The 46,144-nt window shown below is 51.9% G+C and carries 36 protein-coding genes (1 of these 36 only partly in view); 16 read left to right on the top strand and 20 right to left on the bottom strand.

All coding sequences use genetic code 11. The annotated features are described in order from the left end of the window. The 5 genes from CA13_RS35655 to CA13_RS25470 all read right to left on the bottom strand — a co-directional run. Nucleotides 1-1,027, bottom strand: a 1,027-nt coding sequence (locus CA13_RS35655; protein WP_419194807.1) for an SLC5 family protein, incomplete at its 3' end; no start/stop codon positions are given. Between the two features lie 453 nt (nucleotides 1,028-1,480). Continuing rightward, nucleotides 1,481-3,205: a sodium:solute symporter gene (locus CA13_RS25485; protein WP_146401500.1), complete on the bottom strand. Its 1,725-nt coding sequence runs from the start codon at nucleotides 3,203-3,205 to the stop codon at nucleotides 1,481-1,483. 501 nt (nucleotides 3,206-3,706) lie between these two features. Next, nucleotides 3,707-5,170, bottom strand: coding sequence for an L-arabinose isomerase (gene araA / locus CA13_RS25480; RefSeq protein ID WP_146401498.1), 1,464 nt, complete (start codon nucleotides 5,168-5,170; stop codon nucleotides 3,707-3,709). 12 nt (nucleotides 5,171-5,182) lie between these two features. Beyond that, nucleotides 5,183-5,872, bottom strand: coding sequence for an L-ribulose-5-phosphate 4-epimerase AraD (gene araD / locus CA13_RS25475; protein ID WP_146401496.1), 690 nt, complete (start codon nucleotides 5,870-5,872; stop codon nucleotides 5,183-5,185). Beyond that, entirely contained in the window at nucleotides 5,872-7,575 is a 1,704-nt protein-coding gene (locus CA13_RS25470) for a ribulokinase (RefSeq protein WP_146401494.1), read from the bottom strand. Before CA13_RS25470 ends, araD begins: the two co-directional genes overlap by 1 nt. Before the next feature lie 223 nt (nucleotides 7,576-7,798). Between CA13_RS25470 and CA13_RS25465 the strand changes: the two genes are divergently transcribed. After that, nucleotides 7,799-8,983 (top strand): AraC family transcriptional regulator, encoded by a 1,185-nt coding sequence (locus tag CA13_RS25465; RefSeq protein ID WP_146401492.1) that lies wholly within the window; start codon nucleotides 7,799-7,801, stop codon nucleotides 8,981-8,983. A 182-nt stretch (nucleotides 8,984-9,165) separates the two neighbouring features. Here CA13_RS25465 and CA13_RS25460 read toward each other — a convergent pair whose 3' ends face one another. Continuing rightward, the gene (locus CA13_RS25460; protein ID WP_419194806.1) at nucleotides 9,166-10,200 is read right to left on the bottom strand and encodes a glycosyltransferase family 2 protein; all 1,035 of its coding nucleotides are present in this window, start codon (nucleotides 10,198-10,200) and stop codon (nucleotides 9,166-9,168) included. Between the two features lie 260 nt (nucleotides 10,201-10,460). Between CA13_RS25460 and CA13_RS25455 the strand changes: the two genes are divergently transcribed. After that, complete coding sequence (locus CA13_RS25455) at nucleotides 10,461-11,783, top strand: Gfo/Idh/MocA family protein (protein ID WP_146401488.1); 1,323 nt, start codon at nucleotides 10,461-10,463, stop codon at nucleotides 11,781-11,783. A 100-nt stretch (nucleotides 11,784-11,883) separates the two neighbouring features. Continuing rightward, entirely contained in the window at nucleotides 11,884-12,606 is a 723-nt protein-coding gene (locus tag CA13_RS25450) for a hypothetical protein (RefSeq protein ID WP_146401486.1), read from the top strand. Here CA13_RS25450 and CA13_RS25445 read toward each other — a convergent pair. Beyond that, on the bottom strand, nucleotides 12,603-14,108 hold the full coding sequence (locus tag CA13_RS25445; RefSeq protein ID WP_146401484.1) for a hypothetical protein: 1,506 nt from the start codon (nucleotides 14,106-14,108) through the stop codon (nucleotides 12,603-12,605). The genes CA13_RS25450 and CA13_RS25445 overlap by 4 nt on opposite strands. A 205-nt stretch (nucleotides 14,109-14,313) precedes the next feature. Here CA13_RS25445 and CA13_RS25440 point away from each other — a divergent pair, with 205 nt between their 5' ends. Continuing rightward, complete coding sequence (locus tag CA13_RS25440; RefSeq protein ID WP_146401482.1) at nucleotides 14,314-15,624, top strand: lipopolysaccharide biosynthesis protein; 1,311 nt, start codon at nucleotides 14,314-14,316, stop codon at nucleotides 15,622-15,624. Here CA13_RS25440 and CA13_RS25435 read toward each other — a convergent pair. From CA13_RS25435 to CA13_RS25415, 5 genes are all read right to left on the bottom strand, one after another. After that, the gene (locus CA13_RS25435) at nucleotides 15,603-16,442 is read right to left on the bottom strand and encodes a class I SAM-dependent methyltransferase (protein WP_146401480.1); all 840 of its coding nucleotides are present in this window, start codon (nucleotides 16,440-16,442) and stop codon (nucleotides 15,603-15,605) included. The genes CA13_RS25440 and CA13_RS25435 overlap by 22 nt on opposite strands. 4 nt (nucleotides 16,443-16,446) lie before the next feature. Beyond that, the gene (locus CA13_RS25430) at nucleotides 16,447-17,949 is read right to left on the bottom strand and encodes a glutamate synthase subunit beta (protein WP_146401479.1); all 1,503 of its coding nucleotides are present in this window, start codon (nucleotides 17,947-17,949) and stop codon (nucleotides 16,447-16,449) included. 159 nt (nucleotides 17,950-18,108) lie between these two features. Further along, a complete protein-coding gene (gltB, locus tag CA13_RS25425) occupies nucleotides 18,109-22,692 on the bottom strand; it encodes a glutamate synthase large subunit (protein ID WP_146401477.1) in 4,584 nt (1,527 codons plus the stop codon). 177 nt (nucleotides 22,693-22,869) lie between these two features. Continuing rightward, a complete protein-coding gene (locus tag CA13_RS25420) occupies nucleotides 22,870-23,841 on the bottom strand; it encodes a LysR family transcriptional regulator (RefSeq protein ID WP_146401475.1) in 972 nt (323 codons plus the stop codon). A 162-nt stretch (nucleotides 23,842-24,003) separates the two neighbouring features. Continuing rightward, a complete protein-coding gene (locus tag CA13_RS25415; RefSeq protein WP_146401473.1) occupies nucleotides 24,004-24,276 on the bottom strand; it encodes a hypothetical protein in 273 nt (90 codons plus the stop codon). A 426-nt stretch (nucleotides 24,277-24,702) separates the two neighbouring features. Between CA13_RS25415 and CA13_RS25410 the strand changes: the two genes are divergently transcribed. The 9 genes from CA13_RS25410 to CA13_RS25365 all read left to right on the top strand — a co-directional run bounded on the left by CA13_RS25410 (nucleotide 24,703) and on the right by CA13_RS25365 (nucleotide 34,047). Then, nucleotides 24,703-24,951 carry a flagellar FlbD family protein gene (locus tag CA13_RS25410; RefSeq protein ID WP_146401469.1) on the top strand — a complete coding sequence of 83 codons (249 nt, stop codon included), beginning with the start codon at nucleotides 24,703-24,705 and terminating at the stop codon, nucleotides 24,949-24,951. Nucleotides 24,952-24,974: 23 nt separating this feature from the next. Then, the gene (locus tag CA13_RS25405; RefSeq protein WP_146401467.1) at nucleotides 24,975-25,736 is read left to right on the top strand and encodes a motility protein A; all 762 of its coding nucleotides are present in this window, start codon (nucleotides 24,975-24,977) and stop codon (nucleotides 25,734-25,736) included. Nucleotides 25,737-25,744: 8 nt separating this feature from the next. After that, nucleotides 25,745-26,521 (top strand): OmpA/MotB family protein, encoded by a 777-nt coding sequence (locus CA13_RS25400; RefSeq protein WP_146401465.1) that lies wholly within the window; start codon nucleotides 25,745-25,747, stop codon nucleotides 26,519-26,521. Next, nucleotides 26,521-27,081, top strand: coding sequence for a dihydrolipoamide acetyltransferase (locus tag CA13_RS25395; RefSeq protein WP_146401463.1), 561 nt, complete (start codon nucleotides 26,521-26,523; stop codon nucleotides 27,079-27,081). Before CA13_RS25400 ends, CA13_RS25395 begins: the two co-directional genes overlap by 1 nt. A gap of 60 nt (nucleotides 27,082-27,141) precedes the next feature. Further along, complete coding sequence (fliN, locus tag CA13_RS25390; RefSeq protein WP_419194805.1) at nucleotides 27,142-27,594, top strand: flagellar motor switch protein FliN; 453 nt, start codon at nucleotides 27,142-27,144, stop codon at nucleotides 27,592-27,594. After that, entirely contained in the window at nucleotides 27,587-28,291 is a 705-nt protein-coding gene (locus tag CA13_RS25385; RefSeq protein WP_146401461.1) for a FliO/MopB family protein, read from the top strand. The genes fliN and CA13_RS25385 overlap by 8 nt, the downstream gene beginning before the upstream one ends. Nucleotides 28,292-28,460: 169 nt before the next feature. Next, on the top strand, nucleotides 28,461-30,131 hold the full coding sequence (locus tag CA13_RS25380; protein ID WP_146401459.1) for an SPFH domain-containing protein: 1,671 nt from the start codon (nucleotides 28,461-28,463) through the stop codon (nucleotides 30,129-30,131). Next, nucleotides 30,128-31,714, top strand: a complete 1,587-nt coding sequence (locus CA13_RS25375; protein ID WP_146401457.1) for an SPFH domain-containing protein — start codon at nucleotides 30,128-30,130, stop codon at nucleotides 31,712-31,714. Before CA13_RS25380 ends, CA13_RS25375 begins: the two co-directional genes overlap by 4 nt. Nucleotides 31,715-32,250: 536 nt before the next feature. Continuing rightward, nucleotides 32,251-34,047 carry an ATP-binding cassette domain-containing protein gene (locus tag CA13_RS25365; protein WP_146401453.1) on the top strand — a complete coding sequence of 599 codons (1,797 nt, stop codon included), beginning with the start codon at nucleotides 32,251-32,253 and terminating at the stop codon, nucleotides 34,045-34,047. On the opposite strand, the gene CA13_RS35650 is transcribed toward CA13_RS25365, so the two are convergent. The 3 genes from CA13_RS35650 to CA13_RS25355 form a co-directional block, all read right to left on the bottom strand. Beyond that, nucleotides 33,994-34,659 carry a hypothetical protein gene (locus CA13_RS35650; RefSeq protein WP_419194804.1) on the bottom strand — a complete coding sequence of 222 codons (666 nt, stop codon included), beginning with the start codon at nucleotides 34,657-34,659 and terminating at the stop codon, nucleotides 33,994-33,996. The two genes, CA13_RS25365 and CA13_RS35650, sit on opposite strands and share 54 nt — an antisense overlap. Nucleotides 34,660-34,686: 27 nt before the next feature. Continuing rightward, nucleotides 34,687-34,965: a hypothetical protein gene (locus CA13_RS35645; protein ID WP_419194803.1), complete on the bottom strand. Its 279-nt coding sequence runs from the start codon at nucleotides 34,963-34,965 to the stop codon at nucleotides 34,687-34,689. A gap of 257 nt (nucleotides 34,966-35,222) precedes the next feature. Beyond that, nucleotides 35,223-36,341, bottom strand: coding sequence for a hypothetical protein (locus CA13_RS25355; RefSeq protein WP_146401451.1), 1,119 nt, complete (start codon nucleotides 36,339-36,341; stop codon nucleotides 35,223-35,225). A gap of 345 nt (nucleotides 36,342-36,686) precedes the next feature. Here CA13_RS25355 and CA13_RS25350 point away from each other — a divergent pair, with 345 nt between their 5' ends. The 3 genes from CA13_RS25350 (at nucleotide 36,687) to rpoN (ending at nucleotide 39,319) form a co-directional block, all read left to right on the top strand. Then, nucleotides 36,687-37,046, top strand: coding sequence for a YbaB/EbfC family nucleoid-associated protein (locus CA13_RS25350; RefSeq protein WP_146401449.1), 360 nt, complete (start codon nucleotides 36,687-36,689; stop codon nucleotides 37,044-37,046). 8 nt (nucleotides 37,047-37,054) lie between these two features. Then, the gene (gene recR / locus CA13_RS25345) at nucleotides 37,055-37,684 is read left to right on the top strand and encodes a recombination mediator RecR (RefSeq protein ID WP_146401447.1); all 630 of its coding nucleotides are present in this window, start codon (nucleotides 37,055-37,057) and stop codon (nucleotides 37,682-37,684) included. 138 nt (nucleotides 37,685-37,822) lie between these two features. Then, nucleotides 37,823-39,319, top strand: a complete 1,497-nt coding sequence (rpoN, locus tag CA13_RS25340) for an RNA polymerase factor sigma-54 (protein ID WP_419194802.1) — start codon at nucleotides 37,823-37,825, stop codon at nucleotides 39,317-39,319. A 7-nt stretch (nucleotides 39,320-39,326) separates the two neighbouring features. Here the strand turns inward: rpoN and CA13_RS25335 are convergent, their stop codons facing one another. The 5 genes from CA13_RS25335 to CA13_RS25315 all read right to left on the bottom strand — a co-directional run. Beyond that, complete coding sequence (locus CA13_RS25335; protein WP_146401446.1) at nucleotides 39,327-40,760, bottom strand: DUF58 domain-containing protein; 1,434 nt, start codon at nucleotides 40,758-40,760, stop codon at nucleotides 39,327-39,329. Nucleotides 40,761-40,772: 12 nt separating this feature from the next. Further along, a complete protein-coding gene (locus CA13_RS25330) occupies nucleotides 40,773-42,080 on the bottom strand; it encodes a citrate synthase (RefSeq protein WP_419194801.1) in 1,308 nt (435 codons plus the stop codon). 179 nt (nucleotides 42,081-42,259) lie between these two features. Continuing rightward, nucleotides 42,260-43,549 carry a hemolysin family protein gene (locus tag CA13_RS25325; protein WP_146401442.1) on the bottom strand — a complete coding sequence of 430 codons (1,290 nt, stop codon included), beginning with the start codon at nucleotides 43,547-43,549 and terminating at the stop codon, nucleotides 42,260-42,262. Next, nucleotides 43,546-44,103, bottom strand: a complete 558-nt coding sequence (gene ybeY, locus CA13_RS25320; RefSeq protein ID WP_419194800.1) for an rRNA maturation RNase YbeY — start codon at nucleotides 44,101-44,103, stop codon at nucleotides 43,546-43,548. The genes CA13_RS25325 and ybeY overlap by 4 nt, the downstream gene beginning before the upstream one ends. Further along, nucleotides 44,072-46,144: the 3' portion of an HD family phosphohydrolase gene (locus tag CA13_RS25315; protein WP_146401440.1), read on the bottom strand. The gene runs 330 nt beyond the window's last position; the window shows 2,073 of its 2,403 coding nt (coding positions 331-2,403); the start codon falls outside the window, past its right edge — the gene reads right to left on this strand; its stop codon occupies nucleotides 44,072-44,074. Before CA13_RS25315 ends, ybeY begins: the two co-directional genes overlap by 32 nt.

Here is a 46,144-nt window from a genome sequence, read left to right as displayed (position 1 = left end):
CTTCACGAATCACGTTGCCGTCTTCGCCAATCAACACTTGCTGAATCCCCTCCGAAGCCCCTGTCTTGGCTAAGGCAAAACAGATCATGCCGGGGATGATAAAGATGAATACAGGAAGCAGCTTTAACATCGCAGCGAAAATCGATCCGCGGCGTGCTTCGGTTTCATTCGGTGCTCCAAGTGTTCGTTGAACGATGTATTGGTCAGTACACCAGTACCATAGACCAATCACAGGAGCACAAAACAGCATGCTCAACCACGGGTAGTTGTCATTAAAGTACCACGCCATCCGGCCTTCTTCTTTAACAGGTGCCCAAGTCGCTTCGACTCCTTCGGGAACCAATGGCTTCCATAGATTGAACATTTCCGAACCGCAAATCTCGCGAAGTTCCGACCATCCACCCAGTGCCTGGAGCCCAAAGTAAGTGACGAGTATCGAACCGGCGATCAGGACCAAGGTTTGCAGCGCCTCGGTATAGGCGACCGCCCGCAGACCACCGAGGACCGTATACGCACCGGTTAGCAGGATCACCAAAATCGATCCGATCCAAAAACTGTCGAGTGGCCCAAGTCGCATCTCGGGAAGCAGCACGGAGAAAACAATACCGCCGGCAAAAATGCCAACCGCGATCTTGGTCACAACATAGGCAACAAGCGAGATCAGCGACAAAACCCAACGACATGCGGGGCTATAGCGACGCTCTAAGAACTCGGGCATCGTAAAGACTTGCGACCTCATATAAAACGGCACAAGTACCCACCCGAGCACCAACAAACACCACGCATGCAACTCGTAGTGAGCCATTGCGACACCGTCGGTCGTCCCAGATCCCGCCAGACCAACTAAGTGTTCCGATCCAATGTTCGAGGCGAAGATCGACGCCCCGACCACCCACCAACTCAAATTTCGACCGGCCAAGAAATAATCGTCCGCCGTGTCTTTGCTTTTGGCAATGACCCACCAAGCCACCCCTAGAAGGAGACCAAAGTAGAGGGCAATCATCACCCAGTCAATTACTTCCATCATTGTCGTGACCTGTGCGTTGTTTAGAGGGAGGCGAACCGAAATCGATATAACTTAGACTTGCGGCACTGCTTACCTTAGCCGCGTGTGGGCATGAATAAACAGGATTTCGGCGTCCATGATATCAGAATTCCTTCGCATGGTTCGAGGGTCAGCGGATCTGGTAACGACAGAAGACCATTCAAGCCGGCTCTACAAAGGCCTCGGCCAAATTAGCTTTCCCATTTACGCAAAACAGCCACCGAGCATCAGGCCATGGTCCTCGTGTGACCGCGACTTAACGCTCGGTGGCTGATGCCCCAGCATGAAACGGATTGACCCTCTACAAAAGCCAACGTCCATTGCATCGCCATTCCCTGCACGGTTACTCGCAGCCCCGTTTCTCTATACGATGACGAATCAACCTGCCTGGCTGGCCAATGGGCGCTAGGCTAAAAACACCGTTTCAAACGTGGATCACCAGAAGTACCAATAGAATACGCCGGTGATGGTCAAAATGATGCAGCTGTGGACCACATCCATCATATTCCAGCTCTGCCTCGTTTCTGCAAGCTGCTCCTCTGTCGCCGTGCCAAAGACCAAACCTCTGATCTTTTCGGCATCCGGAGCCTTGGTCACAAGACTGACGGCAACCACAACCAACATGCAAAAGATCAGCATGCCACCAGAAAAGAAGAGCCAGTTGGTTGCGTAGAACAGGTTGTAGAACCAGTTGTCGACACCATTGGTCTCTGCCCATTCCAGCACGTCATTTCCTTGTCCAGCTTGGGTCGTATAGTAAACCTTCGCCCCCAGTCGGGTTAGGCCGACAATCATACCGGAAAGCAAACCCCACATCCCGCCCAGAGCGGAAGCTCGCTTCCAGAACACGCCAAGCAAGAATGCTGCGGCGATACCAGGAGCCAGCACGGACTGTACGTCCTGAAGATAGGTATAAAGAACATCGCCGATACTCTTCATAATCGGAATCCACAAAATCCCCAAAATGACGATCACGACGGTCGCAATACGGCCTACATACACCAATCGATGTTGCGACGCGTTCGGCCTGAACTTCTGATAGAAGTCGATGGTAAATAACATGGCCGACGAGTTGAATAGTGAAGCCAGCGAGCTCATCAGTGCCGCCAGGATACCGCAGACCACCAGCCCTTTGACGCCGGCCGGAAGTAACGCCGCCACCAAGGAGGGGAAAGCTGCATCAGGATCCGCCAATTGGAAAACGGTACCATTGACTTCGATATTCTTAGCCGACATGGCAAATGCAATCATCCCCGGAATGAGGAACAGGAATACCGGGGTCAGCTTCAAGTAGGCCCCGAAGATCGCACCACGTCTAGCTTGTTGCTGGTCGCGGCCAGACAGAACCCGTTGCACAATAAACTGATCCGTACACCAGTACCAAAAACCGATCACAGAAGAACCGATCAAAACGCCGAGCCACGGGAAGTCCCTATCGCTATTGCTGCGAATGAGGTTCCCCATACCGTCGCCAAACTCATTGACCGGCGTGGCGCGAACGACCGTCATCATCTCGTTCCAACCACCCAACGACTTCAAGCCGAGCACCACGATCACCGCCGACCCTAGCAGTAGAATCGGGGTTTGCAGCACGGATGTGTAGAGAACCGATTTCATCCCGCCTAAAACGGTGTAAATCGCGGTAATCAAAACCAAACCGATCGCCGAAATCCAGAAAAAGTCGATCTCCCATGATAAGATCTGGACCGTGTCGATGCCGAACACTTTCTGGAAAACAAGACCACCGGCGTACACCGTGACGGCGACTTTGGTGAGTACATAACTGATCAACGAAATCAGCGATAGAATGGTGCGAGACTGAGGGTTGTAACGTCGTTCTAGAAATTCCGGCATGGTGAGGACCATACTTCGGGAATAGAAAGGAACGAATACCCAGCCCAGAATCAGGATCATCCAGCCTTGGATTTCCCAGTGGGCCATCGCCATCCCACTTGAGGCCCCCGCACCGGCAAGGCCGATCAAATGCTCTGAACCAATGTTCGACGCAAAGATTGACGACCCGATGGCCAGCCAACCTGCACCGCGACCTGCCAAAAAATAGTCTTGGGAAGACTCTTCTTTTTGTCGTACCACCCAAATAATAATTCCGATAAGTGCGAGCGCAAAAACGCCCATTACCCCCCAATCTAACCACTGCATTGTGTTTCTCCGCTGATTGTTTTTGTCCGCAGTAAGCATTGAGACCGTGTTTGCGGCGACAATGCTTATCCCTTCATTACATCGCCTTCATGGCGTTGGCAGCTCGCGTTAATAGAGCACTGCTGAGAATCACCAGCTGAATGCAGTTGGTTCTTCTCTGCTGTTCGCGAATTCCAATGAACTACTTCCTTTCATCCAACTGGTCTCAGGCGTATTCAGTACCGCCGAACTGATTCTGCAGCCGTTTGTAGAGACCAACAACGCACTGTAGAACGCCAAATTTTAGGCGACGCCGAAGCCAGCCTATTCGAGCGTGACGAATTGCTTCCAACTAAACAAATTCCACCATCGCCGCGGTCCAAATCAATATGGTCCAAAGCAACGTGTTCGGAAAACTGGCGTCTCCAGACTCAGCCCAAACGGGCCCGAAAGCCCCTTGAACTCACCAACCTCACTCGGTCAAAGCAGTCCTTTGGCAACCTCTATGAAAAATCTCCATCGCTATAACTGCTGCTTAAAAGATCGGAGCCGAGTCTCAGCATCAATAAACAGACACTCCAATCCCATGATCTCTGCAAAGTCTTCGATATGCTCGCTCGTCAATGCTTGGCTAAACACCGTGTGGTGAGGTCCACCAGCGTAAATCCAAGCTGCCGCAGCGGTCTTTAAATCAGGACGCGGATTCCAAAGAGCACTGGCAACTGGCAGATTCGGAAGCGGATGCTCGGGTGCAACGGCATCCACCTCGTTCACCAACAATCGGAAATGATCGCCAAGATCCAACATGGCCAAATTGATCGCGGGGCCCGGTGGCGTCGTAAAAACCAAACGAACGGGATCGGATTTGCCGCCGATGCCAAGCGGATGAACTTCGCACGATGGCTTTCCAGCCGCGATAGAGGGACAGATCTCCAGCATGTGCGCACCAAGCACACGATGCCCATCAGGATGGAAATGGTAGGTGTAATCTTCCATAAATGAAGTGCCACCATCCATTCCATCGGCCATCGTTTTTGCCACGCGAACGAGCGCCGACGTTTTCCAATCCCCTTCGCCACCGAACCCATAACCATCGGCCATCAAGCGTTGGACCGGCATTCCAGGCAATTGCTCCAGCCCGTGCAAGTCTTCAAACGTATCTGTAAACGCACACGCGCCTACACTTTCAAGAAATGTTCGCAGTCCAATTTCCACCTTTGCAGCATATCGCAGCGAATCACGCTGTTTCCCCCCGGTTTGCATTTCTGCGGCGACCGCATACTCGGCATCGTACTTCGACACCATCTCATCGATTTCGCTTTCCCCGACCGTGGCGATTTGTTCTACCAAGTCACCGACGCCGAAGGTATTGACTTCGACACCCATTTTCATCTGTGCTTCAACTTTATCACCTTCGGTGACTGCGACTTGACGCATGTTGTCGCCAAACCGCACAACTTTCAAGCTTCGCATTTCCGCAGCACCGATCGCGGCACGAGTCCATGCGGACAACCGATCGTGCACTTCACTGTCTTGCCAATGGCCGACAATCACTTTGCGATTCTTACGCATCCGAGTGCAAATAAACCCAAATTCGCGGTCGCCATGTGCGGCTTGATTCAGGTTCATGAAGTCCATATCAATCGTTGCCCACGGCAAGTCGCGATTGAATTGGGTATGCAAGTGAGCCATCGGTTTGTCGAGAAGATTCAGTCCAGCGATCCACATCTTCGCCGGCGAAAACGTGTGCATCCAACAAATCAAACCAATGCATTCGGGAGAACCATTCGCGTCGCGACAAAGCTGCGTAATGGCATCAGGCGTCGTGACCACTGGCTTGAAAACCACTTTCACGGGCAAGCGTTTCGAATCGTTCAACCCCGCAACGACTTGACGACTATTGTCGGCAACTTGCTTGAGGGTTTCTTCACCATAGAGGTGCTGGCTGCCAGTAACGAACCAAATTTCTTTTGTTTGAAAGTTCATATTTGTTCTCAACTATTTTTGACCGTAGTAAGCCGCAGGTCCATGTTTGCGTTTGAAGTGTTTTTCAAGTACGTAAGATTCAAGATCCGGTGAGTTTACATTGATCTGCATCGTCCCCATCGCCATTTGAGCAACCGCTTCGAGAGCGACCGCATTTTCGACCGACTTCGCCGGAGTCGGCCCCCAAGCGAACGGGCCGTGACCGGCGACCAAAACCGCTGGCAGCGCGGCTGCGTCTAAATCCGCAAATCGCTCGATGATCGCATCCGCCGTGCTGGCCTCGTACGACTGGGTGACTTCTTGTTCGGACAGCGGTCGGGTAAGTGGCACGGGACCATAAAAATGATCCGCATGCGTGGTGCCGTAGCATGGAATTTCGCGTCGGGCTTGAGCGAACATCACCGCATGGGAGCTATGAGTATGCGTGATTCCGCCTATCACGGGAAAATGTTTGTATAATCGAACGTGCGTGGGGGTATCGGTCGATGGCTGATAGTCTCCTTCCACCAACTTGCCATCGAAATCGACCACCACCATTTGGGATGATTCCATTTCGGTGTAGGCAACGCCACTTGGTTTGATCACCACTAAGTTTCGTTCTCGATCAATCCCGCTCACGTTGCCCCACGTTAACGTCACAAGTCCTTGGTTCACCAATTCGATGTTGGCCTCGAAGACTTGTTCTTTCAATTCTTCTAGCATTAACTATTTCCCTTCGCGACACGCGTTCGAATCGCAATCAGGTCCTTCATCACGTTATCAATTTTGCCTGTGTAGCTTCCGGTCCCAAACGCATCATGAAGCTGCATGTAAAGTTTGTATAACTCTGCATACGTTTCGACCGCTCCTTTGCGAGGTTGGTAAATGGTCGGCTTTGTGCCCGTCATCTTTTCTTGTGCCGCCGGGACACTCGGATAAGATCCGCCGACGACCGAGCCAAAGATGGCTGCGCCCAAGGCACAGGTCTGCGCGGAGCGACTAATCTTCATTGGACGGTTACATACATCCGCATAGATCTGCATCACCATTGGATTTTTTTCGGCGATCCCGCCACAATTGACGACTTCCTTGACTTCTACACCATATTGCTCAAAGCGGTTAATGATGGTCAGTGCTCCAAACGCCGTCGCTTCGACCAGTGCCCGGTAGACTTCCGCTGCGTTTGTATGCAACGTCTGTCCCACAATCAAACCCGAAAGCAGCGGATCGACCAATACGGTTCGGTTCCCATTGTTCCAATCAAGCGCAAGAAGGCCACTTTCACCGGGCTCCAACTTCTCAGCTGCTTTGGTCAATTCGACGTGAGCATCGCCTCCGCCAGAATATTTCTCTGGGACCAACTGTTTGACGAACCAATTGAAAATATCACCGACTGCGGATTGACCGGCTTCGAGCCCGTACATCCCGGGCAGGACCGAACCAGGAACGATGCCGCAAACGCCTGGGATGTCGGCAATCGGTTTATCAAGCGGCCAAACCGTGATGTCACACGTGCTCGTCCCCATGATCTTCACGAGCGTTCCGGGCTTCACCCCCGCACCGACCGCACCCATGTGTGCATCGAACGCGCCGACAGCAACAGGAACTCCGGCGGGCAAACCAACTTTGTGGGCAACTTCTCCGGTTAACCCACCAACCTTTTGGTCACAAGTCGACGACTGCTCGGTGTAGTGCTCGGATACTTTCAGTAAATCGGCGTCTAACTTCTGCAAAAACGACTTCTTCGGAAGTCCGCCCCAATCGTCATGGAACATTGCCTTGTGCCCAGCAGCGCAAATGCCTCGGGGCATTGTCTCAGGCTTCAAGTTGCCCGTGATGAATGCCGGAACAAAGTCGGCCAATTCCACCCACGCATAGGCAGCTTCAAAGACCTCGGGTGCTGACCGTTTGCAATGAAGAATCTTGGACCAATACCATTCGCTCGAATAAATACCACCGCATTTGGACAAATAGCCATCTTCGGATCCCTGACCCTGTGAAGTGATCTCAGCCGCTTCGGCAGCCGAGGTGTGATCTTTCCAAAGCCATGCGTGAGCAGCTAAATTCTCCTTGAATTGGGGATTCATCGCCAAAGGCATGCCGTTTTCTTCAACCGGAAGCGGCGTCGATCCCGTGGTATCCACGCCAATACCGATCACACGCTGAGCATCGAATCCGCTCTGCTTACTCGCTTCTTTCAAAGCCGCTGAGACCGAGCCGTAGAAACCCTCGATATAGTCAGCTGGATTTTGCCGAGCCAAGTTGGGATCCTTTGGATCAAGCAATATCCCCTGATCGCCACTTGGATATTCGAAGACTGAAGAAGCGATTTCGTTTCCATCAGCGACATCGACGACGAGCGCTCGGACACTGTTGGTTCCATAATCCACACCAATAGCAAACTGCTTTTCAACCGATTCACTCATGCTCTTGCGTGTCCTCAATTTCAATGTGGGAAGTGAGCAGAAAACGATGAAGTGACAATTCGTCCACCTCCGCGAACTCGCTTACTGGGGCGAAAATTTTCACTTCATTGATTTTGTACTCAAGTTAGTGCCATAAGATCGCCTTCACAAGTAAGCGCATGCGAAATAAAATATCAGAATTGCGCACTTACATCGCGACCCAAATTCAACACAAGGCGATCTTTTGCCCGGACCACCCAAAGTCGCATTGCTCGTCGAAACCGCTCGGGGTTATGGCCAACAAATGCTCCGCGGAATCATTCGCTATAGCCGACTTCACGGTCCTTGGCGTTTCTACTTGACGCCCGGTGACTTCGAACAAGCGTTACCCCGCATGCGAGAATGGGGCGGCACGGGGATCATTGCAAGAGTCGAAACGCCAGCGATAGCCAAGGCGATATTCGAATCGGGGTTGCCGACGATTGCGTTAGACCTCTCGAACCAACATCTCACAGCGGTTCACACACTGTCTCAATTTAGTGAAGTGAAATCCGACTCGGAGGGCGCGGCCAAGATGGCTGCGGAATATTTGCTTCGACGCGGTTTTCAAGAGTTTGCCTATGTAGGAATCGCCCATCGCATTTGGTCCGAAAAACGCCAAGAGTCCTTTTGTCAAGCAATCGAGAAAGCAGGATGTAAAGTACATCAATACCAACCACCCAAGTCAGCACGTAATCACGTTTGGGAACGGGAACAACCGCGGTTGGCAAAATGGCTTTCAAACTTGCCGTTACCGATTGCCGTCATGGCGTGTAATGACCAACGCGGTCGCGAAGTCGCCGAAGCTTGCCATTTAGCAGGTATTCGCATCCCCGAAGAACTCGCTTTGATCGGCGTGGACAACGATGACCTGCTCTGCGAACTTTCGGATCCTCCCCTTTCCAGTGTTGCCCTAAACGCATCGGGCGTTGGCTATCGAGCGGCCGAATTGCTTGACCGGATGATGCGTGGTGAAAAGGTCGACCACCAGTGCTTGATCGCAGAACCACTCAACGTAGTGACTCGGCGCAGTACCGACATGATCGCGATCGATGATGCAGACATCGTCGAAGCGATTCGTTTCATTCATGATCATGCGAACGAGTCGATCCAAGTTGCTGATATTGTTGAGCGTTTGAACATCTCGCGACGGAACTTGGAAATTCGTTTTCTGCATACAGTGGGACGCACTCTCCATTCGGAGCTACAGCGAATTCGGTTGCAACGAGCCCGAACGCTATTGTTAGAGTCGGATTTACCTATCCCCAAAATTGCGGAAGTTTCCGGGTACAGGACGCCAAGCTATTTCATCCAAGTCTTTCGAAAGAGCTACGGGATAACGCCGTCGCGTTACCGCCGAAAACTTCGCGGCGATGCCGGAACGAATTGACTTTTCACAACAGGAATACTGGCTGCATGCAATTCTGGCTGCGCGTATTGGTACAAGACATAACCGTGCGGCGCAACGATTGATGGCTGATGGAGCGGTAAAGTCTGTTGACAAGCCATTCCATCGAGAACGGTTTGATGCAATCGTTACATGGACAGGGGGAAAACGGTTCTGGAGAATTTTCAGGCTTTCTCATTGCGTGAAAGAACACGACCGCGCCAGTACACGCCGCCATGGAGGTAGTGGTGATAGAGCGCCTTGGCGAAACAGCAAAAAACAGGAATTGCCGCCGCAGGAAAACAGATTGCCTTGGCCCACTGGATACGACTCAGTCGTGCTGCGGGAAGTAGCAAACAAGCCTGCGTTAAATAGGCACCCAATCCCGTTGCCATCATCCAAGTGTTTCTCGCTTGGCACCCTAAGACAAACGTAAGGATCGGAACGCCGTAAACAACGAGCGGCAAGAACATGAGCGGCAACGCCATTGTCACTCGGTCGAGTGCGCCAAGAATATTTTTGGTAAACCCCCAAAAAGCATCATGATTGCTTTTGAATAGCCGAACGCTCATGCATTCCGGTGCGAAACAAAATTCAGTCACAAAACCGTGCTGCTTAATGTGCCGCGCCAACATCACATCGTCGATCGATTCGCGTTTGATCCCTTCGAGTCCATTGACTCTGTTAAGCACTCTGCGACGCGTCATTATAAATGCCCCAGCAGCGACAGCACTATTCGATTTTGGATCGTTAATACTCTTACTCAAAAAGCAAACCATTCCCACAATCATCAAGTGAGGGATGAGGGCATTTTCCCAAAAGGATTCCAAATGAACATACGGGAACAGACTGAGGAAGTCGGCATCAGTTGAGTCCATCTCCGAAACTGCTGCGGAAAAACAATGAGAACAATGAAGCACATCGGCATCCGTAAAGACGACAACAGATTCGGATGTGGCATCAAGGCCATGCTGCATCGCGTTGGCTTTTCCGAACCATCCGTCGCGCATCGGTGGATCATGAATGACGCTCACTCGCTGATCGCCATCAGCAAGCGAATCAGCGATCACCGGCGTTTGGTCGGACGAATGATCGTTGACAATCACGACCCGCATCGGAACGGGAAGCTGTTGACCAAGAATGCTCTCGGCCGCCATTTGCAAATCCAATTCCTCGTTCCGGGCCGGTACGATTACACAAATCGAGGAGTCTATCTCCACCGCGTTGTCAGCCGGCGCGACGAACCGGACGGTATGGAGGACTCGCAAAAACAATAGGCCAATGAGCAGCGTGCCGACTGCAATCAGAAACGAAAGAACGCTGAGAAGCGAATAAATTGTAATCGATAGCTCCTAGTACATCCTCGATTGTTCTAACACACAAACCGCCTTCGACCACGCTATACTATAGGCAACCCATTTGAAAGTCTTTGTCCCTTTCTTCTATGGTCCCACCTTCCTCCCGAAACGAAAGGCCTACCATGAATTCCATCGACAAGCAATCGTCTGCCCCTCTCTCTCGACGAACCCTGATGAGGTCGGCAAGTGCCGTTGCAGTCGCTGGCTCACTGTCACTTGCCCGCAGTGCCCATGCAGCGGGCAGCGATGAAATCCGCATTGCTTTGATCGGTTGTGGCGGACGTGGAACAGGTGCGGCAATGCAAGCGATCAAAAATGCGGCTGGTGCCAAGGTCAAGTTGGTTGCCATGGCAGATGCTTTCAAGAATCGACTTGAACTTGCTCACAAGAGCATCCAGGCTCAATGCCCTGATCAGGTAGATGTTCCTGAAGAACGTCGCTTCGTTGGACTTAACGCTTACCAAAAAGCAATTGAATGTGATGTTGATATGGTTTTGCTTTGCAGCCCCCCTGGTTTTCGTCCCGATCAATTCGAAGCAGCCGTAGAAGCGGGTAGGCACGTATTTATGGAAAAGCCAGTGGCGACCGATGCGCCGGGCGTCCGCCGCGTTCTCGCTACAAATGAGAAGGCGAAACAAAAGCAGTTGCTAGTTGCGGTAGGTCACCACCTGCGACATGAAATCAAGCATCGCGAATCGATCGATCGAATTCGCAGTGGAGACATTGGCGATGTGATGTTTATGCGAGCCTATTTCAATTCAGGTGGCGTTTGGGTGATGCCTCGCAAGCAAGACCAAACAGAAATGGAACATCAGACTCGCAATTGGTATTACTTTACTTGGGCCGGCGGCGATCACATTGTCGAACAACATGTGCATGATCTTGATGTCTGCAATTGGATTATGGACGGTCCGCCCGTCGAAGCACGTGGCGCCGGGGGACGACAATTTCGCAAGGGGCCACAGTATGGCGAGATCTTTGATCATTTTTCCATCGAGTTCACCTATGCCAATGGCGCCAAGATGTTTAGCTATTGTCGACACATCCCAAATTGCTGGAACAGCTTCTCACAAGACGCACATGGCACCAAGGGAAAGATCCACATTGAGGGTCACGGCACGGCGAACATCATGGTCGACGGAGCAAAACCGGTAGCGATTCCCCGTGGACCGGATGGACATCAACTTGAACACGACGATTTGTTTGCTGCACTTTTGGAAGGGCGTCCCTACAACGAAGGTGACTATGGTGCCAGCAGTACGATGACAGCAATTCTTGGTCGAATGGCAGCCTACTCGGGCAAAATCATTTCGTACGAAGATGGCCTCAACTCGCAGGTCGACCTGAAGCCCAAGGCGATGACCTGGGATGCCGATACGCCCGTCAAACCGGAGGATGATGGCACGTACGCCTGTGCGATGCCGGGTGTAACCAACGTGCTGTAAACGCCTAAGAAGTACTAGAGCAGTTGCCGATAGACCGTTATACTACTCGCTTCGAAAGCATCCATTTCAACGGTCTATCCGCAGAGCATCTTCACTCACTATGTCGCACGATTTAATGATTCTCTGCTGGGCAGCGGTCTCGATCGGCGTCGTCCATACGCTGCTCGGTCCTGATCACTACGCTCCCTTTGTGGCGATGTCACGTGCGGGAATGTGGTCGCTTCGAAAGACGATGGTTGTTACGGTTCTTTGCGGCATTGGACACGTGATTGGTTCCGTTCTTGTCGGGCTGCTTGGCATCGCGACGGGAATCATGTTGACACGCTTGGAGTGGTTCGAAGGGATTCGTGGCAATGTCGCTGGTTGGTTGCTAATTGGTTTCGGCCTGCTCTACATGGTTTGGGGAATCGTCCATGCCATACGTGGAAAAACACATTCGCATCCTCACGTACACGCTGATAGCCACAGTGCTGATAGCCACAGTGACGATAGCCACAGTGCTGATAGCCACAGTGACGATGAACAGACGATGGCGGCCAAACCTTCGTTGACTCCTTGGGTCCTGTTTACCATTTTTATCTTTGGCCCATGCGAACCGTTGATTCCGCTACTAATGTATCCAGCGGCTAAATCCTCTTGGTGGGGCGTCGTTTTAGTGGCAATGCTGTTTTCACTTGCCACCATTGGTACGATGTCGATGATCGTTGCCGGCTTGGTCGTTGGTACCAGAGGAATACGTTTAGCTTGGTTAGAAAGGTTTGGACACGCTGCGGCCGGTTTGGTAGTGACCGTTTGCGGATTGGCCGTCACGCTAGGGCTTTAGAAACTGAATTGCAGCTGAGTTCGATAAAGCCAGCCCTCATCACCTGGGGCAATGTCCAGCGCCGAGGAACTAATCGGTGCTCCGTCTAGATAGGTCGCGTCAACGGTGAGCTTCACATGCTGGCCGCGGAAATACCAAACCGCCCCTCCTGCAATTTCATTGGCATTCTGATTTTCTTGGCCAAGTGTTCCCGAATTTCCAGAAACAGAAGACCATCGCGCTAGAATTTGCAGCTTATCTTGGATCGCAAAGTAACCAAGTTGCAACCACATCCCATGGTCGAACAGATCGGGAATCGATGCACCTTTAAAGTGGTTGATACTCCGAAAATAGTATTCGATCGTTGAAGATAGCCCCTGGTATTTCATTGACCCATGGATCGAATAGAGCGCCACCGAGTATTCATCAACCGACGGAGGTAGCAAACTCGACAACTGACGCCCTGAATCAACAACTCGAATGGAATTAAACTCCGTTACACCAATCCGATTGATGGTACTAAAGGCGGCACCAGCACCAATCCGTGTCGCCAACGTTTGGTGGATTTCAAAGTCAGCCAATTCGCTTTGTCCCCAATTGCCAGTTGGATAAAAAAACGCAGTAAACGATACAGCGTTGTTATTGTCGATCGTTCCGCTACTGCCGGTTTCCTCACCACCAGTGACTAGCCCGTTGAACAGAGCAACGTCCCAATAGATCGGCCGATAAAGTCCCGTCGTTGATCCGTAGAGCCCCCACGCTAAAGATCGATTCACATCAAAATAGAGACTCGCCATGGACCGATCGGCAAACTCGAATTGCTTTCCACTGAGTTCCCGCGCCATTGAGAATGGCATTTTATAAAGTCCGGCTTTAATCCCAAACCTTCCCGGCGCCAAGTTCATTACTTGGTGGCTCAGGTCAAATTGAAGGTAGTAATCGAGGATGCGCAGGTTGTCGCCAGAATTGCTTCGCCCATCGAGTTGGACGAAATACTTGATGTCCGAACTGAACGCGTGTCCCTGCATTAAGATTCGGGCGCGTTTGAGCTGCAATTGGTTCAGGCTTGGGTTTTCGTTCCGAGAATCAAAGATGGTATCGCGAATTTGCCCGTAACCATTGATACGGAACCAATAGGGAAATGCCTCAGCACCGAGATCTAAGTCTCGCTGGCTTGCGATCGTGAAACCCCCGTCATAGCCAACTCGCACGGGCAATTGCATTGCGACGACGGCGGTCGATGGGCTCGGATCGACCGAATCAACTCGGCCCATGAGTGGCACTTGTGAATTCGCAGATGGGATCGCCGTCGTCTCCACAACAACCGGATCAGGAAACCGACGTTGGACCGCGAAAAACTCACCTAATTCGTGACGATTGACCTGGTCTTCAAAGGGGTTCGATTGGAGCCAAAGATCGTCCCGCGTTTGACTCCAACCGGATTGATTGCAAACGACAATCGCAAGAAAATAGATTGCATATCGCAGAGCCGCAGTCGTTCGTTTGATCGCAGCTAACAACATAGGACAACGAAAGATGTTTCACGAGACGAAAAGCGGTACCCTAATACGCATAACGGGTCTATCCCATAACATCGGCAAAATCGCTATCCCTTTTCAACCCGATAAGCTAATTTGCTACTGAATATGATTAAAAACTAGGGTTCAATGGACCTCTGTAACGGTGACTTCCCTGCGACTAACTGCTGATTCGACTGACTGCTGAACTGTGCCCCACTGCGATATGCACGACCGAGAACCGCTAACCAGCAGTAAGATCGTCCCCGTTCTGCTTATCTGTTTGAACGTCGTAGGGATTTTGCTTGGCTATGCAACATCGATTCTGCTCGCCCGGAATCTATCCCACGAGGGATTCGAGCAGTATATCGGTGCAATCGCGACACTCGGACTCCTTGCGTCGCTTGGTGAGGCTGGATTTGGAAAGTATGCGCTGAAAGTAGTCCCCGTCTTCGTTGCCAACAAAAAATCAGCCATGCTTTCGGGCTACCTCCGATTCGCCTTGCTGGGAACATTGCTTCTTAGCTTGCTGCTTGGTGGGTTTGCTGTCTTAGTGGAAACCCTATTTCGAACCGCGATTGCTTCGCGAGTGATTCTATTGGCGTTCGTATTTTTGCCTTCGATGTCACTCGTCGGCGTCACGGTCGATCTATTATTGTCGTTCCGGTTGGCGACAACAGCCACACTGATCGCTCGAATTTTCGTCCCCGCAACGACGCTCGGTCTGATTGGATGGATGACGCGAGTGACAGAAATAACGCCTTTTGACGCCGTACTTTGTTTCAGCATCAGCAGTCTGGTCGGCATGATCTTGGCCCTTCTTGCATGCTTCTTACGAGCCAAACCGGTCGCACGCAGCGAAAGACCTGCGTTTCAATACGCGAATTGGATCAGCAACAGTCTCTCATTCATGGCACTTGCGTTTTTGACTTCATGGCTTTTCCGTTCGACGCTCGTACTGTGTCACTACATTCCCCATGCAGGTGGTGAATTAGCGATGCTTGCCCCCGCATTTGAAACAGGTTGTTTGATTCTGCTACTGTCAAAATCCACTGACAAATACTTCCAACCTGACGTTGCTGTGGTACTTGATTCGAACGATTGGAAACACGGTCTGGAGATGCGACGTAACCGATTTCAGTTATTGGGGGTCGGTGTGCTTATTTTTCTGGGAGTGATCGCTTTGTACGGCAAACGAATTTTGAATCTCTACGGTGACGATTTCGTCTACGCGTACCCGTCGCTCTGTTTAGTATCGGTTGGATCAAGTGTTTGGACGATGTTTTCACTCGCCCCGACGTTCTTGTTGTTTGCCAACCAGCGAAGACCATTAATCACATTGCTGGTGATTCATGCCGTCATGATGACCGTATTAACAGTATGGCTCTTTAGTATCCAAGGCGCACTGGGCGCGGCAACCGCCTATGCGATTACGACGAGCTCATTGGCACTTTGGAATTTGACCATTGCCAATCGCTATTTGAAAAAAAGAGTCCGTGATCACTTAACCGCGACGATGTAACAAATCCAACTCGGATCACTGCCGGCACTTTCGCGTCGTTCCCAACGTGTTTCCTCTTCGTCGTCATCGTCTTCGATTTCCCAATAGACGTGACTTTCGCTAAAGCCCGCTTCAGCCAACATCTCGCGAACTTCCGGAATGGTCCAAAAACGCCAATGGTACTCGAACGCTCGCTTCAATTTACTCCCGTCGTTGAACTTGAAGTGAATATAGAAACTCGCGTCACCGGAGATCGGGTTGAACGAGGCTTGTTCCCAATCGTATCGAAACCCTTTTTTGCCTTTCTTGATCGTACGCTTCTCGACAAGTTCCTCTGTATAGCACTCACCGCCCCCCATCATGTCCATCACCATGATGCCTTCGGCTTTTAAATTGGAACGCGCAATCGTGAAATAGTCGATCACTTCGTCGCGTGTTTTGAACAGCCAAAACGAAAAGTTCTGTGCAGCCAACACATCCACCTGCGGGCGGTTTCGTTTACGCACATCTTGCTCGAGGAGCTTCACGCGTGACTGCTGTGCTTGGTCAAGCTTTGCAAGATTATGCTCGCGTCCCCAAGCAATCGTCTCGGAACAAAGATCGACTCCCACCGCAGTCCGCATGGAATCGGAAGTGACCCAATCACAGCAAATGGCGAAAGTGCCACAGAAGTCCTCCCGCAGCGAGTACGGCTTCTTTTTGTACACATCATGAAACGCTTTTTCGAAGAACTCGACTTCATGCTCAGGCGTTTGAACCGATTTTTGGTAGCAGTCGAACTTGTCGGCTAGCTCCGCCATTGTCGGTTTTGACTTCTGTTTTTTCTTTGTTTTCCCCATTGGTTTAACCTATTTCGAGGGACGTCCCCATTGTGACTCCCGGAGCCGGCATACCGCTTGATCCTTGCAAGAAAATGTCAATCGCTCGCGCGGCGCCGCGGCCTTCGTTGATAGCCCAGACGACCAAGCTTTGACCTCGACGACAGTCACCGGCTGCGAAGACTCCTTCGAAACTAGTCGCAAAACGGCCATGTTCGGCTTCGAAGTTACTTCGTGGATCGACTTCGATACCAAGGGATTCGGCAACGTATTGCTCCGGTCCAAGAAAGCCCATTGCCAGTAGGATCAATTGTGCGGGCCATTCTTTTTCGCTCCCTTCGACTTCGGTCATTTTCCAACCGTCATCATCACTTCTGGTCCACTTGACCTCGACCGTCTTGATCCCACACAGGTTGCCCTCGTCATCGACAAGAAACTCCTTACTAAGGATTTGGTATTCGCGCGGATCGCGGCCAAATTTTGCTGCCGCTTCTTCGTGCCCGTAATCGACGCGGTAAATACGAGGCCATTCAGGCCACGGGTTGTCGGCCCCCCGATCTGCGGGCGGTTTGGGTAGCAGTTCAAAATTGACAAGGCTTCGGCAACCGTGACGGAGGCTCGTTCCAATACAGTCGGTTCCGGTATCGCCCCCACCAATCACAATAACATCTTTCCCTTCGGCACTGATGAAACCGTCGCCTAACGAATCACCATGAACACTTTGCATGGTGTTCGCAGTCAAGAACTCCATCGCAAAATGGACCCCTTTGGCCTCGCGATTTGGGATCGGTAAGTCGCGAGGTTTTGTAGCACCACACGCCAATAACAATGCGTCGTTCCCATTCACCAATTCTTTCGGATCGATATCTTTGCCGACATTCGCGCCAGTTACAAACTTAATTCCTTCGGCAGTCATCTTGTCGACACGGCGTTGGACGACATCCTTACCAAGTTTCATATTCGGAATACCATATTGCAACAAACCGCCAATACGATCGGCCCGCTCATAGACGGTGACTTCGTGACCCGCTTGATTAAGTTGGTCAGCGGCCGTCAATCCGGCCGGTCCACTACCGACGATTGCAACCTTCTTGCCAGTCCTTGTTTTAGGCAACTGTGGCTTGATCCAACCTTCTTCCCATGCACGGTCCACGATGGCATTTTCGATATTCTTGATCGTCACCGGTGGATTGTTGATTCCAAGAACACATGAACCTTCGCAAGGTGCAGGGCAGGTGCGGCCGGTAAATTCCGGGAAGTTATTCGTCTTGTGAAGACGCTCGATCGCCTCTTGCCAACGATCGTTGTAGACAAGGTCGTTCCATTCCGGAATCAAATTGTCGATCGGACAACCGGTGGTCGATTGGCAAAACGGCACGCCACAATCCATACACCGAGCACCTTGTTCGCGAAGCTGTTCGACTTGCGGTTCCGTGTAAACTTCGTTGTAGTCGTTGATACGAACAACCGGCAGACGCCAAGGCACTTTTTTGCGGTCAAATTCCTTGAATCCAGTTGGCTTACCCATGTTTCAATTCTCTACAGTTAGCGGATGTGTTTTGGTTTGGTGGATCGAGGAAAGTCGATTTTGACTTTCCGAATAAGTTGTGACTTCTCGAATCAATGGCCTGCCACTACTTGGCATGTGCCGAGACCCGTAGCAGAGCGTCGCAAGACGAACCAGCGGTTAAGCCGACGCGATTGCGGCTTCGGCTTCCATTTCCTTGAGGACGCGTTTGTAGTCCGTTGGCATAACCTTTACGCATTGGCTCAAAAATTCATCCCAGTTTTCCAACACTTGCTTGGCAACGGGGCTAGCAGTGTACTGATGATGCAACGAAATCATCTCCTTCACCTCGGCTTCTTCCTCCGCCGATTCAATCTTCTCAAGTTCGACCGTTGCCTGATTACAGTTCAGATGAAAGTTGCCCTGCTTGTCCCAAATGTAGGCGATCCCACCCGACATCCCCGCCGCAAAGTTCCGGCCTGTGTCTCCGAGCACAACGACTCGGCCACCGGTCATGTATTCACAACCATGGTCGCCGACTCCTTCGATGACCGTTCGGGCGCCACTGTTGCGAACACAAAACCGTTCGGCTGCTCGCCCACGCAGGAAGGCTTGACCGCCCGTTGCACCGTACAAGCAAACATTACCCACGAGGACATTTTCTTCAGCGACAAAGGTGCTTTGATGCGGTGGATAGATAACCACTCGACCACCGGAAAGTCCCTTGCCGACGTAATCATTTGCATCCCCTTCAAGCTCGATGGTAATGCCATGAGCGAGGAACGCACCAAGGCTTTGCCCCGCCGACCCGGTCAATGCGATATGAATCGTGTCATCAGGCAAACCAGCCTGGCCATATTTCTTGGCAATCTCGTTACTAAGAATCGTCCCAACGGTTCGATTAATATTGATGACGGGTGTTTCAATTCGGACCGGCTCACCGTTTTCGATCGCTGGCTTCGCAGCGTCGAGCAATACGGTCAAATCAAGTGATTTTTCCAAACCATGATCTTGGGACCTCGTGCAACGAACGCCAACGTTCGCATGCGGTTTGTTAGCCGGCTGCAGAATCGGCGTCAGATCAAGCCCATCGGCTTTCCAGTGCTTGATCGCATCATCGGTCTTCAAACAATCACTTCGTCCGATCATTTCATTGATCGTTCGAAAACCAAGCTTGGCCATGATTCGGCGAGCTTCCTCGGCGACCATGAACAAATAGTTCACGACGTGCTCCGGCTTGCCCATGAACTTCTTGCGAAGATCAGGATCTTGAGTGGCAATACCAACCGGACATGTATTAAGGTGACACTTACGCATCATGATGCACCCAAGTGTGATCAACGGTGCGGTCGAAAAACCATACTCTTCGGCACCGAGGAGTGCGGCAACAACCACGTCACGACCTGTCTTCAAACCACCGTCGGTTTGCAGAACCACGCGACTACGCAGGTCGTTGAGCACAAGTACCTGATGCGTCTCAGCAATACCGAGCTCCCATGGCAAACCAGCATGCTTGATACTCGTTAGCGGTGATGCGCCGGTGCCACCGGTATCGCCTGAAATCAGAATATGATCGGCATGGGCTTTGGCCACACCCGATGCGATGACCCCAACACCGACTTCGCTCACAAGTTTGACGCTCACGCGTGCTTTCCGGTTAGCGTTCTTGAGGTCGTGGATCAATTGAGCCAAGTCTTCAATCGAATAGATGTCGTGATGCGGTGGTGGGCTAATCAGTCCCACCCCTGGCGTACTGTAGCGAATCCGAGCAATGCCCTTATCGACCTTCTTGCCCGGCAACTCGCCACCTTCACCCGGCTTAGCACCTTGCGAAACCTTGATTTGAATTTCATCAGCATTGGCCAAGTATTCGATCGTTACACCGAATCGTCCCGATGCAACTTGCTTGATCGCGGATCGTTTCGAATCGCCATTGGCCATCGGCAAAAACCGGGCGGGGTCTTCACCACCTTCCCCGGTGTTACTCTTACCGCCGAGTCGATTCATCGCCACGGCGAGCGTCTCGTGCGATTCGGCACTGATACTGCCGAAACTCATTGCACCGGTACAAAACAGCTTTACGATTTCACTGGCTGGTTCGACTTCGTCTAGCGGAACGGGATCGCCTGCAACGCCTTCTTTGAAGCCGAGCAGTCCACGCAGGGTGCAACGGAACCGATTATCTTCGTTGATTGCATGTGCAAACTTCCAATAAGCATCTTCGTTATTGGTTCGCGCCGCGATTTGAAGCGAAGCGATCGATTGTGGGTTCCATGCATGTTTTTCACCTTCGGCTCGCCAATGAAACTCACCAAGACTAGGCAGTTGACGTGAACGATCCGATTTACGATCGGGGAACCCGAGGCGATGACGGCGGAGCGTTTCTTCGGCAACGATGTCAAAAGAGACGCCTTGGATTCGGCTCGCGGTTCCGACAAAGCAGGTGTCAATAATTTCGTCCTTCAAGCCAAGTGCTTCAAAGATCTGTGCACCCTTGTAACTCTGCAGTGTGCTAATCCCCATCTTGGCCATTACCTTCAACATCCCTTTGGCAACACCCTTTCGATAGGCTGCAACAACCTTTTCGTCGTCCATCGTGACATCCATCAATCCGTCGCGTCGCGCTTGCCACAAGGATTCAAATGCCAAATAAGGATTGATCGCGTCGGCACCGTAGCCGATCAACAGGCAATGATGATGAACTTCGCGTGCTTCGCCTGTTTCGATCGCGAGCCCAATTTTGGTTCGCTTCGCCTGTTTGACGAGGTGATGGTGAACCGAACCGACCGCCATCAACGCACTAACGGGAACGCGATCGTGGCAGATTGCACGGTCACTGAGGACGACTAATTCGATCCCTTCATCCGCCGCGGCTTCGGCTTCCTTCGCAATCCGGTCGAGTGTCCTGCGGAGGCCTGCTTTTCCTTCGCTACGGTCGAACGTGATGTCAATGACTCTGCTATTCCAGCCTTCAAAGTTCACATGCTTGAGCGCTGCGATTTCTTCATTGGTCAAAATCGGGTGATCAACCAAAAGTCGATGGCAATGTTCGGGCGTTGCCTCGAGCAAGTTTTGCTCAGGGCCAATGTAGCATTCGAGCGACATGATCACCTCTTCGCGAATCGAATCGATCGCGGGGTTGGTCACTTGCGCAAACAACTGTTTGAAATAGTCATAGATCATTCGCGGCTTATCGCTCAGACACGCAATCGCACTGTCGTTGCCCATCGAACCGACAGGGTCACGCAATTGTTCCACCAAAGGACGCAGCATAAAGCTAAGTGTTTCGGTCGTATAACCAAATGCTTGCATCCGTGGCAAAAGCGTTTCGCTGTCAAAGCCATGGCCTTCTGCTTCGGGATGCAGGTCTGCCAAACGGATCCGTTGATCTTTGAGCCAATCGCCGTAAGGCATTTTCTTGGCAAACGAACTCTTCAACTCTTCGTCGGGAATCAAACGGCCTTCTTCGAAATCGACTAGGAACATCTTGCCTGGTTGCAATCGGCCCTTGAATTTCACGTTGGCGGGATCAACCGGCAACACGCCCACTTCGCTCGCCATAATCACGCGGTCGTCGTGGGTGATGTAATAACGACTTGGCCGAAGACCGTTTCGGTCAAGTGTCGCGCCGATGTAATGACCATCGGTGAAGGCAATCGATGCAGGACCGTCCCACGGTTCCATTAAGCATGAGAAGTACTCGTAGAACGCTCGTTTGTCTTTAGGCATCGTTTCGTGCATTTGCCACGCTTCAGGGACCATCATCATGATCGCTTCTTGAAGCGTCCGGCCATTCATCAACAAGAACTCAAGCACGTTGTCAAACGTCCCCGAGTCGCTGCAGTGAGGTTCACAAACCGGGAAGAGCTTTTTCAGGTCATCGCCGAACAATTCACTTTCAGCGGAACCCGACCGAGCGCGCATCCAGTTGACATTGCCTCTGAGCGTATTGATTTCGCCATTGTGACTCATGAAACGAAGCGGCTGAGCACGGTCCCAACTGGGGAAAGTGTTGGTCGAAAAACGGCTATGCACCATCGCCAAGTGCGTTTCAAAATCATCGTCTCGAAGGTCCGGGTAATACGGAAGCACCTGCGCAGGCGTCAGCATTCCCTTATAAATAATCACTTTGGTACTGAGAGAGCAAATATAGAACATCAACGCTTGTTCGAGCTCTTCGCTGCCACGAAGTCGATGGCTAGCTTGCTTGTGAATCAAGTAGAGTTTTCGGTCGAGTGCATCGCCACTGAGTCCATCGGACGCGCCGACGAACAATTGTTCCACGACGGGTTCACTGCTTCGTGCCGTTGGCCCGACGTCCGCAGCGTCCGTCATTTGGGGGACCTTTCGCCAACCGATCAATTTCTGGCCTGATTCGGCGATCAACGATTCAATGGTCTCCTTACAATAAGCTCGCTCTTTTCCGTCGGTCGGCAAAAAGACTAAGCCAGCCGCGAACTGGCCCGGCTCGGGCAACTCAACACCGAGATCCGCCTTGGCAACTTTACGAAGAAACTTGTGAGGCAAACCGACCATGATGCCCGAACCGTCCCCCGTATTCGGCTCGCATCCACACGCACCGCGGTGATCCATCGCTTGCAGAATTTGGTCCGCATCAAGGACAATTTGGTGGCTCGGTTTGCCTTTGATATGCGCGATAAACCCAACGCCACACGAATCCTTTTCGTGTTTCGGATCATAAAGACCCTGTGCAGGTGGCAAATGAAAAGAGCCGATGTTCTTGTCGAGTGACGGGGTGGTCATCGTTTTTCTATCCGTTTCGCTAAATAAAGTGTTAATGCATTTACACGAACGTCGAGAGGATCAAAGGGTTACGAATTCTATCGCTTTCCCGTTGAGGCCTCGTCGTGCCTCATTGCCATGTTTCAGTGCAAAATCGATGTCTGTGCCAGATTTCATTTCCATGCATTCGTGCATGGCTTAGGCGACAACCGAAGTATTTTTCCTTGTATCGGTTGCGTGTTTTTCCGCGGCATGCTTCCCGCTGCCGGATTTACGTTTGTCCGCCTCAATCCTGCGGCCAAGAAGCAGCGAACCAAATTCGCTCGCCGCTTTACTAAGTTGCCCTGATCGACGAAAAATGATTCCGAGAGGCCGTTTCATCTTTAGCCCGCGACATCCAACCACTTTCAAGGATCCATTCGCCGTTTCGCGACGTACGGCCGCTTCGGGCACAATCCCAAGTCCACGACTCGCTTGAATCATGCGGATCATCGAATCCGCATTATCGAACTCCACGCGGACATCAGCCGTCACGCCAGCCTTCAACAGATATTGGTCGATTTCTTTGCGAAGCGTTAAGCCACGCTCGAAACCAACCATCGCTGTTCCCTGCAAATCAATGAGGGCAAGGTTGGTGCGGTTGGCAAAATGGTGTTCGGCCGAACAAACCAACCGCATCGGCTCTTGCTGCCACATCACCGATTGCAGCGACTTTGAATTCTTCGGAAAGCTCACCAGACCGAAATCGACTTCACCGTCCGCCGTCATTTCGACCACACGCTCGCTCGTTCCAAAAGCCAGCTGCACATCGACTTCGGGGTGCAAACGAGCAAATTCTTCACTCGCGTCGGGCAAGTAGGAAAGCCCAACAGAGTAAATCGTACCAATTTTCAGCTGTCCGCTCAATTTCTCGCCAAGTGTAGCAACCTCTTGTTCAAGTCGGTGCAATTGGCGGAGGACATTGCGAAGCCCGCGGACGTAGGTTTGGCCGGCGGTCGTGAGAACCAGAGGCCGCTTGGAGCGATCAATCAGCTGGGTACCGAGCGAATCCTCTAACTGGTGCATCGCCTGGCTCACGGCACTCTGCGTCAAATCATGCTCGGCCGCAGCCTTGGAAAAGCTGCGTTCTTCGGCGATTGTGCAGAACAGTTCGAGGTTTCGCAGATGCAAATTGAGGCCTTGCCTTGATAAGCCAAGTTAATACTACGGACCGGCGTCCGCAAACGAGCTTATGCAAGGTAAACAGCCGATCTGGCCACGTCAAGTGAGTCAGCGGCGAAGATTGCCGCACCACGGGGCTCCCCCATGCGAGGAAGCCGCACGCCAGCCCGATCAGCTAGCGCCCGAATGCCGCCAGTTGTGAAAGCGTGCTGGAAGCAGCTTCGAGTAGACAATGGTGATTATTCCGCCACCAATAAACGCCCAGGGCATCCAATCCTTCGGTCGAAAGACGGTGGCCTCTTCCGCTGGTGAACCGGTTGGGTCCAAAAAACTGATCGGTTTTGCGGTTGCTGCCTCGTAGAGGGTGGCCGAATCGATCATCAAAAATTCGATTCCCACGATGATTGCCATGATCCCAAGGGCAACAAAAACGGAACGCCACATAGTAAAGCCTTGCCTAGAGAAACCCGTGCCAACACCACTCGCGCAAAAAGAGCGTGCCTGTCTTCGTTGGATTTCGGTTGCCAGAGGGCTCCAATGCCAGCATTTGACCCGATGGCTTTACAACTGACACAGCCCGCACATCAACCCGCATGCAACTCTAGCGCATGCAACTCTCGCGAGGACGCGAACCGATCCTTGTCGCATGATGTCAGTCAAACACGCATCGAATCTTAGCAAGAGATACCGATCATGCCGGTCGTGCCGTTTGCGCAAAGCGTGCCGAGACACACTTGCTACGAAGCGAGTGTTTCTTTTTTGCAACATCCGTCCTGTTCCCTCATCGTGTTCTAGATTTCGTTGGAAACATTGCGTGCATACCACGAGCGTGCAGGCAATCCAAACGAATCTCTGGGGGGGAACACATCCATGATCAAATTAACGCGACTGGATGGCGAGCCGTTTGTGCTCAACGCCGAACTGATCCGGTACGTCGAACGACGTCCCGATACGTTCGTTACGTTGACCTCGGGTGAGCGAATCGTGGTCCGCGAAACACTCGACGATGTCGTCGACAAAGCGGTCCGGTATCAACAGCACAAGCACTTGATGCCATCTCCACAGGTCGTTCTTCGCCCCGAAATTGGCACAAGCACAGCAAACCCAACCAACTCCTAAAATCCCAACTACGCTGCATCGCTATGGACATCGCTAGCCTCATTGGCTTGATCTTGGCAATCGGACTGATCGTCGGATCGATTGCACTTGGAAATGCACCCTTCACCGCCTTTATGGATATCCCATCCGTTTTGGTCGTGATCGGTGGTGCAGGCGCAGCTGCGTTAATCTGCTTTCCGCTTGGCAGCATCCTGCGTTCACCGATGATCGCGGTCAAGGTGTTTTTGAATAAGAGCGAAGACCGTCTGTCCCTCGTAAAGCAAATTGTCGAACTTGCCGAAACGGCTCGCCGGGACGGTTTGCTCGCACTGGAATCCAAAGTGGGCGATATCGAAAACCCACTGGTTCGAACCGGCATCCAAATGGCGGTCGACGGCAGCACCCCCGAAGTGGTGGAAGAAGTGCTCCGTACCGAAGTCAACGCCATCGCGGTGCGGCACAAAGAAGGCAAAGGCATCATGGACCAACTCGGACGTTTCGCACCTGCCTATGGCATGATCGGAACCCTGATGGGATTGATCATGATGCTTCAAGATATGAGCGATCCATCGGGCATTGGTGCCGGGATGGCGGTCGCGTTGATCACGACGCTTTATGGAGCGATCGCGGCAAACGTGTTTTTCAGCCCTTTTGCCGAAAAGCTCGGGCTATTGAGCCGTAACGAGATGGTCAGCATGGAAATTGCAATCCGAGGTGTGATGGCAATCCAACAAGGCGAAAGCCCGCGAGCGATTGATCAGAAACTCCGCACGTTCTTGCCACCGAAACAACGCGAAGCTGAGTAACGATTGCCATGGACTTAGAAGAAGAAGAAATCGGCATCCCGGAATGGGTAGTGACGTTCGGAGACATGATGAGTTTGTTATTAACATTCTTCATCATGCTTGTATCGCTGAGCGAAATCAAAGAAGAAGAGAAATACCAATCGCTTGTCGATTCCATGAAACGGCAATTCGGTTACGCACGGACGATCGAAGCGATCGCGCCCGGTGACTCGCGACCGCGAACGCAAGCGTTCAGCGTGTTGTCAACAACCGGTCGCGCAAAGAAAAAAGATACCGCCAAGGGGGGCGTTCCTGATAAAGCACCATCGGGTGAAGACCCGTTGGTACGCATCGTCCGACCAGGACAAATGACGGCGGTCGGTTCGGTGATTTTGTTTGAACTCGGTTCCGACAAATTAAGTGTTTCAAACCAAATAGCACTCAAAAACGTCGCCGAACAACTGCGAGGTAAACCGCAAAAAATCGAAGTCCGCGGTCACGTCTCGGCCGAATATGCGGCACGGACAGTCGGAACCGATGAAGCAATTCAACTCGGTTTCCGTCGAGCCATCGCCGTGAGGCAAGTTTTGGTCAATCGGGAGGGACTCGAACCATCACGAATCCGCGTCTCTTCAGCTGGTGAGAGCGAACCGATGCATCGAGCGGGCGGCAGTGTTGCGATTGCCCGTAATCCTCGCGTCGAAGTGTTCCTTCTTGATGAAACCGTCGAAGATTTGCATGGAACCGTCGAAGAACGAAATGCGCAGCAAATCCAAGCATCCGATTCCAACACGGAGAGCGACTAATGGCAGATAAAACGAAAAAGACCGCAGACGAATCCGCCGCATTCGAGCCGCAGGCCAAATCAGGAACAAGCCGCGGCTTGATCATTGCCTTTGTTGCAACCATCGTCTTGATGGAATCGGCAATGTTCTTTTTCATGGTGCCTAGTGCCGAAGAAGTCAGCGCATTGGCCGAAGCCAAGCTAATTGAATCGGTCCAAGAAGGCGAAGAAGAAGCCGAAAAACAAGAATCGGATGAAAACGAGGTAAAAGAAATCGCACTCGGTCAATTCGGGGAAACGTTTAGCCCGATCGATACCGAACGTGAATACCGTGTCGAATTGAGTCTCTACGGTTTGATCCGCAGAAAAAACTCGGAATCAGTGGAACAGGAATTCGAGGAAAAACAAGGCCGACTTCGCCATGCAATTCGCATGAAAATCCGAACAAGTGCCCTGACGGAACTGCAAGAAAACCAATTGGGGTTGCTTGAACGACGAATATTGACGACATGTAATCACTTACTCGACAAAGATTACTTGCTCGGAGTTGGATTTCACGACTACCAACTGATCGAAGAGTAATTTTCGCCAAGTGTGAAACATTGCTGTGAAACAACGCTGTCCATGGAAGGACGTGTGACTGTGCCCGATTCAAACAAACCTGATAATGCAGCCACCGAAGTCGACAAACCTGTGCCCAAAGACCAAGAAGAACATCTTGGTATGGACGACATCGAGAAACTGCTTGCCGAAGCATCCGGGTCACTCGACCAAGCGGCTGAAAAAGGTGCCGAGAGCTCAAAGGAACCCGAACCCTTTAATCTCGGGAATTTGGAACCAGACGATGGGGGCGGCGAACGTCAACCCATTGACTTGCTCGGCGAAGTGGAACTCGATCTTCGCATCGAATTAGGCCGCACCCAAATGAGGCTCGAAGAAGTCCTGCAACTTCGTGGTGGTTCCGTGGTCGCACTGGATAAGCTAGCCGGTGATCCTGTCGATATTTTCGTAAATGGAAAATTGATCGCACGCGGTGAAGTGCTGGTGATGAACGACAACTTCTGTATTCGTGTGACGGAGTTGGTCAATGCTTAGCAGGCACCATTTGACAATCAACGCTGCGATCTATACCGCGATGCTTGCGTTTGCAATGGTAAACAGCAACGCAAACGCTCAATCAGCTCACCCATCGGCACTGGCCCCATCGGCACTGGCCCCATCGGCCTATCCTGCTCCTTCCAAAGAGGACTCCTCCCAGGATACCATGCCAAGAGTCGTCACGGTCACACGCGGCTTTCCTTCCCTTTCCAATCGAACGACGATCGAACCCGACGCGAGCACTCCGCCGGAGACGGTCGACAATGGTTTTGCTTCGCCAACCGTCACGGTTTGCTCTAGCCTAGCGGTCGTGCTTGGCCTATTTGCTGGATTCGTTTGGCTGACCCGTCGATTTGGTGTTAACAGTTCCTCACAACGCGGCTTGTCAAATGAAGTCTTCGAAACGCTCGGCAGTACTTCCATTGACGCGCGCACCAAAGTAACCCTGTTGAGGTGTGGCAGTCGCATCTTGATCACGGCTCAAACGGCCACGGGAATCCATCCGTTGTCGGAAATATCGGACGCCGAAGAAGTTCGCTCACTTCTTGCCGCCTGTAACTGTCAATCAAAAAATGCGTTCGCGTCAACTTTGCAATCGCTCGAAAAAGAACCAGTACAAAAAGGGTTTGTCGCCGCCGAAGCAGCACCCGCAAACGCCGCCCGAAGCCGTGGCCGCTTGTTTGCCAGCGCATAAGAGGGAATCGGTTAGTCGCGTGCAATTCCTCCTTGCCTAATCCCTGCTTGCCTAATTCCTATTCCTCCATTTCTTCCCCTCCCTGCGCGCCCTGGGTGCTAGACTTTGATGCCTGTAACGAGGTCCATAAGTCAAAGTCTGCCCCTATTCCGCCCCGGGAGTGTTCAAAATGTCAGGCGATTTTAATCGGCGCGTGCCCGAAGATCGTGAAAAGTTGCGTCGAATGCTGCAAGCTGGTGGCATCGGTGCCGCCATCATCTTTGGTATTGCGTCCCTCTGCCTTCTCGCGATCTGGGGTTTCTTGTATTGCCGGATCGAAGTTCCCAGTCGTCATATCGCCGTGCTAACCAAGAAAACGGGCGCGGAACTGACGAATAATATCGAGATCGTCTCGACGGCCGATTTCGAAAAGTTCAAAGGCATCCAAGAGAAGGTTCTCACCGAAGGCCGCTACTTCTACAACCCATGGAAATGGGACTGGGATATCGTCCCACAAGTGGAAGTGCCGGAGAATCGACTCGGCGTCCGCATCCGTCTTTATGGCGACGACCTTGGATACGGAAACCTGATCGCCGCATCGGAATCGGAAAAAGGAATCTCTGCGGAAGTCCTTCGTCCGGGTCGTTATCCGATCAATGCACTCACATACCAAGCGGGCACCAAGCCTAGTATCACGCGTGACAACTACATCGAACTAGTTGAACTACACGAACCCGTTGTGATCCCAGCGGGATTCATCGGCGTCGTCACACTGTTAAGCAGTCAGCCAGCGGACGATCCGAATCAATTGATCATTGAAGACGGACGGCGAGGTGTGCAGAAAGAAACACTCGATCCAGGCGTCTATTACATCAATCCCTACGTCGAGCGAATTTCGCTAGTGGATTGCCGAAGTCAACGATTCAATCTTGGCACTGGTGGCGAAATGGGATTCCCAAGTCGCGACGGTTTTTGGGTCAAACTTGATGGTCGAATCGAATTCCGCGTCGATCCCGAACGTGCCGCAGAAGTCTTTGTTACTTACAACGATTCGAGCAACGATAGTGGCAGCGACGCACGTGTTGAAGAAGAAATCATCCAAAAGATTATCCTTCCCAATGCTCGATCCTTTTGCCGCCTCCGAGGTAGCGATCATTCGGGGCGAGATTTCATTTTGGGGGAAAAGCGATTGAAGTTCCAAGAGGACTTCCAACGCACACTCGAAGCGACTTGTAAGACACAGGGGATCGAAATTGTTCAAGCCCTGATCACACGAATTTCGCCGCCGCAACAGATCGCTGAACCAGTTCGAATGCGTCAAATTGCGTTGCAATTGGGCGAGCAGTACCAGAAAGAAATCGAACAACAAGAAAGCGAAAAAGAACTTCGCATCGAGCAAGAACTCGTCAAGCAAAAGCAAGCGCTCATTGAGGTGGAACAAGAAGTCATCACCATCACCATCGAAGCGAAACGACAACAAGAGGTCGCGGTGATCGAAGCCAACCAACGCAAAAAAGTTGCCGAGGTCGAATTAGCCGCCGCCGAAGACGAAGCAAAAGCGATCACCGCTAAGGGAACCGCGGATGCCGAAGTAATCCGGTTTGGCAACAAAGCCGTCGCAGCGGGATGGCAAAAATCAGTGGAAGCATACGGCGGCAGCGGCGATGAATTTGCTCGCTGGGTGATGCTCAAGAAGCTCGCACCAAGTTTCCAAGAGATGATGGTCAACACATCCGATAGCCCGCTGATGAATATCTTCACCGAATTCAGCGATACATCAAACATGATCGCCAAGGCCGCCGACGTCGACCCGAAAACCACCGACTCCATTAGCCCGACCGAAGCAGGAGAACAAGAATGAGTTTAAAAAGACACAAATCGACAATCGGGATGGCGTTCTCGTTTGTTTGGGTCGTCATCGCCCTGTTTTTCTGTTTCCAATGGTTCCTCTGCCGAATCTACGTTCCCGAGGGCCATAGTTTGCTTTTGCAATACAAGGGTCCGCTGATCGGAACCGCCGAGGAACCTGAACCCGGCCGCCTTGCGCACGGCAGCGAAGTGGGGGTCCACGAAACCATGCGAGGTCCAGGTCGCCATTTCATCAATCCGATTTATTGGAAACGAACGATTGTGCCAGATGTGGTTATCCTGCCCGGCGAAATAGGAGTAGTAACCAGTAAGATAGGCAACGCGTTGCCATCGGGCGAATTCCTTGTCGATGGAGATTTGCAGGGTGATTCACGTGTTACTCACCAAGGTATCTTGCGAAAAGTCTTTGGGCCCGGTCGTTACCGAGCGAACCCGTACGCCTATGAATTCAAAATTATCGAACGTGAAACGACTCGGTCCGGTGGTCAAGAAAAGACTAGCGGCTGGGTTGAAATCCCCACCGGTTACGTGGGAGTCGTGACGATGCAAGCGAGTAACCCAGCACTGGATATTTCCGCAGGCATCCAAGACAAAGTGATGCAACCTGGCTTGTATCCGGTCAATCCACGAGAACAACAAATCGACATCATTAACGTCGGTTACCGCGAAACAAGCATCCAGGTCGAACAACAAATCGAACCGAGCGGCAACGTGAAGTACGACGCACAAGGCGAACCTCTGGCAACACCGGAAACCGGCATCAATTTCCCCAGCAACGACGGATTCGATATCCAACTCGACTTCTCCGCGATCTGGGGAGTCATGCCTCGCGATGCGGCGCAGATCGTACGTACGTTCGGTAACATTGACGCGGTGGAAAAGAAAGTCATCGAACCACAAAGTGAAAGCATTTGTCGAAACAATGGATCCAAAATGGGAGCCGTTGAACTGCTCGTCGGGGAAACTCGAGAAGCATTTCAAACGGACGTCAGCACCGAGTTTCGCGATGTTCTTTCCGACAAAAACGTAACGCTTCAATACGGATTGGTGCGGCATATCTATATTCCGCAAAACGTCCGTGAGCCAATCCAAAAAGGTTATGTTTCCGAAGAGTTGAAACTGACTCGCGACGAAGAAACAAAAACGGCGAGAATTGAGGCGAATCTTCGTGAAGCAGAACAAAAGGTGGAACTTGAGGCCGAGCGAGTTCGCGTGGATACCGATCGGCTCAAAGCGAGCGTCATGGCCGAAGGGGAAAAGGAAGCGAAAGAGATTGAAGCGGAAACCAAACAGTTGATCGCAGCAATCGACCGCGAAACCGCTGACTTGGATGCATCCAAAACGGTCTTACTGGGTCGCGCCGAAGCCGAGGCAAAACAAATGAGCGAAGAAGCGACGGCTGAAAAATTTGGTCTTGCTGTCGGTGCCTTTGGTTCACCGACTGCGTTCAACAAATGGGAGTTCGCTGAACAATTGCCCGACAGCATCGACTTGAAACTGTTCTACGCTGGCGAAGGAACCTTGTGGACCGACCTCAAAACGGTCACCCCCACCATTTCCCTCGATTCAAAGTAACAAGATTCAAAGCTGACTAGCGATATCTGAAATTAAGAATTTGAATGGCAGTTTTCCGCTTCGAGCGACTATCGAAGGGATGGACCTAGCAAGGACGACCACCAAGTGGTCGTCCTTGGACTTGGTGTCTTCGTCTCAAGACAATGCTCTATGCTTGGCACGGGACGGTTTTGTGATTTGGCACGGGGCCATGACCATGAAAACCACTCGGGCCTTTTCTATGGGGGCCTTTTCTATGGGGGCCTTTTCTATGGGGGCCTTTTCTATGGGGGCCTTTTCTATGGGGGCCTTTTCTATGGGGGGGCACGATTTCGGTTGAGTCTCCTGATTAAGATGCGTGACCCCAGGCTGGTTGGCCAGCGCGATCTGTTCACTTTTTAGCCCACTGGTTGCGCCGATTGCCTTGCGGAATCCGATCCACTACAACTTTCGCGTTGAGCCCCAACCATATTTCTCATTTTTCGGCCCCAAATTCTTGGAAACACTTCCTGGAACAGACTCGGACGTGTTCTCCCGCCGGCAACCTCGCGCATTTTATGAACTTACTTTCGATTGATGATTTGACGATTGGCTTTCGTGGACCGTCGCTGCTGGAATCCGTATCGGCCAAAATTGATTCGGGCCAACGCATTGGATTGCTCGGTCGCAACGGAGCGGGCAAAACAACGCTAATGCGTATTCTCACGGGCGATGTGGTCCCGGATCACGGCAGCGTGACGATTCGCCCCGGTACACGGATCATGCGATTGTCTCAAAGTGTCCCTCGTGATTGGACCGGAACCGTCAAATCGGTTGTCCTCGGTGATGACTATGATCCCCACGATCACGACGAAGCTTGGAAGCTCGATCATGCGGTGGATTCGACCTTGTCGCGAATGCAACTCGATCCCGACGTCGCGTTCGAAACCCTTTCGAGTGGATTGAAACGCCGCGTCTTGCTCGCCCGAGCGATTTCACGCGAACCCGATGTGTTGCTGCTTGATGAGCCAACCAACCATTTGGATATCGCTTCGATTTTGTGGCTCGAAGAATTCCTAAGCCGCTGGGAAAACACACTGATTTTTGTCACCCACGACCGGTCATTCCTGCAAAACCTAGCCAATCGAATTTGGGAGATTGATCGAGGCCGACTGTTCGATTGGTCCTGTGACTACAAGACCTTCCTTGCTCGCAAAGAACAGGCTCTCGCGACCGAAGAAAAACAAAACGCACTATTCGACAAACGACTTGCCGAAGAAGAAGCATGGATTCGTCAGGGGATCAAAGCACGCCGGACCCGAAACGAGGGCAGGGTACGAGCGCTCAAAGCGATGCGATTGGTGCGAAGCGAACGAAGGAACAATGAAGGAAAGGCGAAGTTGAATTTGCAGGATGCGCAACGCAGTGGTGCGCTCGTTGCGAAACTGAAAGACGTTTCGTTTTCCTACGGTGATCTTCCAATCATGCAAAACTTCTCGACCACGATCATGCGCGGCGACAAGGTTGGAATCATCGGCCGAAACGGAGCTGGAAAATCGACTCTGCTGAAATTGCTGCTCGGACAACTGGAACCGACCGAGGGAAATGTGCGCTTGGGAACAAATTTGGCCATCGCCTATTTCGATCAACTCCGCGATACACTCGATCCGGAAAGAACCGTCGAGGAGAATGTCGGCAACGGCGCGGACCGCATCCAAATTGGCGACAAGACCAAACATATCATTGGCTACTTGCAGGATTTCCTGTTCACACCCGAGCGAATTCGTACACAGGTGAAGTTCCTTTCCGGTGGCGAACGCAACCGCGTCTTACTGGCGAAATTGATGACTCAGCCAGCCAACGTGATCGTGCTCGACGAACCGACTAATGACCTCGACGCTGAAACGCTCGAAATGTTGGAGGATCAATTGGTTGAGTTTTCGGGCACTGTCTTGATGGTCAGCCACGACCGGACGTTTTTGAACAATGTCGTCAGCAGCACGATTGTGTTTGAAGAAGACGGCGTGAACGAATACGTCGGCGGATACGATGAATGGCAAGCTGCTGTTCAAAGAAGGAACGAACAACTATCCGAAACACCAGAGCCGGCTAAAAAGAAGCTAACGCCGGCGGCCGAACAACAAACGAAACCAGAAACGAAGAAGCTATCCTACAAAGAACAACGCGAATTGGCGGAGCTTCCTGCTCGAATCGAATCACTCGAAGCGGCGATAGAGAAACTTCATCAAACGATGGCCGATCCTGGTTTCTATCAAAGCGAAGGCGCAAAGATTGCAGAAGCAACTAACAAGCTCGCGGAATTAGATCAACACCTTGCGAATGCCTTTGCGCGTTGGGAAGAATTGGAAGCCTAGGCCGGATGATTCATCGGTCGCACAACAAAACCGGCGGCCCCCCCTGTTTTGACGCTCCGACCATGAGTGGTCTAACTTGGAAACGTCATCGGAGCAATTCTGCCAAAGCGAGTCGAGTCGATCTGAGATCTCATCGCGGTCGCCCACGATGATCCAATACCGATATCGATAGGTGGATTGTGGTCCGAGCAAGACACGAGCGACCGGTGCGAGATGCATACAAGGACCGGCCTTGGGATCGTCACTAAGTCCGACACCATGTGGGCCGAAATTCCAATGCTCCGTGGAGGTCGGACTAAAAATGGCGATCCCTTGTCCGCCCGGTTCAAAACATGCCATCGCATGGCGCAGTGGCAATGCTCGCCCCCATGGTGGTCCGGGCGGTTGAACTTCGTCTTTCCATTTGCCATCGCCAAGATAAGATTGCACGACATCGAAATTTCGGGTGAAGTAGCAAGCGGGAATCTCTTGGGGACTCCGTATCGCCGGCCCCCAACGGTCGGAGCTTTGACGCTTGCAGGCGAGTTCACATTCCACCACAACGACGTTGGGCATCGATGGTTCGAATGAGGTCCACTGCCGCATCGATGCGGTAGCCTCCTGATTTGGCATGTCCCAAAGTTTAGGGATCGTTTCACTTTAGATTTGATCGGCTTTTATGCGGACTTTCCTGACACGAGCCCAGGAACCGACGCCACCACCCTGAATGGGATTCCATGACCAAGGACTCCAAGCCGGGCTCTGCCCGCCAGTTTGTCGATCAATCCGTTTGCCGGCATAATGGGACTGCTGGATCAATCGCCCAAGGTCGCACACGTTTACCATATTCTTCGGATAGTCTTTTGATAACAGCCAAGTGATCGCGGCTCCCTTGGTGCGATCGACACCGATTTGAGTGAGTTTGTTGTCGAGCTTCACCACACCCGTAGCCTGCCCTTCTTCCTACAATCCATCTGCGTGGGCAACAAAACCGCTCAACGGAACGAGAGACAAAAACGCAAGAAGCGATTTCTTTGTTAACGCAAACATAGTCAGATTCCGATGTGGGGAAGGATCAAATTTGGAGAGCATGCCGATGAATACTGCTTGAAAATGGCTGTTTCATCACTGCATCGCACTCATCTGCCACCAACTTTCGCGCGACGTGCTTTACACTCCTGCGTCAGGGCGACCATTTACCATCGCAGAATTGGCGGGTCCGTTGGCTGGGCATCACGAACCATCACCGGCAATTGCCGCGAACATCCGATGGCGTTGGCTTCGGGAGCCTCCCATAATGTTTGCTGCGAATCCGTTTCGTACTCGGTTCCATTGATGCGAATGTTCATTTCACATGCGATCAAACCGAACGCTTTGACGCGAACGTTTGAATTCTTGATCGTTACGTTGATATGGGAATTGGATGCATCATCATGCGCATGAAATAGCGAACCATTCGGAGTGTCGATGCTGCAATGATCAAGCAAAATGGTTTTGTCATATTTGCCAGCCCGCGCAACGATAGATGCATTCAATGGGCCTCGACCAACATTACCGTCGATTTTGACGTTGCGAAACACACCCTGGGCTCCGCTTCCATAGTCTCCCCATCCAAATTGGATCGGCACCGCATTGATCCCCACCACGATCGTCGTATTGGTAACGGTCACATCGTTGTACACTTTGATGATGTCGTCTCCGGCGTCAAAGTGGCACTCATCGACGGTTGATCCCGGACCACCTTCGAACCCATCACTATGATTGTGATACGCGGGGCGAGTTTCAAGGAAATCGCAGTTGCTGACGTGGACAGGACAGTGACCACCGCGAATAAAAAAGCCGCGTGGATTCTTGAATGTCAAATTCTTAATCGTAATCGTCCCTTCACCATAGCCTTGGATGGTACAGACTTGGAATGCTTTGATGCCATGGTTTTGCGGCCAAGCCTGCTGGTTAGTCCCAAAGAAACCAGATCGCTCGCGGTCAAGTCCTTCAATCGTGCAGTCGCCCCGAAGGTGAAGAGCGCCATTCACCATGACATTCCTTCGGACAACGATCCGCTTGATCGATGGAGGCACGTTCCAAATAAAACTTCGATTAGAGTCGTCGAACGCGATCACCCCCGATTGTGTGAAAGTCACGGTCTCATCTTGCTGAGTGATTTTGCCGCTGAAGTGTTGGCGAAGTTGATCGACCGACTGCGTCGGAATCGAAACCCGACGACCACTCGCGACGCTCCCCATCACCACAATTGCACTGCACATCGCGGTGACAATAATCAAATAGTTGCACGGTCTTTCAAAGAGAATTCGCATCGCGTGGCACCAAACGGAAGGCGGGAATTGGATCGGCTAGTTTAGTCGATCGACCGCGCTGAAATTGATAACCGCGAAAAGATTGTTGTCGGCGTGGCACTCGCCAGAAGGCGAGAATGCAGCAGTGCGTCTTTTCGACATTCAATTAAGTCGGTAGCAATGATCACGTGCTTGGTCACACCACAAAAGAGTGAACTCCAACGTCCCTATAGCGATAGGCTTAAGAATCGTCGGCATCGACAATTTTCTTGTCGTTGGTGTACAATTCTTCGACCCAATCGCCTACGAGATTTCTGGCACCATCCGCTTCAAATACCTCATCCGCATCGCAACAAGGGTTTACGAATGTTCAAAGGACTTGGAAATTTAGGAAACATTGCCTCGATGATGGGGTCGCTCCAGCATCTGCCGGACAAGATGCGTGAGCTGAATGAACAGATGAAGCGTGAAACGGTAAGCGGATCGTCATCCGATGGTCTCGTTAGTGTTGTAATGAACGGAGTCGGCCAAGTCCAATCGGTTCAAATCTCACCCGATCGCCCCGACTCCGAATCTGAATTGGAATCATTAGTCATGGAAGCGACCAACGCCGCAGGAGCTGCTGCAAAACAGATGTATGCCGATGCGATTAGCCAAATGGTCAACGACATGGATTTGCATGTGCCCGGCTTGGACAGCATTCTCGCCCATCTAACCGGTGGTTGATTTCTTCGATGGGTGACGATTCCTCAAAGCGATTCAGCTCGAATAACCACGCCGGCGCGGTCGCTGAATTAGTCGAAAACTTGGGCCGATTGCCTGGCATTGGGCGAAAAAGTGCCGAGCGGCTGGCTTTTCATTTGCTCCGGGTTAGCGAATCCGAGGCGCTTGCGCTTGCCGATTCCATCCGACGTGTCCGCAAAGATGTTCGCTATTGTTCCGCGTGCTTCAATTTGGCGGAAACGGACTTATGTGCCATTTGCTCCGATCCAAGTCGTGATACGACAAGGATTTGCGTTGTCGAGCAACCCCGCGACCTGATGAGCCTCGAACAATCAAGTGCCTACAAGGGTCTCTACCACGTTCTTCTAGGGCGAATTGCTCCTTTGGATGGCATTGGTCCCGATCAATTAACAATCGACGCATTGGTCGACCGGATCCGAGCCGGTGGGTTCAACGAGGTGATCATGGCGACAAACCCTACCGTAGAGGGGGACGGCACGTCACTCTATATCTCAAATTTGCTAAGCGAGTTTTCCGTTCAAATGACGCGGCTAGCGAGGGGCATCACCGCAGGAAGTGTTTTGGAATATGCCAATCGGGAAATGATTGCCGATGCACTAACTGGACGACAAAAGCTATAATATTCTTGCTCGCTGGCACGAGTTGTGCTGATAAGATGATATCTCGGTCTTCCAACTGACATTTGCACCCCGGGAGTGCCGGCGGAATCAGCGAGAATTACTAGAATCACGTTACCTCTTTTTGTTGAGTATGTAGTAATGCGGATGTCGATGGGCTTTCAAGCCCGACAAATGCAGGTCCAGAAACTGGCACCACGGATGATCCAGTCGATGGAGATTCTGCAGCTTCCGATGCTTGCATTACAGGAACGGATCGAGCAGGAGATGAATGAAAATCCCCTGCTAGAGCAACAGGATGTCGATCCGGCTGAGCCCGACAGCATGGACGACGAAGCCCCGTCGGCGGACACACGCAGCGAAAATGAAAAGGAATTGGTGGTCGATAACGATCATGACAACCAAGAGGATTTCGAGCGTTTGCAGAACATGGTCAATGATCTGCCGAGCACGTTCGACGATTCATTCCGCCGCTCGTCCAACCGGATGCAGGAGGACTCTGACCGGCGGCACGACCTGATGGCCAACGCTCAATCGCGTCCCGAATCGCTCAATGATTTCCTACATCACCAATTGTCCGAGATGGATATTGATGATCGCGTCGAAAGAATTGCCGAACGAATTATCAGCACCCTCGACGCCCGCGACGGTGGATACTTGCGCACGCCGCTGGCAGATCTATTGCCCGCCGGACATACCGAAGAAGACCTTCAAGTTGCCGAAAATGGACTCAAAGTAGTCCAATCGCTCGAGCCGGCTGGAATTGCCGCTCGCGACCTGAGCGAATGTTTACTGAACCAACTCTCCCCCACGGCTCCGTTTCACGACGAAATGAAGACCTTGATCAAGTCGCACTTGGTCGATTTGGCGGAGAACCGGTTGCCACAGATTGCCAAAAAAACCGGATTCACCATCGAGCAAATCCAACTTCTTCGCGAAGAACTACACACGCTCAATCCCAAACCAGGCGCAGCGTTCATGGAGACTTATGTCCCGAACGTGACACCGGATATTATTCTTGAACAAGACGACGAGGGGGAATACAAAGTCCGCCTCGACGACGACCGCGTGCCAACTCTATTTATTAGCGAGTACTATCGCAGCCGACTACAGGATCCAAAGAGTACTCCCGAAGAGCGTGAGTTCATCAAACAAAAGATCAGCAGTGCTCAATGGCTGATTGATTCGATCGAACAACGCCGAAGCACGCTAACAAAGGTTGCCGAAGCGATTGTCGAACACCAAAAACGCTTTCTGGACGAAGGCCCCGAAGCAATCGAACCACTGAAGATGCAGCAGATCGCGGACAAGGTTGGAGTCCATGTCACGACCGTCAGCCGCGCCGTCGATGATAAGTGGATCCAAACTCCCCGCGGCATATTGCCTCTGAAACGTTTCTTTGTGGGTGGCACACAAACCGAAGATGGCGACGATGTCGCTTGGGATACGATTCGCCTGAAGCTGCAAGAGTTGATCGACAAGGAAGACAAGAGCGATCCTTTCAGCGACGAACAATTGGTCGAAGAGCTAAAAAAAGCGGGCATGACCGTCGCTCGCCGAACCGTAACCAAGTACCGAAAACGAATGGCGATCCCAAGCAGTCGCCAACGCCGCGACTGGACGTTGGTAAAGAAGTAAGCCCCGATCAAAGCAAGTGCTTTGCTTTGATATCCAAGTACTGATTCACGAGCGGGGCGGTCAATTCGTCGGGAAACGCGTCGACAACCAAAACGCCACGGTGTTCCAAATCCTTCAGTACTTGGTGACGCCAAAGCAAAATGTCCGCTGCCGCAGCGGATCGATACATTTGAAAACTCTCTTCCGACGGCGAATCCGCTGCCTCAAACATTTCGCGGTCGCGTAGCAATACGCCGAGCGGCAAATGATGACCGCTCAAATTCGCCAAGTAATCAACCACTGCGGACGCGTTGACTTCATCAATAACGTTGGTCGTCAATACGACCAACGATCTCCGTTTGCAGTGCGTCGACAAATACAGGAAAGCTTGGTCGTAGCGTGATTCCACCAGCCGTGGAAATTGGTCAAAGCCAGCCTGAATCAAACGATTCATTTGGCTACTGCCACCACGCGGTGGAATGTAAGCGTGAATGGTATCCGAAAAACAAAGCATCCCCACGGCATCGCCCTGATGAAGCGCAACATAGGACATCATCAATACGGAATTGAGCGCGTGATCTAGCAGCGAATAACCATCCCGCTCGTTGGTCATCATACGTCCACAATCAAGCAGGAAGATCACTCGCTGACTTTGGTCACTTTGAAATTGACGTACGGTCAACTTTCGTCGACGAGCCGTGCTTCGCCAATCAATATGCCGATAATTGTCATCGCGGCTGTAATCACGGAGCCGTTCGAAATCGCTGTCCTGGCCGATACGTCGCGTCCGCCGCACTCCAATCAGACTCAGCCGATTCGTACGCGCCAACAGCGCATAGTCGGACATCTGCTTCATGTCGGGGTAGACATTCAATTTATCGTAAACGGACAGTCGAAGTTGCCGTTTCCAAAGCCGCAGCGGACTAGCAAAGTCTAGATAAACAAACTCTAGCTCAAACGCACCGCGACGTCCCGGTGTCAGTTTTCGGTGTGCCGTAATCTGTCCCCGTGGCGAAAGCCTCAGCGAATGCTGTTCGGGGGTCGCCGTGAAATGATCGGGAAGGTCATCACATGCCTGCCCCACCAGTGTCAGCAACGTATCATTTTCGATCGTCAACTCGCTGTCGACAGGAACCCCAAGCGAGCAGGTACGCGGCAGACTGCGCGAAGCGGTAATGCCGCGATTAGTCGATAGATAGAGAAGCAAGAAATCGACGACCGCGACCGTTAATGTCAAACCATCGAGCGCCCAAACCAAAATGATCGCCGCAGGAACGAACACCGCAACAAGGCTAAAAACGACCGCCAAGCCAAGCAATCCGATCCACCACCGAGTTGGATAAATTTTGCCTCGCCAAGCAGCGATCACAAGCGGCAAAGCGACCAATCCCAGCAGCAGCCAAGGCAATTGCGTCAGCCACTGGAATTCTTGTTTCGCAACTTGGGATATCGCATCATTCACAGCGGGTGGCGTCTAACCCCTTTGATCAATCGGAACGAACGTGCGTTCCGTGGCACCAGTGTAGATTTGGCGTGGACGGTTGATCCGAGTAGCAGGATTGTTGTGCATTTCGATCCAGTGAGAGATCCACCCCGGCAACCTTCCGATCGCAAACAGAACCGTAAACATCTGAATCGGAATCCCCAACGCTCGGTAAATCACCCCCGAATAGAAGTCAACGTTCGGATACAACTTCTTCTCGATGAAGTAATCATCACGAAGTGCTACGTCGGCTAGCTCTTGAGCTACTTCGAAAAGCGGGTCATCCAAGTTCAATTTCTTCAGCAGTTTGTCACAACTTGCCTTGATAATCGTTGCTCGTGGATCAAAGCTCTTGTAAACGCGATGCCCAAAGCCCATCAAACGGTAGTCGTCGTCCTTGTCCTTTGCTCTTTCGACATACTTTTTCACATTTCCGCCATCCCTAACAATTTCGTCAAGCATGTTGACGCAAGCTTCATTCGCCCCGCCATGAAGCGGTCCCCACAAGGCGCTGATCCCCGCAGAAATCGCTGCGAACAAATTCGTGTTACTACTGCCTACCATTCGTACGGTCGAAGTGCTGCAATTTTGCTCGTGATCTGCATGGACAATCAACAAAAGCCTCAACGCATCGGTGAAATCCGGGTCAACGATGTAGTCACGCGCCGGAGTCGCGAACATCATATGCAAGAAGTTTTCACAGTAACCCAAATCATTATTTGGGTACATAAACGGTTGGCCAACTGATTTTTTGTAGCTGTATGATGCAATCGTTGGCAACTTAGCAAGCAAACGATAAAGCGATATTTCGACTTGTTTCGGGTCGTTCGGATCAAGCGAATCTTGATAGAACATCGCCAATGCACCGACCACGCTGCTAAGAATGGACATCGGATGCGCATCACGCGGGAATCCGCTGTAAAATGACTTCATGTCCTCGTGAATCATGGTATGGTCGCGAATTCCAGCGCGGAATTCAGCTGCTTGTGCGGCGGTTGGCAATTCGCCGTAGATCAACAAGTAAGACGTTTCGATAAAGTCGCAGTTCGCCGCAAGTTGTTCAATCGGATAGCCACGGTATCGCAAAATCCCATTTTCACCATCCAAGAACGTGATCGCACTGCGAGTGCTACCGGTATTCACGAAACCTTCATCAAGCGTGATCAGTTTGGATTGAGCACGCAATTGGCTAATGTCGACCCCACGTTCGCCTTCGGTCCCTTCGACCACTGGAAGCGAGAGATCAAGCCCATCGTAAACTAACTTGGCATCACCCTTATTTTGGACGTCTAATTTCAAAGGATTGCTCGAGGTGCTCATTCGCGATTCCGGTCTGAAGAGGATAGATGTCAGAAGTCCGCGGCACGCTGCATTCTTGGTGCAGACAAAACGGGTGCAGTCGAAAAGAGTGCCGCGAGTAAATTTTGATATAGCTTGCAATAGTGTAGCTAGGCGGCAACAACTCGACAATCACGCGATTAACCGACTTTTTGGTCTTTCTCGTTATCACGACGGATTCGCATCGAATCGATCTTCCGGCTGCTGGCTTTCAAAATTTCAATTTCTGAATCGCCAAGCGTCAAACGGTGACCAGCCTCAGGGATCACCCCGGAATGAAACAAAACGTAGCCGGCAACCGTTTCGTAATCGTCACTCTCAGGCAAATTCCATCCGAGCAATTCGTTCAGATCATCGATCATCAAACGCCCATCCACTTCGACGGTATCATCGTCGATAACCTTTAACCCGATTTCCTCTTCTTCGTCGGACTCGTCGACAATCTCACCCACAATTTCCTCAAGTGCATCTTCGATCGTGACGACGCCTGCCGTTTGCTGAAACTCGTCGAGCACAATCGCCATGTGACTTCGACTATGTAGAAATTCGCGAAGCAAAATCTCTACCGAGCGATCTACGGGCACGAACCAACTGCGCCGCATGATCTCGGTGATCGGTTGGTCTGGCTCGCCGTCTTTCTGTAAGTAGGGAAGCAAGTCTTTTACATATAGAATTCCGACTACATTATCGAGAGTCCCTTCATAGACAGGCAGACGTGTTCGCCCTGCTTCGACGATCGTTTTGAGAATTTCTTCCCAACTCCATGCAACATCGAGCGCATCGACATCCCCACGCGGCGTCATGATATGACCAACCGTGTCTTCGTGAAGCGTCATCACGCCCTGAATCATCTCGCGAACGCCTGGCCCAAAAAAACCTTCGCGTTCTCCTGCGGTGACAATTGTTCGAATTTCATCTTCGAGTTGCTCTTCCTCTTCGTCCTCGTGTTCTTGCTTCCCCGCCAACCGTCGGGTGATCACTTCCACCAATTCGCCGGGTCCCGAAAGCGGCAACATCAAAATCGACAAGCTTCGCCAAAACGGCCACGTGTGATATAGCACTTGGGTCGACGCAAACCGCGTCACTGCTGCAGGAATCCAAATGTGAATCAACATCATCGACAACCCTGCACCGACACCCCAAATCGCCAAGTCGGTTCCTTTGGGCTGCACCTCTGCAGCGAACAGTCCGGCAGTGCCCCCGATCAAAAACAGTGTCGTGCCAATCATCCGTAAGTATTCGCTGCCGCGGATCGTAGCGTCTTGATGATCAATCACCGCCCCGAATCGTTCGCGATCTTTATTGAGCCGACAGTAGGCTTCGAGGGAGCGTCCCGCAAAACGGTCAAGTAGTTCGCCACCAAGGCCGCCGATACTGCTAAGGATGAAACCACAACCAGACAGAACCCACCAGAAAAGAAAAGGCGTCATTTTGTGGATCCCCCCTTTTCTCGGGCACGTGTCCGAAAGGAATCCGAGCCACTGGTATCAGGACCAAATTGCACGGCCACATCGACACCCAACTTTCGCATCACTTCGCGTTCCGCCACTCGCATTTCCTGTCTTTCTCGGGGTGTTTGATCATCCATTTCGGTGATATGTAGCGTTCCATGAACGACGTAAAGCAACAGTTCATATTCAAGGGACCAACTCAATTGATCGGCAAAACGCGAAGCCGTTTCGATACTGACGACCAACTCCCCTTCGATTCGCGGAGGCTCAGCTAGGTAGGCGAAACTAATCACGTCGGTTTCATAATCATGATCTAAATGCCGACGGTTAATCTCGCGAATGGCTACATCGTTGGTAACACGCACACCGATTTCGCCTTGGCGGTAACCTCGATGCGCAGCCGCTTGTTGAACCGCAACGCGAATTCGCCCTACCGAACACGACGCCGGTAAAGGGTCGTCCGCGATCACTTCGACAGAAAGTTCACTCTCGGAAGAATGATTAGGCGGATTGTTGTCCAGGGTATTTGACACGTGCGTGATAGATTGCAGTAAGAGACTTCACAAGACTAGTGCGAACTCGGTCTAATTGACGGAAAGTTAATCCGCATTCATCAAATTGCCCATCCGCCATCTTCTTCTGGGAAATCGTATCAACAAGACCTTGAATTCGTGAGGGCGTCGGATCGACCAGCGTACGGCTGGCACTTTCGACCGTATCGGCCAACATCATTACGGCCGCTTCAAGCGTTTGCGGCTTGGGACCAGGATAACGAAAATCTTTGTCGCTGACCGATTCCCCGTTGGGGTCTTCTTCGCTGCGGCGTGCCGCTTCACGATAGAAATATTCGACCAGCGTCGTGCCGTGATGTTGCAAAATAAAGTCGACAATCGATTCGGGCAAATGGTGACTACGCGCCAAATCGGCTCCATCTTTCACATGCGCGATAATCACGAGAGTACTCATCGCCGGTTGCAGCGAATCGTGTTGATTGACTCCCGCAATTTGGTTTTCGATAAAGTACTCTGGTTTGAACATTTTGCCGATATCGTGGAAATAGGCTCCCACGCGAACCAGCAGCCCGTTGGCACCGATCGCATCGGCTGCCGCTTCGGCGATCGACGCCACGTTGATCGAATGGTTGTAGGTTCCCGGTGCACGTTGGGCCAACCGCCTCAATAGCGGATGGCTGGCGTCACCCAGCTCTAACAAGCTCAAATCCGTCTGTACGCCGAAGGCTTTTTCGACCAACGGCAGCAGTCCGGTCATCGCCGCCGCAGAGACCAGGATGCAAAGACCGGCCCAAAGCGATTCACGTCCAAGGCCCAAAACGACGGTTTCAAATTGCGGTCCGCTATAAGCCTGCTCGATTTCGCTCCCTAAATCACTTGCCGACAAAGTTTGTCCCGTGACAACGCCAACACCGATTACCGTCACCGCCGTAATCGCAGCCGAAATGGCACCGACGTACAACAAATGCGTGCGAGTGCGAATGCGGCCTAACAACAACATGCAACTGGTGCTTGCAGCCAACAACATGACCAACTCCGAGATACTTGCTCCCAAGAAAAGGGTCACGCTCAAACAAACCGCTGCCATCAACAACAGCGACAACTCGCGCCCATAGACGACTGCGGCAACCGTCGATGCGAGAACCAAAGGAATCAACTCACTTCGCCATTCATCGCGTGCGGCGTAGTAACACAGAACCACGGTGGCAACAATGAGCACCAACATTTTGGCTAACTTGTTGCGATCTAAAACTAACGAGCGATCTTCGACAAAAAAGATGTACGATCCGCACAACAAGTAAAGAGCCGCCATCATGCCGGCATAGGCCAAGAAACGAGCAATTTTATCTCGCCACCCCATCCTCGTGACAAACTCGCGCGCTTCCACACGTAACAGCGCCAACTCTTTTTCTGCCAGCGGTTTGCCAGCATCGGCCAACTTTGAATCGCCGGAGTAGTACGTTGTCATCACAGGGTCGACTCGCGCGGCGGCTGCCGATCTCGCTTTTTCACTCAACTCATCGTCATACTGCAATGTTTCGTATTTTGGCAATTCGCCTACGATCCAATCGCTGATCATATGCGCCACCGAATCTTTTGGGTCGAGGTCGTTATCAAAACGCAACCGAAAATACTCGTGGACGAGTCCTTGCAGTTCGGTGGAAGCCTGTGCAATCCGAACCTTGCTCGCTTCGACTGGCACCGCGTCATCCGGTTGCCCCGCCAAATAAACCATGATGACCCGTTGGTTCCCTTGTTCGGGCGAATGCTGCATCGAACGAAGCAAACCATGTTCATAGATTGGCTTCATTGCAAGTGAGATCGCTTCGTCCACTTTGACCAATTCGGGATCACTCGCCAAAACCGATTTCAGAAGTGCAAAGCGTTCATCCGGAGTATCGCCGGTTTCGGCCGCGTCGCCCTCGGCTACAGTGCCAGTGCCAGTGCCAGTGCCAGAGTAGAACTGTGCAAAGGCACTCCGCTCATCTTGGTTCATCTGCTCGTATGATTCCGCCCCGAGCACCAAGAAGAGTTGGTCTTTGAGGATCGCCCGCAATTGATC

The sequence above is a fragment of the Novipirellula herctigrandis genome (genome assembly GCA_007859835.1).
In the GTDB taxonomy this organism is placed as follows: Bacteria; Planctomycetota; Planctomycetia; order Pirellulales; family Pirellulaceae; genus Novipirellula_A; species Novipirellula_A herctigrandis.
Note: the sequence above shows the minus strand (reverse complement) of the source record. Positions and strands in the feature narration are given on the sequence as shown.

Coding starts and splice junctions, on each gene's coding strand:
- CA13_RS25485 (WP_146401500.1), bottom strand. CDS start 3,205: ATGCAGTGGTTAGATTGGGGGGTAATGGGCGTTTTTGCGCTCGCACTT.
- araA (WP_146401498.1), bottom strand. CDS start 5,170: ATGAACTTTCAAACAAAAGAAATTTGGTTCGTTACTGGCAGCCAGCAC.
- araD (WP_146401496.1), bottom strand. CDS start 5,872: ATGCTAGAAGAATTGAAAGAACAAGTCTTCGAGGCCAACATCGAATTG.
- CA13_RS25470 (WP_146401494.1), bottom strand. CDS start 7,575: ATGAGTGAATCGGTTGAAAAGCAGTTTGCTATTGGTGTGGATTATGGA.
- CA13_RS25455 (WP_146401488.1), top strand. CDS start 10,461: ATGAATTCCATCGACAAGCAATCGTCTGCCCCTCTCTCTCGACGAACC.
- CA13_RS25450 (WP_146401486.1), top strand. CDS start 11,884: ATGTCGCACGATTTAATGATTCTCTGCTGGGCAGCGGTCTCGATCGGC.
- CA13_RS25445 (WP_146401484.1), bottom strand. CDS start 14,108: ATGTTGTTAGCTGCGATCAAACGAACGACTGCGGCTCTGCGATATGCA.
- CA13_RS25435 (WP_146401480.1), bottom strand. CDS start 16,442: ATGGGGAAAACAAAGAAAAAACAGAAGTCAAAACCGACAATGGCGGAG.
- CA13_RS25430 (WP_146401479.1), bottom strand. CDS start 17,949: ATGGGTAAGCCAACTGGATTCAAGGAATTTGACCGCAAAAAAGTGCCT.
- gltB (WP_146401477.1), bottom strand. CDS start 22,692: ATGACCACCCCGTCACTCGACAAGAACATCGGCTCTTTTCATTTGCCA.
- CA13_RS25415 (WP_146401473.1), bottom strand. CDS start 24,276: ATGTGGCGTTCCGTTTTTGTTGCCCTTGGGATCATGGCAATCATCGTG.
- CA13_RS25410 (WP_146401469.1), top strand. CDS start 24,703: ATGATCAAATTAACGCGACTGGATGGCGAGCCGTTTGTGCTCAACGCC.
- CA13_RS25405 (WP_146401467.1), top strand. CDS start 24,975: ATGGACATCGCTAGCCTCATTGGCTTGATCTTGGCAATCGGACTGATC.
- CA13_RS25400 (WP_146401465.1), top strand. CDS start 25,745: ATGGACTTAGAAGAAGAAGAAATCGGCATCCCGGAATGGGTAGTGACG.
- CA13_RS25395 (WP_146401463.1), top strand. CDS start 26,521: ATGGCAGATAAAACGAAAAAGACCGCAGACGAATCCGCCGCATTCGAG.
- CA13_RS25385 (WP_146401461.1), top strand. CDS start 27,587: ATGCTTAGCAGGCACCATTTGACAATCAACGCTGCGATCTATACCGCG.
- CA13_RS25380 (WP_146401459.1), top strand. CDS start 28,461: ATGTCAGGCGATTTTAATCGGCGCGTGCCCGAAGATCGTGAAAAGTTG.
- CA13_RS25375 (WP_146401457.1), top strand. CDS start 30,128: ATGAGTTTAAAAAGACACAAATCGACAATCGGGATGGCGTTCTCGTTT.
- CA13_RS25365 (WP_146401453.1), top strand. CDS start 32,251: ATGAACTTACTTTCGATTGATGATTTGACGATTGGCTTTCGTGGACCG.
- CA13_RS35650 (WP_419194804.1), bottom strand. CDS start 34,659: ATGCCAAATCAGGAGGCTACCGCATCGATGCGGCAGTGGACCTCATTC.
- CA13_RS25355 (WP_146401451.1), bottom strand. CDS start 36,341: ATGCGAATTCTCTTTGAAAGACCGTGCAACTATTTGATTATTGTCACC.
- CA13_RS25350 (WP_146401449.1), top strand. CDS start 36,687: ATGTTCAAAGGACTTGGAAATTTAGGAAACATTGCCTCGATGATGGGG.
- recR (WP_146401447.1), top strand. CDS start 37,055: ATGGGTGACGATTCCTCAAAGCGATTCAGCTCGAATAACCACGCCGGC.
- rpoN (WP_419194802.1), top strand. CDS start 37,823: ATGCGGATGTCGATGGGCTTTCAAGCCCGACAAATGCAGGTCCAGAAA.
- CA13_RS25325 (WP_146401442.1), bottom strand. CDS start 43,549: ATGACGCCTTTTCTTTTCTGGTGGGTTCTGTCTGGTTGTGGTTTCATC.